General features: G+C 55.1%; 53 protein-coding genes and 3 pseudogenes (1 of these 56 cut by a window edge). 36 read left to right on the top strand and 20 right to left on the bottom strand.

The features are described from left to right. Window positions 1–54: the 3' end of an AGE family epimerase/isomerase gene (locus ACR0LF_RS20280; RefSeq protein WP_480581845.1), read on the top strand. The gene continues 1,143 nt to the left of window position 1, outside the view; 54 of the gene's 1,197 nt are visible here — the last part of the coding sequence; its start codon lies off the left edge, out of view; it ends in the stop codon at window positions 52–54. 105 nt (window positions 55–159) lie between these two features. Here ACR0LF_RS20280 and ACR0LF_RS20275 read toward each other — a convergent pair. Beyond that, window positions 160–342: pseudogene (locus tag ACR0LF_RS20275) on the bottom strand (DDE-type integrase/transposase/recombinase); the annotation flags it as partial. 288 nt (window positions 343–630) lie between these two features. On the opposite strand from ACR0LF_RS20275, the gene ACR0LF_RS20270 reads away from it, so the two are divergent. Next, window positions 631–819, top strand: a complete 189-nt coding sequence (locus tag ACR0LF_RS20270; RefSeq protein WP_480581843.1) for a hypothetical protein — start codon at window positions 631–633, stop codon at window positions 817–819. A gap of 9 nt (window positions 820–828) precedes the next feature. Here the strand turns inward: ACR0LF_RS20270 and ACR0LF_RS20265 are convergent, their stop codons facing one another. From ACR0LF_RS20265 to ACR0LF_RS20230, 8 genes are all read right to left on the bottom strand, one after another. Beyond that, window positions 829–2,361, bottom strand: a complete 1,533-nt coding sequence (locus ACR0LF_RS20265; RefSeq protein ID WP_480581841.1) for an aldehyde dehydrogenase (NADP(+)) — start codon at window positions 2,359–2,361, stop codon at window positions 829–831. A 16-nt stretch (window positions 2,362–2,377) separates the two neighbouring features. After that, a complete protein-coding gene (locus ACR0LF_RS20260; RefSeq protein ID WP_480581838.1) occupies window positions 2,378–3,580 on the bottom strand; it encodes a mandelate racemase/muconate lactonizing enzyme family protein in 1,203 nt (400 codons plus the stop codon). Next, on the bottom strand, window positions 3,580–4,488 hold the full coding sequence (locus tag ACR0LF_RS20255) for a D-2-hydroxyacid dehydrogenase (protein WP_480581835.1): 909 nt from the start codon (window positions 4,486–4,488) through the stop codon (window positions 3,580–3,582). The genes ACR0LF_RS20260 and ACR0LF_RS20255 overlap by 1 nt, the downstream gene beginning before the upstream one ends. Next, window positions 4,485–5,975, bottom strand: a complete 1,491-nt coding sequence (locus ACR0LF_RS20250) for an aldehyde dehydrogenase (protein ID WP_480581901.1) — start codon at window positions 5,973–5,975, stop codon at window positions 4,485–4,487. The genes ACR0LF_RS20255 and ACR0LF_RS20250 overlap by 4 nt, the downstream gene beginning before the upstream one ends. A 37-nt stretch (window positions 5,976–6,012) precedes the next feature. Continuing rightward, the gene (locus ACR0LF_RS20245; protein WP_480581833.1) at window positions 6,013–6,762 is read right to left on the bottom strand and encodes an ABC transporter permease; all 750 of its coding nucleotides are present in this window, start codon (window positions 6,760–6,762) and stop codon (window positions 6,013–6,015) included. A 37-nt stretch (window positions 6,763–6,799) separates the two neighbouring features. Beyond that, window positions 6,800–7,567, bottom strand: a complete 768-nt coding sequence (locus ACR0LF_RS20240; RefSeq protein ID WP_480581831.1) for an ABC transporter ATP-binding protein — start codon at window positions 7,565–7,567, stop codon at window positions 6,800–6,802. Between the two features lie 86 nt (window positions 7,568–7,653). Then, the gene (locus ACR0LF_RS20235; RefSeq protein ID WP_480581829.1) at window positions 7,654–8,655 is read right to left on the bottom strand and encodes an ABC transporter substrate-binding protein; all 1,002 of its coding nucleotides are present in this window, start codon (window positions 8,653–8,655) and stop codon (window positions 7,654–7,656) included. A gap of 54 nt (window positions 8,656–8,709) precedes the next feature. Continuing rightward, window positions 8,710–9,672, bottom strand: coding sequence for a dihydrodipicolinate synthase family protein (locus ACR0LF_RS20230; protein ID WP_480581827.1), 963 nt, complete (start codon window positions 9,670–9,672; stop codon window positions 8,710–8,712). Between the two features lie 219 nt (window positions 9,673–9,891). On the opposite strand from ACR0LF_RS20230, the gene ACR0LF_RS20225 reads away from it, so the two are divergent. After that, entirely contained in the window at window positions 9,892–10,911 is a 1,020-nt protein-coding gene (locus ACR0LF_RS20225) for a GlxA family transcriptional regulator (protein ID WP_480581825.1), read from the top strand. A gap of 99 nt (window positions 10,912–11,010) precedes the next feature. On the opposite strand, the pseudogene ACR0LF_RS20220 reads toward ACR0LF_RS20225, so the two are convergent. Beyond that, window positions 11,011–11,163: pseudogene (locus tag ACR0LF_RS20220) on the bottom strand (IS6 family transposase); the annotation flags it as partial. A 102-nt stretch (window positions 11,164–11,265) separates the two neighbouring features. On the opposite strand from ACR0LF_RS20220, the gene ACR0LF_RS20215 reads away from it, so the two are divergent. Continuing rightward, window positions 11,266–11,502 carry an SDR family oxidoreductase gene (locus ACR0LF_RS20215; RefSeq protein ID WP_480581822.1) on the top strand — a complete coding sequence of 79 codons (237 nt, stop codon included), beginning with the start codon at window positions 11,266–11,268 and terminating at the stop codon, window positions 11,500–11,502. Window positions 11,503–11,605: 103 nt separating this feature from the next. Here ACR0LF_RS20215 and ACR0LF_RS20210 read toward each other — a convergent pair whose 3' ends face one another. Next, entirely contained in the window at window positions 11,606–12,013 is a 408-nt protein-coding gene (locus tag ACR0LF_RS20210; RefSeq protein ID WP_480581818.1) for a GFA family protein, read from the bottom strand. A gap of 520 nt (window positions 12,014–12,533) precedes the next feature. Here ACR0LF_RS20210 and ACR0LF_RS20205 point away from each other — a divergent pair. From ACR0LF_RS20205 to ACR0LF_RS20170, 8 genes are all read left to right on the top strand, one after another. Further along, window positions 12,534–13,610, top strand: coding sequence for a sugar ABC transporter substrate-binding protein (locus ACR0LF_RS20205; protein WP_480581817.1), 1,077 nt, complete (start codon window positions 12,534–12,536; stop codon window positions 13,608–13,610). 83 nt (window positions 13,611–13,693) lie between these two features. Then, window positions 13,694–15,181, top strand: a complete 1,488-nt coding sequence (locus ACR0LF_RS20200) for a family 43 glycosylhydrolase (RefSeq protein WP_480581814.1) — start codon at window positions 13,694–13,696, stop codon at window positions 15,179–15,181. Between the two features lie 10 nt (window positions 15,182–15,191). Next, entirely contained in the window at window positions 15,192–16,265 is a 1,074-nt protein-coding gene (gene fba / locus ACR0LF_RS20195) for a class II fructose-bisphosphate aldolase (protein WP_480581812.1), read from the top strand. Beyond that, entirely contained in the window at window positions 16,262–17,113 is an 852-nt protein-coding gene (locus ACR0LF_RS20190; protein WP_480581810.1) for a PfkB family carbohydrate kinase, read from the top strand. Before fba ends, ACR0LF_RS20190 begins: the two co-directional genes overlap by 4 nt. Beyond that, complete coding sequence (locus ACR0LF_RS20185) at window positions 17,106–17,750, top strand: nucleoside/nucleotide kinase family protein (protein ID WP_480581807.1); 645 nt, start codon at window positions 17,106–17,108, stop codon at window positions 17,748–17,750. Before ACR0LF_RS20190 ends, ACR0LF_RS20185 begins: the two co-directional genes overlap by 8 nt. A 75-nt stretch (window positions 17,751–17,825) precedes the next feature. Beyond that, the gene (locus ACR0LF_RS20180) at window positions 17,826–19,058 is read left to right on the top strand and encodes an ROK family transcriptional regulator (RefSeq protein WP_170432339.1); all 1,233 of its coding nucleotides are present in this window, start codon (window positions 17,826–17,828) and stop codon (window positions 19,056–19,058) included. A gap of 19 nt (window positions 19,059–19,077) precedes the next feature. Beyond that, window positions 19,078–19,833: an ATP-binding cassette domain-containing protein gene (locus tag ACR0LF_RS20175; protein ID WP_170432336.1), complete on the top strand. Its 756-nt coding sequence runs from the start codon at window positions 19,078–19,080 to the stop codon at window positions 19,831–19,833. Between the two features lie 10 nt (window positions 19,834–19,843). Continuing rightward, window positions 19,844–20,845: an ABC transporter permease gene (locus ACR0LF_RS20170; RefSeq protein WP_170686478.1), complete on the top strand. Its 1,002-nt coding sequence runs from the start codon at window positions 19,844–19,846 to the stop codon at window positions 20,843–20,845. Between the two features lie 608 nt (window positions 20,846–21,453). Here ACR0LF_RS20170 and ACR0LF_RS20165 read toward each other — a convergent pair. Beyond that, on the bottom strand, window positions 21,454–21,954 hold the full coding sequence (locus ACR0LF_RS20165) for a helix-turn-helix domain-containing protein (RefSeq protein WP_480581804.1): 501 nt from the start codon (window positions 21,952–21,954) through the stop codon (window positions 21,454–21,456). 650 nt (window positions 21,955–22,604) lie between these two features. On the opposite strand from ACR0LF_RS20165, the gene ACR0LF_RS20160 reads away from it, so the two are divergent. Then, window positions 22,605–23,579, top strand: a complete 975-nt coding sequence (locus tag ACR0LF_RS20160) for a YbaY family lipoprotein (RefSeq protein WP_480581802.1) — start codon at window positions 22,605–22,607, stop codon at window positions 23,577–23,579. Window positions 23,580–23,818: 239 nt separating this feature from the next. Here ACR0LF_RS20160 and ACR0LF_RS20155 read toward each other — a convergent pair whose 3' ends face one another. The 3 genes and pseudogenes from ACR0LF_RS20155 to ACR0LF_RS20145 all read right to left on the bottom strand — a co-directional run. Beyond that, a complete protein-coding gene (locus tag ACR0LF_RS20155) occupies window positions 23,819–24,799 on the bottom strand; it encodes a hypothetical protein (RefSeq protein WP_170744554.1) in 981 nt (326 codons plus the stop codon). 80 nt (window positions 24,800–24,879) lie between these two features. Next, window positions 24,880–25,239, bottom strand: a complete 360-nt coding sequence (locus tag ACR0LF_RS20150; protein ID WP_480700431.1) for a hypothetical protein — start codon at window positions 25,237–25,239, stop codon at window positions 24,880–24,882. A 156-nt stretch (window positions 25,240–25,395) separates the two neighbouring features. Next, window positions 25,396–25,509, bottom strand: a pseudogene (locus ACR0LF_RS20145) (IS6 family transposase); the annotation flags it as partial. A gap of 179 nt (window positions 25,510–25,688) precedes the next feature. Here ACR0LF_RS20145 and ACR0LF_RS20140 point away from each other — a divergent pair. Further along, complete coding sequence (locus ACR0LF_RS20140) at window positions 25,689–26,855, top strand: MFS transporter (protein WP_170825402.1); 1,167 nt, start codon at window positions 25,689–25,691, stop codon at window positions 26,853–26,855. Between the two features lie 84 nt (window positions 26,856–26,939). Here the strand turns inward: ACR0LF_RS20140 and ACR0LF_RS20135 are convergent, their stop codons facing one another. After that, complete coding sequence (locus ACR0LF_RS20135) at window positions 26,940–27,626, bottom strand: Crp/Fnr family transcriptional regulator (RefSeq protein WP_170744551.1); 687 nt, start codon at window positions 27,624–27,626, stop codon at window positions 26,940–26,942. 360 nt (window positions 27,627–27,986) lie between these two features. Here ACR0LF_RS20135 and ACR0LF_RS20130 point away from each other — a divergent pair, with 360 nt between their 5' ends. The 15 genes from ACR0LF_RS20130 to ACR0LF_RS20060 all read left to right on the top strand — a co-directional run bounded on the left by ACR0LF_RS20130 (window position 27,987) and on the right by ACR0LF_RS20060 (window position 46,743). Then, the gene (locus tag ACR0LF_RS20130; RefSeq protein WP_170744550.1) at window positions 27,987–29,906 is read left to right on the top strand and encodes a DUF3604 domain-containing protein; all 1,920 of its coding nucleotides are present in this window, start codon (window positions 27,987–27,989) and stop codon (window positions 29,904–29,906) included. Between the two features lie 13 nt (window positions 29,907–29,919). After that, on the top strand, window positions 29,920–31,809 hold the full coding sequence (locus ACR0LF_RS20125) for a DUF3604 domain-containing protein (RefSeq protein WP_480581796.1): 1,890 nt from the start codon (window positions 29,920–29,922) through the stop codon (window positions 31,807–31,809). Window positions 31,810–31,822: 13 nt separating this feature from the next. Beyond that, window positions 31,823–33,694, top strand: coding sequence for a DUF3604 domain-containing protein (locus ACR0LF_RS20120; RefSeq protein ID WP_170744548.1), 1,872 nt, complete (start codon window positions 31,823–31,825; stop codon window positions 33,692–33,694). A gap of 57 nt (window positions 33,695–33,751) precedes the next feature. After that, complete coding sequence (locus tag ACR0LF_RS20115; RefSeq protein WP_480581793.1) at window positions 33,752–34,753, top strand: SphA family protein; 1,002 nt, start codon at window positions 33,752–33,754, stop codon at window positions 34,751–34,753. 17 nt (window positions 34,754–34,770) lie between these two features. Then, complete coding sequence (locus ACR0LF_RS20110) at window positions 34,771–35,544, top strand: hypothetical protein (protein ID WP_170825398.1); 774 nt, start codon at window positions 34,771–34,773, stop codon at window positions 35,542–35,544. A gap of 19 nt (window positions 35,545–35,563) precedes the next feature. Further along, window positions 35,564–36,478, top strand: a complete 915-nt coding sequence (locus ACR0LF_RS20105) for a peptidyl-prolyl cis-trans isomerase (RefSeq protein WP_480676575.1) — start codon at window positions 35,564–35,566, stop codon at window positions 36,476–36,478. Then, entirely contained in the window at window positions 36,475–37,485 is a 1,011-nt protein-coding gene (locus ACR0LF_RS20100) for a HupE/UreJ family protein (protein ID WP_480581787.1), read from the top strand. Before ACR0LF_RS20105 ends, ACR0LF_RS20100 begins: the two co-directional genes overlap by 4 nt. A 26-nt stretch (window positions 37,486–37,511) precedes the next feature. Further along, window positions 37,512–37,700, top strand: coding sequence for a hypothetical protein (locus ACR0LF_RS20095; RefSeq protein WP_170825395.1), 189 nt, complete (start codon window positions 37,512–37,514; stop codon window positions 37,698–37,700). A 188-nt stretch (window positions 37,701–37,888) separates the two neighbouring features. Next, window positions 37,889–38,734 carry a KPN_02809 family neutral zinc metallopeptidase gene (ypfJ, locus tag ACR0LF_RS20090; RefSeq protein WP_171212900.1) on the top strand — a complete coding sequence of 282 codons (846 nt, stop codon included), beginning with the start codon at window positions 37,889–37,891 and terminating at the stop codon, window positions 38,732–38,734. Window positions 38,735–38,750: 16 nt separating this feature from the next. Next, window positions 38,751–40,244, top strand: a complete 1,494-nt coding sequence (locus tag ACR0LF_RS20085; protein ID WP_480581785.1) for an autotransporter outer membrane beta-barrel domain-containing protein — start codon at window positions 38,751–38,753, stop codon at window positions 40,242–40,244. A gap of 19 nt (window positions 40,245–40,263) precedes the next feature. Beyond that, the gene (locus tag ACR0LF_RS20080; protein ID WP_480581782.1) at window positions 40,264–41,352 is read left to right on the top strand and encodes a transporter substrate-binding domain-containing protein; all 1,089 of its coding nucleotides are present in this window, start codon (window positions 40,264–40,266) and stop codon (window positions 41,350–41,352) included. 55 nt (window positions 41,353–41,407) lie between these two features. Then, window positions 41,408–42,937, top strand: a complete 1,530-nt coding sequence (locus tag ACR0LF_RS20075) for a phospholipase D family protein (RefSeq protein WP_480581779.1) — start codon at window positions 41,408–41,410, stop codon at window positions 42,935–42,937. A gap of 75 nt (window positions 42,938–43,012) precedes the next feature. After that, entirely contained in the window at window positions 43,013–44,440 is a 1,428-nt protein-coding gene (locus tag ACR0LF_RS20070) for an alanine/glycine:cation symporter family protein (protein WP_480581777.1), read from the top strand. Further along, window positions 44,424–45,365, top strand: a complete 942-nt coding sequence (locus ACR0LF_RS20065; protein WP_480581775.1) for a glutaminase — start codon at window positions 44,424–44,426, stop codon at window positions 45,363–45,365. The genes ACR0LF_RS20070 and ACR0LF_RS20065 overlap by 17 nt, the downstream gene beginning before the upstream one ends. Before the next feature lie 34 nt (window positions 45,366–45,399). After that, a complete protein-coding gene (locus tag ACR0LF_RS20060; RefSeq protein WP_480581773.1) occupies window positions 45,400–46,743 on the top strand; it encodes a hypothetical protein in 1,344 nt (447 codons plus the stop codon). Between the two features lie 53 nt (window positions 46,744–46,796). Here ACR0LF_RS20060 and ACR0LF_RS20055 read toward each other — a convergent pair whose 3' ends face one another. Both ACR0LF_RS20055 and ACR0LF_RS20050 read right to left on the bottom strand, forming a co-directional pair. Beyond that, window positions 46,797–47,480: an AIM24 family protein gene (locus ACR0LF_RS20055; RefSeq protein WP_480581770.1), complete on the bottom strand. Its 684-nt coding sequence runs from the start codon at window positions 47,478–47,480 to the stop codon at window positions 46,797–46,799. Between the two features lies 1 nt (window position 47,481). Beyond that, the gene (locus ACR0LF_RS20050; protein ID WP_480581769.1) at window positions 47,482–48,360 is read right to left on the bottom strand and encodes a bestrophin-like domain; all 879 of its coding nucleotides are present in this window, start codon (window positions 48,358–48,360) and stop codon (window positions 47,482–47,484) included. Between ACR0LF_RS20050 and ACR0LF_RS20045 the strand changes: the two genes are divergently transcribed. The 3 genes from ACR0LF_RS20045 to ACR0LF_RS20035 all read left to right on the top strand — a co-directional run bounded on the left by ACR0LF_RS20045 (window position 48,341) and on the right by ACR0LF_RS20035 (window position 51,748). Then, window positions 48,341–49,288 carry a TAXI family TRAP transporter solute-binding subunit gene (locus tag ACR0LF_RS20045; RefSeq protein WP_480856457.1) on the top strand — a complete coding sequence of 316 codons (948 nt, stop codon included), beginning with the start codon at window positions 48,341–48,343 and terminating at the stop codon, window positions 49,286–49,288. The genes ACR0LF_RS20050 and ACR0LF_RS20045 overlap by 20 nt on opposite strands. Before the next feature lie 236 nt (window positions 49,289–49,524). Next, window positions 49,525–50,856, top strand: a complete 1,332-nt coding sequence (locus tag ACR0LF_RS20040) for a DUF3300 domain-containing protein (protein WP_480581765.1) — start codon at window positions 49,525–49,527, stop codon at window positions 50,854–50,856. 1 nt (window position 50,857) lies between these two features. Next, window positions 50,858–51,748: a DUF2950 family protein gene (locus ACR0LF_RS20035; RefSeq protein ID WP_480581763.1), complete on the top strand. Its 891-nt coding sequence runs from the start codon at window positions 50,858–50,860 to the stop codon at window positions 51,746–51,748. A gap of 320 nt (window positions 51,749–52,068) precedes the next feature. Here the strand turns inward: ACR0LF_RS20035 and ACR0LF_RS20030 are convergent, their stop codons facing one another. After that, window positions 52,069–52,251, bottom strand: coding sequence for a hypothetical protein (locus ACR0LF_RS20030; protein ID WP_480581761.1), 183 nt, complete (start codon window positions 52,249–52,251; stop codon window positions 52,069–52,071). Window positions 52,252–52,460: 209 nt separating this feature from the next. On the opposite strand from ACR0LF_RS20030, the gene ACR0LF_RS20025 reads away from it, so the two are divergent. Together ACR0LF_RS20025 and ACR0LF_RS20020 are read left to right on the top strand one after the other, a co-directional pair. Beyond that, window positions 52,461–54,095, top strand: coding sequence for an RcgA family putative transporter (locus ACR0LF_RS20025; RefSeq protein ID WP_480581759.1), 1,635 nt, complete (start codon window positions 52,461–52,463; stop codon window positions 54,093–54,095). Further along, on the top strand, window positions 54,088–55,092 hold the full coding sequence (locus tag ACR0LF_RS20020; RefSeq protein ID WP_480581757.1) for an alpha/beta hydrolase: 1,005 nt from the start codon (window positions 54,088–54,090) through the stop codon (window positions 55,090–55,092). The genes ACR0LF_RS20025 and ACR0LF_RS20020 overlap by 8 nt, the downstream gene beginning before the upstream one ends. A gap of 76 nt (window positions 55,093–55,168) precedes the next feature. On the opposite strand, the gene ACR0LF_RS20015 is transcribed toward ACR0LF_RS20020, so the two are convergent. Continuing rightward, window positions 55,169–55,723 carry a hypothetical protein gene (locus ACR0LF_RS20015; RefSeq protein WP_480581755.1) on the bottom strand — a complete coding sequence of 185 codons (555 nt, stop codon included), beginning with the start codon at window positions 55,721–55,723 and terminating at the stop codon, window positions 55,169–55,171. Window positions 55,724–56,073: 350 nt separating this feature from the next. Here ACR0LF_RS20015 and ACR0LF_RS20010 point away from each other — a divergent pair, with 350 nt between their 5' ends. Continuing rightward, window positions 56,074–56,454 (top strand): hypothetical protein, encoded by a 381-nt coding sequence (locus tag ACR0LF_RS20010; protein ID WP_480581754.1) that lies wholly within the window; start codon window positions 56,074–56,076, stop codon window positions 56,452–56,454. 192 nt (window positions 56,455–56,646) lie between these two features. Continuing rightward, window positions 56,647–57,054: a thermonuclease family protein gene (locus ACR0LF_RS20005; protein WP_480581752.1), complete on the top strand. Its 408-nt coding sequence runs from the start codon at window positions 56,647–56,649 to the stop codon at window positions 57,052–57,054. Window positions 57,055–57,550 lie beyond the last annotated feature (496 nt).

The following is a 57,550-nucleotide window of genomic DNA, read 5'->3' as shown; positions in this document are numbered from 1 at the left end:
TACCATACACTCGGGGTGTGCTGGGATATCCTGTCTGTGTCGCCGGTTAGCTGATCGGAGCATTCTGAATACATCGGTATCGTGACGTTTTCACCTATGGCATGGAATATGTGCAGCGCAATCTGACGCTGGGTTATGCGAACTCACCAATACAGCAGGTTAGGCTGCCAATTCGGCGAACTGGCGAAATGGACAGAGTTCTAATCTGAGTTGACCCTTTCGGATCATGTTAGCGACTTCGATGCCTTCCAACGTCGAAGTTTCAGAGGTGAACGATTTGAAACCGAGCATCGGGCGTATTCGTCTTGTAATGAATTGGTGATCTTGTTCCACGATATTGTTATCCGGTATGAATGAACGCGACGCTCCAATCGGAGGTCCCGAAGACCTCAATGTGGTTTACTATTGATCCACCGGGATTGGGGCGTTGGGAGCACAAATGGTAGGCAGGCCGAAGTATTTGATGAGCTGTGAGCTCGAGTTGTTATCTGGCCGCCCCTTCGACTTATCCGCCGCAAACGATGCTTGAACCGGTGGCGCACTTCGGTAGCGGCTGCTGCGCGCGCGGATCCGTAGTTGTCGTGTAGCCCATTGGCTCCCTTGGTTGCTGACCATGGAAAGGAGCCGGTCATGAAAATCATTGCCCTGGATGCGCTTCGCACTGTTGCGCAGTTGGTGATCCTGGAGAATGGCAAGAGCCGGGATGCCGGTCGCCTCGAGCTTGAGCGAGAACACATCCTGGAGTTTGCAAAGCAGCTAAATTGGAGGCCGGAGCGGTTCCTGCACCCACCCCGCATGCGCAAAGATGGCACCCATTAACTCCCGCAGTTAACAGGCTTCACTCTCGCGGTACTGTAACCGTAGGTCGGGCAGCAGAAGCTCTTCCGGAATGTTCTGGTAACACACCGGTCGAAGGAACCGTCGTATTGAAAGAGTTCCCACCGAGGTTGCCCCGAAGTTGGTGCTGGCCGGGTAGGGGCCTCCGTGGACCATGCTGTCACAAACTTCCACGCCGGTGGGGAAGCCATTGGCCAGAACCCGCCCGGCTTTGCGCTCCAGAATCGGAAGCAGGTCTTGGGCAAGCTGCGCGTCACCCGCGTCAATATGCAAGGTGCAGGTTAATTGACCGCGCAACGACTGCGCAATTGCAAGTATCTCTTCCCGCGAGCGCGCCTTGACGATCATTCCGACCGGACCAAAAACTTCATCAGCCAATTCCTTATTCGCCAGCCATTCGGCGGCCGTTGTTGCAAATAGGCTGGGCGTGGCCTGCCGAGGCTCACAGCCCGAAGTTATAATTGATTGCACGCCCGGTTCGTCGGCAAGTCGGTCGCGCGCCCTTTGGAACGCCTCTGATATCCCCCGGGTCAGCATGGTTTGGCCCCCCACCTGAGCCAATGCGGTCGAAACGTCTTGTGTGAAGGCCCCGGCTTCTGGCCCCGCCAGCAACACCGCGACCCCGGGATTGGTGCAGAACTGCCCCGCCCCCATGGTCAGAGATGCGACCCAGCCCTCGGCAATCTGAGCGCCACGAGTTGACAAGGCTTCTGGAAGGACGAACATCGGGTTGACCGAGCCCAGTTCGCCAAAAAACGGGATCGGGTCTGGTCGTGATGCACAAAGATCGAACAGCGTGCGCCCTCCAGCCAGCGAACCCGTGAACCCAACAGCCTTGATGCAGGGATGTTGAACAAGTTCAGTTCCGACCGCGCGGTTGCCGCCCTGGATCTGGTTGAATACGCCGGGGTGCAGGTCCAGCGCCTTTATGGCGGCGTCGATGGCCTGTGCCACTAGATCACTGACGCCGGGATGCGCCGAGTGGGCCTTGACCACCACGGGGCAACCCGCAGCAAGCGCGGCGGCGGTATCGCCGCCCGCCGTCGAAAAGGCCAACGGAAAATTCGACGCGCCAAAAACGGCAACAGGTCCGATAGGGCGTTGCATCATGCACAAATCGGGCCGAGGCAGGGGGGCACGGTCACGTAATGCCTCATCATGACGTCGATCCAGGTAATCTCCGGCCTCAATATGGTCGGCAAACATTTTAAGCTGCCCTGTTGTACGGGCACGCTCACCAACAAGACGGGCTTCCGGAAGACCCGTTTCCTTGACACCCATATTTGTAATTTCATGACCGCGCGCGTCGATCTCATCGGCAATTCGTCGCAGAAATCTGGCCCGCGTGTGGCGACTTGAGTAGCCAAAGGACCAAAATGCGTCTTCGGCCTCTATGCAAGCACGATCAACAAGGTCCGGAGTACCGACAGCAAAGCTGTCAGCCTTACCATTGACTGGTTCGTTGGTGAATTGCGCTTCACCCCCGATCCATTCACCTGCAATCAGATGCGTCGTCTTCAGCATTCGACCTCTCCTGTTTTCAGTCCCGTGCCCAATAGCTGTCAGGGGGCGGGCCGAAATCAATCAGGGCGCAGGAATAGACGGCGGTTTCATCAAATGGGTACTGCGCCTCGATTTCCGGTGTAAGGGTCAATCCCAAACCCGGCGCGGTGGGCCGCATGAGATTACCATCAACGATCTGTCCCTGATCGCCCATCATCTCTCGCCCAAGCGGGAAAGCGAGCATGGGAAACTCGACCAGTTTGCCACCTGCGGCAAAGGCAGCGTGGTAGCTTGCCATGATCGCGGCAGCACCGCCCCAGGCGTGGACGACGACCGGGGTTTTCTTGGCCTTGGCCGCCTCAAAAACATCCATGACGGCAGAGATCCCCCCCATGACCGAGGCGTCAGGCTGAACGAAATCGTAAACATCGTCATTGATGCGATCGATCATTTCTTTTGGTGTCGTGATGATCTCACCGCCGCATACATCGACATCAATACGCGACCGCAGCTCCTTGAATCCTTCCGGCGCGTCCGGACCAATTGCTTCTTCGACAAAGATCATGCGCCGTTCGGTGATGGCGTGAACGCTCTCGACAAATGTCACCACATCGTTGACCTCCTGCGGCGGGTCGGCGAGGTTCTGGCACATGTCCACGCCCACTTCGATCCCGCGCCTGCCGGCTTCTTCCAACACCCAGGCGGTCCGCAGAATATCACTTTTGATCGAGCGCATCTTGTAGGTTTTAATCCCGAGGCTTTCGAGAAGATCCAGCTCACGCTCGAACTGCTCTTTTGCATCGCAACACCCACCTGACCCGTAGATTGGAATTTCTGTCAGGTCGGTGCCCCCCAGAAGATCGTAGACCGGTATGCCGAGAGACTTGCCTTTTGCATCCTGAAGCGCGATTTCCAAGGCCGCGATCACGTGGCGCGCCGCGCCCTGAAGCGACCAGTAGTCGCAGAGCGACCGCAGATCGCGGACGCGACCGGCAATGTCAAAGCCATCCTTGCCCATCACCTGCGGTATGCACAGATCGACAATCGATTTGAACACGAACGGAGCAAAGACCGCCAGGTAGCCTTCACCCAATCCGGTCACGCCGTTATCCAGCGTCACCTCGACCATGCCGATTGTTCGCTTGGGACCATTGGGAAAGCATTCCTTGATTTCCGGGTCATCCGCGTCGGCATAAGGCGAGCTTAGAAGCACGCAACGGATGTTTTTAATCTTGGGCATCAGTAACCTCGTCTCATATCAACGACCCCGGTCAACGCATCTCCCCGCCGGTAGCGGGCGAGATTGGCCAGAAAATGATCAATCTTGCGATCAACCTCGTCCCGGGTGCCACCACCCGTGTGTTGGGTCAAAATGGTGTTAGGGCAGGTCCAGAGCGGATCTTCCGGGTCGAGGGGTTCGTGCTCTGTCACATCAAGCAAGACCCCGGCCAGGCTTCCGGACCTTAGTGCCTTGATCAGAGCAGGCTCGACGACCAGAGACCCGCGGCCCAAATTGACGAAGAACGCGGAGGAGGGGAGAAGACTGATCCGCCGTTCATCCAACATACCGCGGGTCTCTGGTGTGTCGGGAACAGCTGCCACTAAGATCTGGGTGGCAGGAAGCTCCCTGTCCAGTTGATCGGGGGTCAGATCGGTCCCCAGTTGTGTTATGGAACATTCGAAGGGCGCCAATAGTTCGCCAAGACGGCGATTGATTGCGCCACGACCCAGCATCGTGACGCGTGCACCGCTCAGCAATCGTAGCCTGGCACGCAAGGGATCACCAATCCATTCCCGACGATCCCGAAGCGTGACCAATTGGTTGACACCGCGCATCAACGCCAGAATGCCCGCCAGCGCGGTTTCAGCCACGGGCTCGGCAAAGAAACCGGAGAGATTGGTCAGCGTGACCTTGTCGCCGACCGAGGAGCCCCAATCCAGATCGAGGTATTCGCCAAATCCAACGGATTCAAGCTGAACCCACCGCAGGTTCTCCGCGCTTGAGATCTGGGCGGGATCCGGATTGCCAAACACGATTTCTGCGGTGCCGATTGCGTCACCGTAACTCAGACGGGCACCGTCGAGAGCAGCTTCCAGCCGTGTCTGCTGCACTTGGGTCAACTCAAGCTGTACTGAAATCTTGGTCAACCGCAGGCCCCTCTCGAAATCCAGATTGTCTTGGTTTGCAGATACTGATCCATCGCCTCGATGCCATTGTCGCGCGACAGTGATCCCGACTGGCGGTAGCCGCCAAAGGGTGTCTTGATGTCACCTTCGGAGAACCCGTTGACCGATACCGTGCCGCAGGGCAGCCGCTGCGCCATGTGCAACGCGCGGTCAATATCTCGGGTGAACACGGTTGCGTGGAGGCCATAGATTGAATCTGAGGCAATTTCCAAAGCCTCTTTCATGCCATTGACGGGCAGAACGCCAAGCACCGGGCCGAAGATTTCCTCGCGTGCGATGACCATCTCTGGTGTGACGCCACCAAACACCGTCGGCTCGACGAAAAAGCCAGGGCCATCCAGTGCAGATCCGGTCAAAAGCCGGGCGCCGTCTGCGCGACCCTTGTCTATATACCCGGTCACGCGGGCCATGTGTTCCTGTGTCACCATCGCGCCAATATCCGTTTCCGGATCAAGCGGGTTGCCGACCTTGTAAGACTTTGCCCGTGCCACAACACGGTCCAGAAACTCATCCGCTATCCGCGCGTCCACAAGTTGACGCATATTGGCCGAGCAGTTCTGCCCACCGTTCCAGAATGCGGATGTCGCCGCGTGCTCAATCAGGTCATCGTTCAGATCAGCGTCGTCGAGAACAATGAACGGGCTCTTGCCACCCATTTCAAGGCCGACAACCTTGAGATTGCTTTCGCCTGCATATCGGAGGAAATAGCCTCCGACCTCGGTGGAGCCGGTGAATGAAACGATATCTATGTCGGTGTGACGCCCGATGGCCTGACCGGTTGTTTCACCCAATCCGGGCAGCACGTTCAGGACACCGTCCGGCACGCCGGCCTGCTGTGCCAGTTCGGCAAGCCGAAGCGCCGTGAGTGGCGTTTGTTCTGCCGGTTTGACGATGCAGGAGCATCCTGCGGCCAATGCGGGTGCGAGTTTCCAGGCGGCCATGAGAAGGGGAAAGTTCCAGGGCAGCACAAGCCCGACCACCCCTGCCGGTTCCTTGACGACAAGCGCCAGTGCGTCCTCTCCGGTCGGCGCAACTTTACCAAAGGACTTGTCCGTCAACTCACCGTACCATTGGAAGAAACTGGCAACTTCCGAGCCGATTTCGTGCAGGCAGTCGGTGATCGTTTTGCCGCTGTCGAGGCTCTCCAAAACGGCCAGGTCTTCGGCGTTTTCCCGAACCAGTTCCGCGAGGCGCAACAGGACCTCTTTACGATCCTCTGGTGCAGCGCGCGACCAAGACCCTTCGTTGAACGCGCGACGCGCAGCTTTGACGGCTCGGTCCACATCGTCTGCCGTACAGTGCGCGACACGCTCAATCTCTTCTCCCGTGGCTGGGTTGAGTGTCGGAAAAGTTTCCTTGTCTGATGCAGCGCAGAATGTGCCGTCGATGAAGGCTTTGTGTGGCAGGTTCAGCTTTGCAGCACGTGCTGTGATGTGTTCCAACGTCATCGTCATGATGAAGCCCTTTCTCAATAGCCAACGGGTATCAGTTGCGCCGGACAGAAATGTGCCAGGGGATGAGCAAACGCTCGGCAAGTGTCACAAGACCGAAGAGACATAGACCCAGAAGCGTCAGGAAGAAGATACCGGCAAATGCGAGGTCCGGGCGCATGTTCCCCGTGACGATCTGGATATAAAACCCAAGCCCCTCATCCGAGCCGATGAACTCTGCGATGGCTGCTCCGACAGTGGCGTTGATCGCCGCGTATTTGAAACCCACAAAGCACTGGGGCAGTGCGGCGGGGAGACGGATCTTGAAGAATGTTCGCCGGACACCCGCACCGGTCGAACGCGAGAACAGCGTCAGCTCCTCGCTGAGCGAGTTGAAGGCCAGAATGGCGTTCAAAACGATGGGGAAAAAGCAGACCAGGAAAACGATGATCACTTTCGGCAGCAGACCAAAGCCGAGCCACGAGATAAAAAGCGGCGCAAAGGCGATTTTTGGCACCATCTCGATGCAGACGATAAAGGGATAGATCGTGCGTTTCAGGATCGACGAAAACGCAATGGCAAGGCCAAGCGGCAGCGCAAGTACGATGGCGATCCCGTATCCCAGAACAACTTCGAGTCCGGTGACATAGGTATAGTACAGCAAACGGTCGAGATCGGCGGCGCCCTTTTCGATGATCACCGATGGAGGCGTCAGGATGTAACGGGGGATGTCGAACCAGAGGACTGCATATTCCCAGAACAGAAAGAAGGCGATGAAGAACGTGATGAACATCCAGGAGTTCATCAGGCGAAGCTTCAGTGCCGCGAAATATGGTTGTTTCCTAAATAACGCCATAGCCCCTGAAGATCTCCTGTGTTTCGCGCACATAGGCGGTGAATTCGGGCGAGGTTTTTACATCGAAGTCGCGCGGGTAAGGCAGATCAATCTCGATGATACGTTCGATCTGGCCGGGGCGCGGCGTGATGACAGCCACGCGGCTGGAAAGCTGGATTGCCTCTTCGATCGAGTGCGTGACAAACAGCACCGTGGGTTTCTCCTGCATCCACAGGCTTTGCAGATCTTGCCGGATACTCTCGCGTGTCATCGCGTCGAGCTTTCCCAGAGGTTCGTCCAACAGCATTGTACTGGGTGCGTGGACCATCGCCTGACAGAACGCGGCGCGTTGCTGCATTCCACCGGAGAGTTCATAAGGATGGCGATCCGAGAAATCCTCCATATGGACAGACTTCAGCAGGCTTTCGACCTTGTCTCGGTGTTGTGCGGGGTCCAATCCGCGCATCTCGAGCTGCAGTTCGATATTGCCGCGCACCGTTCGCCAGGGCACCAACGTGTTGTCCTGAAACATAATCCCTATGTCGGTCTGAGGGCCCCTGACGAGCTTGCCTCCGATACTCACGGTTCCTTCGGTGGGTTCCAACAGCCCTGATGTCATGAGCATCAATGTGGACTTGCCGCATCCTGACGGACCAAGAAGAGATATGAATTCGCCTTCTTCAACAGTCATATCAACTGGCCCGAAGGCATGGACGGCGTCGGCTCCCGATCCGAAGACCTTTTTTACGCCTGAGAATTCTATCCGGTGGCTCATGATCCAGTGCTTTCCAAAAAAAGATGGCGGGCGACCATAGGCGATCGCCCGCCTGCGAGTGGTTCATTGTCAGCTTTGACGAGATGTTATTCGACAAACTCATTGGTGTAGAATGAGGCTGGATCGGCGTTGGGATCGAGGTCGTTATATTCCTTCATCAAGTTGACCATGCTCTCCCAGTCCGACGGCACGTTGTAACCGAGCTTTTTGTCTGCATTGGCGCCGGAATAGAGCAGTCCCAGGGTCACATCGAGAACCGAACGCGATTGCGCTTTTCCTTCATCCTCGGCCATCGTGCCACCGACGATATCGGCAATGGCAGCAACAGCACGATCCGGATCGGCTTCGGTTTCCGAATAGGCTTTTACGGTTGCGTCGACGAAGCGGTTAACCAGATCTGGATTGCTTTCGACCAATTCCTTGCGCGTCGAAATGCAATAGCCCACCTGATCAACGCCGTAGTCTGAATAAGGGAACAGGATCGGGTCTCCCCCGCCATTGGCCCGGATTTCAGCCGGTTTGTCATCTAGACCACCCAAGATACCAACTGCATCACCCGATCCTTGCAGATAGGCTGACACCAGCGCTCCGTCGGGTACGTTGGTCACGTTGACGTCTTCCTCACTCAAGCCCGCATTGGCGAGAACGATCGGAAAGAACGTGTTCACACCTGCATTGGCGGTTGTCAGGATTGTTTTACCTTTCAGATCTTCAATGGACTTCACGCCGCTGTCCGGGCGCACGATCACGGCTTCTGCACCCATGGCATCGATGACGGCGACAGAGATGATCTCAGCTCCCTGCGAGGCAAGGCTGATCAGCGCCCCGCATGACCCATAGGCAAAGTCGCTGTCCCCATTGGCAACAAGGCGGTGCGCCGAACTGGAACCGTTGCCCGAGCGGATATCGATATCGATACCGGCCTCATCATAAAACCCGGCATCCTTGCCGAGGGCAAATCCCGCGTGGCTGCCGTAGTACATCCAATTGAGGCGCAGCCGAACATCGTCTTCGGCCATCGCGGCATCCGTTGCAAGCAAAGTTGCAGCAATTGCGATTGCTGTTGCCTTGATTGTATTTGGTGTCATCGTTGTGTCTCCCTTTTTTGGATTAGCCTGTGTGAATTGCCGTTCTCTCGCGGCCTAATTTGAACTTGGATTCAGTCTGGGGACGCCGATGGCCTGCATCATGACGTGTGTCTGTTCCCGGTAGACTGGACGGATATCGCGGGTTGGAGGGCGGCAACGGCTGGAGGGAAGCCCGATCAACTCCATGCAGAGTTTGTCCAGATATCCGTCGCCGCTGGTGAACTCGCGCTCGATCTCGACCCAGAGCTTGTAAAACGGCATACCCTCTTGGACCAGCATCCTGGTGATTTCGGCATAGTTCTGGGCGCGAACCTCGTTGACCAGCTTGATCCCCCATTCCGGCCAGAAATTGCAATGATGCACTTCGAAAGCCTTCGCGCCGAGTGACGGCATCGCGCTCATTCCGAAAAAGAGGTTGTTGTCGATGATCGTGAACCGGTCCGAGAAATGCGAGCAGACATCTTCGAATTCCATCGCGTCACTTCTGGGAGCGGCCCATTTCAGACCCACAATGTTTGGTATCTCGGCAAGCCGTTCGACCATCGAGAAACTGAGGTTCTGACTTGTCCAGAATGTATTGTAGATGATGATCCCCACCTCGGGCGCCGCATCTGCGGCCGCACGGATGTACTCCTCGAAGTCGCGTTCGGTGTGTGCAAAATAAAACGGGCAAGACACCTGAATAAAGTCTGCTCCGGTCCGCGCCGCGGATTTGGCGAGTTTGACAAGTTCAAGGGTGCTGGTCGTTTGTGCCCCCATGGCGATCGGCACGGCACCGGCTGCTTCGTCGATGACGATTTCAGCCACCTGCAGGCGTTCGTCGAGTGTCATGGTCGAGAAGTCCCCTGCCGCACCACCTGCCAGCAAGGTTGCGTATTCTTCATTCAGCCCGGCATCGATCAGGAAACGAACATATTGGCGCAGCGCCTGCTCGTTGACCGCCATTTCCGCATTGTCTTCGAAGGGCGTCGGAATGGTGACATAACAGCCTTCGAGCCTCTTCTTAAGTTGATCCAAACCTTTTCCCCTTTGTTCAGGCACAGCTTCGCCATGGCAGAGAGTCTCGTTCTCCGCGCAGCCTTTTCGGCGCCACAACGTTCCAGAAGTTTTTTGAACTGACTTTTTCGCAGTTCCGTCGAAAACCAGTTTTTAACAGTTTTACAATAAACAATTGACAAAAAATGCCAAGGAATAAACATTTATTGCCAAGAACTGGAGAATTAAAGACCAAAAAAGATGAACACACACACTGAACTGACTCGATTTGCTTTTGTACTCGAACCGGAATTTCCAATCTCTGCGGTGATTCTCGCCAGCGAGGCTTTACGCATCGTCAACCAGAATTCAGGCATCGATCGTTTCGCCTGGCAATTCGTCAGTGAAGAGGGGCAGATGGTCCGCGCCAGCAACGGAATGTGGCTTCAGACCGACTGCAGTTTTGAAGACGCTATACCGGCTGATGTGGTTTTGTTGTTTGAAGGTAACTTGCCCACGCAACACGTTTCACGCGGTCTTTTAGGGTTTCTGCGCAGCGCAGCGCGGTTCGGTAAGACGGTTGGTGGAATTGATACAGGTGCCTTTGCGCTGGCACAGGCAGGGTTGGCCGCAACCGATGGCAATCCTGAAGTGACGCTGCATTGGGAGGCGGTCCCAGCTTTTGCCGAGCGGTTTCCTGCTTCATCACCCCAGAACTGCATCAACCTTTCAGATGGAAATGTGGTGCACTCAGCAGGTGGGATTGCGTCTTTCGATTTAATGCTGGACCTGATTGCGCGGTTTTCTGACGAGGCAATGGCCAACGAAGTCGCTAACGCGATGATACATTCGCGCCGCCCGCCGACGGATAGGCAGCGCACGGATCATCAGCGCGAGTTCAACTCCAGCCATCTTGCCAATGCCATGGTACGCTTGATGGAGCAAAACTTGGACTTTCCCCTTTCGTTGGACGAAATGGCCGACGCACTTGATACGTCAAAGCGTACTCTTGCTCGGACAAGCGAAGAAACATTTCAAGTTTCTCCTATGCGCCTTTATCTCAGAATTAGGCTGCAGGCGGCGCGAAATTATTTGTTCTATGAAGAGCATAGTATCAAGGACATTGCGACAGCCTGTGGGTTTTCTTATCCTGCGGCTTTATCGCGTGCCTTTCGCTCGCAATTCGATGTCACGCCTTCCGAATTCAGAAGAGCTCTGCGAAAACGACAGCGCTTGTCTCAGCATCCGGAAATCCATCGTTTGATCAGGACACACGGCTAGTAAACGGTAATAAAGCCGTTCAATTACTTGGTTCCAACCGGTTCTGTCGCAAACTCTGCTCCCAACTGTCATTCCGACTACAGTTTTGATCGCGCGCGCTCGGCTACGCGCGACGTCGGCGACTGCACTAGCGTATTTTGTCACCCAAAGGTTCAGCGTCGTGTGATCTACCGCGACGCCACGCTCAGACATGATTTCTTCAAGATCCCGGTATGAAACGCCGTAACGGACATAGAAGAAGACTGCGAACATGATCACGGCCTTCGGGTATTGTGCGCCTTTGAAAGAAATAATGAGCTGGCTTTCAACTTGATACGACCGACAGTCATTCACTCGCTAATTTCGAAAGCGTTAATGGTTGAAAGTTTGCAACAGAACCACGCCGTGGCACCTACTTACATTGAGACAAAGCTGATTGCCCATGTCCATGTTGATCCGGAATTAGCGCAACACTGTATTGGGGGTACACCCATGAAACGTATGGGGCGGGCAGACGAGGTAGCCTCAGTGGTCCAGTTTCTTGCTTCAGACGCTTCGAGCCTAATGACTGGATCAATAGTCCTTGTCGACGGCGGCTACACCTGCTGGTAATTCCGGAGGCCATCAAACTGCGGCGATCAAAAAAATATGCCTGATCATTTACGGGCGCGTTGAGAGAAGCGACCGTCTTGGCGAATTGAATTTGGACCAGCCTTCACTGTAGAGGACCCTTCAGTTTGAGATCGCGTGACCTGTCCCAATCCCGGCAATTTTCGACGAAAGCCAAATGGGGGTTCTCAAAACCAGAGTGGTCGCCCAAAACACCTACCGCGACGAATAGAAACTCCGGCATCTTCGACGTCGCTTTGTAGATCGGCGAACCACAGTCAGAACAATAACCCAGGCTGACAGTGTTCCCGGCGTCAGACTCCCAGCTATAGAGCTTCGGCTCGCCGCTGAGTTCCACATGCTGCCTAAGATACGCAGACTGTGGAAGATGGCCGCCACCGGAGATTTTCTGACAGTCCAGACAGAAACACAAAACCGAAAATTCAGGAGAAGCCGAAATACGAACCTCAATTTTTCCACAAAGACACTGACCGGTGCAAATTGCCGCCGCCATTACAAACCTCCAGATCGTAGTGTTTGGCACATTTTTTGGATTGAAACCGAAACGGAGCACAGCTTTCCGATACGGATGGCGTCAAGAACAGCGCCAAAATCACCAACTGTTTTAGGCCGATAAGAGCCTCGATCCGAAACCGGTTCAAGATAGGCCGAGAAATGAAGAAGTAGCTTGTGTCCTTTGAGGTTTTGCTGGCTAAACCGTTCAACTTCCTTGATTTGCTTTCATACCAAAGGCTCGTTTTCCTCCTATTGAGTGCGATGGATTTGAAGTCGTAAATCATCGGCCCAACCGGTTCCTCACCGGGCCGTGGCATACCGCGTGGTTCGCGCGGAACTTGATGCCTTGACTGCATGAGCCGTAAAGCCTGGATTTTTGCCACTTCGCAACCTGGAAGATTCACAGATTGGTTCAGCGGATTGGATATATACTTGCAAACTACATTTAATTGCAGTACGCATTAAATAGGAGTTTACCTCTCCGCAATCAACGCGAAAAACTCTCCAGGGAGGAGATCATGACCTACAAGATGCTCAAGCCTTTGCTTGTGTCAGCAGCCATGTTGCCGCTTGCGAGCGTGGCAACGGCTCAAAGCGAAGCTCGTACCGATCTGGTAATCGCAGACCTTGGCCAACCCGAAACAAACCCTTGGGTTATCAACCGCCATCGTTTTGAACGCTGCGTCGCTGAAGCGCTGGGTGTCGAGCTGAAGGAGTTTGACGATCAGAACTCGGAAGAACAGCACGCGGCGCAAGCTGAATCCATCATCGCAAGCGGCCCGGACGGGCTGATCTTCAACCCGCTGACGTCGCCGGCCGGTATCCAGGTCGCGCGTCTTCTTGAAGAGAATGATATTCCTGGTATTGCCGTCGGTCGACTGGTGGTGTCCAGCTACGACGATGACTATGATGGTGAGGATTTCATCGCGCAGGTGACCCAGAACAATGACACTTGGGGGCAGGCGATCGGCAAAGCCACGGCAGATCTGGGGCACAAGAAAGTCGCGATGGTCTGGAACCAGAAGGGTGTGACCTCTGCGGAAGAAATCTGGGCTGGTGTCCAATCGGAACTGGACGCGGCAGGGGTCGAGGTGATCGCCGAGGCCTGGGATCGTCTGAACCGGGAGAATGGCCAGAAGTATGCCGAACAGTTCATCGCCCGCTTCGGGCCTGGCGAGATTGACGCGATCGTCGTGCTTGGTGCGGTCGCTGGCCTTGGCAGTCAGTTCGCAGTGGATCAGGCCGGGCGAGATGACATCGCCATCATCACCACAGATATCGACGAGCAGGTGGCTCAGTTCATCAAGGACGGCAAGCTGGACTTCTCGATCGGCGGTCACTGGTTGGTTGGCGGGTTCGGTCTTATCCAGCTCTATGACTATCTGCACGGTCACCCGATTGAAGACACCCAGCCTCGGGTCGGCCTCATTCCAGTAACGGCCGACAATGTGGATACCTATGCCAACAGTCTTCTGAACGGCTGTATTCTTTCGCCGGACACCATTCGCAGTCTCAGCAAGGTCCATAATCCCGACGCTGATCTGCCTGGTTTCATCGACGCCTGGCAGGCAAACTGGCAAGACTACGTGCAATAACTCCCCTTGCACGCAGCATGCCCTCCCCCGGCTCAATGGGCCGGGGGACCCAGAAATATCAAACTCTTTTTCGAGGTCCGCAGATGAGACTTTTCGGATACGCTCCGGAGCGCGGTGCTGCCGCTGGTGATACAATGCCATTCTACCACGATGGCACATGGCATCTGTTTTTTTCCCAACCCCCCGTAGGCGCCTGGGAATATGTTGAGCGGGCGCGTGTCTCGACCGCTTATCTTCGGTCAGATGACCTCGTAAACTGGGAAGTAATGCCCGACGCTTTTGGTCCCGGCGCGCATGGCGAATGCGACGGTGATGGGATCTGGACCGGCTCTGTCATTGAGCACGAGGGCGTTTTTCACTTCTTTTATACAGGCTACAACCGTCAATCGGCCTCGCCACAGTCAATTTGCAAAGCAACGTCGACCGATCTCAAGACCTGGGAGAAATCCGGATCCAACCCGATGATCTCCCCCGATCCCCGCTGGTACGAAACCGTCGATTGGCGCGACCCCTTTGTATACCGCGACGAAGAGGCAGGGTGCTTCAAGATGCTGATCTCGGCCCGCCTCAAGGAAGGTCCGCAGTTTCGTCGGGGCTGTGTTGCCGTTGCCACGTCCGATGATCTGGAAAACTGGGAGGTCGGCCCGCCGCTGGCGTCCTCGATGCTGACGCATTGCCCGGAATGCCCGGAAATCTTCAAGCTGGGCGATTGGTGGTATCTCGTTGAAAGCCGCTACTCGGAACGAATGCAAACCGTGTATCGGGTGTCAAAATCCCCGGATGGTCCTTGGGAAAGCCGCAAGCTCGACAGTCTTGACGGGCGTCGGTTCTACGCCGCCAAATCCGCCAGCGATGGCGACCGCCGCATGAGTTTCGCATGGATTCCGTTCCGCAAGCATCACGGCCCCAAACGTAGCTGGGTCTGGGGCGGAGAACTGGGCAGCCCGCGCGAACTTGTCTCGCTGCCAGACGGCACGCTGACCTGCAAACTGCCCGATAACGTGGACCAGAGTTACGCAGAGACCGTGCCCCACAAGCTGCGCCCCATGTTGGGAGACTGGACCGGCGATGCAAGCCCTCGGTGCGATGCGACAGGATCATACGGATACGCGTTCATCGACGGTCCGAACCGGGATGATGTTTTGCTCGATGTAGTGATTGAACCTGACCCCGCCACCGAAGCTGTGGGTATTCTCATCGAACCCCGAGGCGGCGATCATCTGGACAGCGGTTACAGCCTTTCAATCGAGCCCATGAAGGAGCGCGTCCTGTTTGATCGCTGGCCTGCCGCGATGGATCCACTTTGGGACAGCCTGGTGCTCAATGAACGGCATGGCATTGAGGTCCGTCAGGAGATCGACAGCCCATTGGTCGAGCGTCCGCTCGCCTTCACACCGGAGGATGGGTGTTACCGGGTCCAGATCCTGCGCAACGGGTCGGCCATCGAGTGCTTTGTGGCCGGGCAGGTTGTTGCATCCTTCAGGGTCTATGACATCTCCAATACCGACGCCTGGGGTCTCTTTGTTCAGGAAGGCTCGGCGAAATTCCACATTCCCAACTTCCGCAAGTAAAGGCCTTGCCATGCCCCTCATAACCCTCAGACAATTGCTTGATTATGCGGCGGATCAAGGATTTGGTGTGCCAGCGTTCAACATCTCCAATATGGAGCAGGGCCTTGCGATCATGAACGCTGCGCGCGCCTGCGACGCACCGGTGATCCTTCAGGCCAGTTTAAATGTTCGCAGGGCCTATGCCGGAGATCGGATGATTGTCGCCATAGTGAACGCACTGGCGTCCATGTATCCCGACAACCCAATCTGTCTGCATCAGGACCACGGCCATGACGAGCAGGCCTGCGTCAGCGCCATCGCTGCGGGGTTCACCTCGGCTATGATGGATGGCTCCCTGATGGGCGACGGCAAGACACCCGCCAGCTATGCCCACAACGTCGATATCACGGCCCGCGTTGCACAGATCGCGCATTGGACGGGTGCCTCAATCGAAGGAGAGCTGGGTGTTCTTGGATCGCTGGAAACCGGCGAGGCGGGTGAAGAAGACGGGTCCGGGGCAGAGGGCAAACTGGATCACGATCAGCTATTGACCGACCCCAATCAGGCGGCGGAGTTTGTTGCTGCAACCAAGGTTGATGCGCTGGCGATAGCCTGTGGGACATCTCATGGCGCTTATAAGTTCACACGGGAACCGGATGGCGACATCCTGGCCATCAGCCAAATTGAGGCGATCCACCGTCGCGTACCGAATACCCATCTTGTGATGCATGGATCGAGCTCTGTGCCACAGGGCCTGCAAGACCTGATAAACGCCTCTGGCGGTGAAATGCCACAAACCTGGGGCGTCCCCGTCGAAGAGATTGAGCGCGGGATCCGGCATGGTGTTCGAAAAATCAACATCGACACCGATTGCCGCATGGCCATGTCCGGCGCAATGCGGCGCTTCTCCCGGGACAACCCGTCGAACTTCGATCCGCGGGCGTTTATCCTGGCCGGGATGGCGGAGCTTGAGACGCTGGTCCGTGACAGGTTCGAGAGGTTCGGGGCAGCGGGCCACGGGCGTAAAATCAAGCCGATCCCAGTTGCCGAAATGGCAAAGCGGTATGCTGATGGCGGGCTCGACCCATCCCGGAAGGCCGCGTGAGCCGGGCGCTGTTCATAGGCCGCTCGGTGATGGATGTCACCGCGCTTGTCGAGGATTTTCCGGGTCCGGACGGGAAGACCAAGGCTTTGAGCAATGATGTGATCCCGGGCGGGTCGGCCTTGAACGCCGCCGTCACGTTTGCCCATCTTGGCGGAAGGGCGGCGCTGGCTACATCGCTGGGCGCGCCGGGTCCAATGAAGACAATGCTGACGTCCGATCTGAAGGACAGAAACGTTACGGTGCATGACATTTGTAATGACCCGGACTATCGCATCCCTCTTTCGACAGTTGTTTCAACGCGGAGCCTTGGGTCCAGGATGATTGTCAATGGCGCAGGGGATGAGTGCGAAAAGGTGCACTCTCAAGAGGATCTGATCCTGACGGAAGGATACGGGTTGATTCAGATCGACCAGTACGAACGACATTTTATTGCGGCGCACGCTGACGCTTTGCGCGCGTTTGATGGGCCAATCATTTTGGATGGCGGTGGCTGGAAAGACTGGTCCCCGGACTTTCTAAAGCTGGCCGATATTCCAATTGTCAGCGACGTGTTTTGTCCCGAGGGACCGCGCGCCTTTGCCAATATGTGTGAAGAACTGGGCATCCATCGCTGGGCGATGACACGGGGTCACGCTGGGGTCGTCTGGCATGATCAGGGACGTCAGGGTGAGATACCCGCTTTGGAGGTGGACGTTGTCGATAGCTTGGGCGCAGGAGACATTTTCCACGGCGCTTTCTGCCACGCCTATCTCGAAACCGGGTCATTTGTAGATGCGTTGAATATCGCCAATCAGATCGCGGGTAAGTCCTGCACCCATGCGGGTACGCGGAGTTGGATGGATGCCTGAGCACCTCGCCGACTATGCCAGCCTTCTGGGCGCAATTGAAAAGCGGATAGGTGCAGGTCAACCGCCGCTCATTGTCGCAATTGCGGGGCCTCCGGCGACGGGTAAGTCTACGCTGTCCGAGCGGCTGTCCGAGGATTTACGTGCTGCCGGGCACATCGCTGCCTACTGCCCAATGGACGGGTTTCACAAAACAAACGCCCAGCTTGTGGCCGAAGGGCTTAAAAGCGTGAAAGGCCGTATCGATACATTTGATGGCAACGCGTTTGCCCATGCGGTCGTACGTTTGTCCAGGGGAGATGCGTTCTGGTGGCCGCGATATTCCCGGCACATACATGACCCGGTCCCACAAGGCACTCGGATCGAAGGAAACGAAGCCGTTTGCATAATCGAGGGCAACTACATTCTGATGAATGAAGCGCCCTGGGTTCAAGCGGCATCGCATTTCGACCTGCGTATCTTTGTAGACACGCCGGACGATCTCCTGAAGCAGCGCTTGCTGCAACGCCACGAACGTGGCGGCAGAGGTGAAGTCGAGACGCGGGAAAAGATCACCAAGACCGACATGCCCAACGCGGAGAGGATCCGACAAAGTGCCACATTCGCCGACATCCTGTTTCAGGAGATCGTCGATGCGTAGCACCCGACAGTTGATTGCAGGTCGCAATCAAAACTCGCTATGTTTGAGCCAAATTGAAAGAATTGGGGTTCGGACATGAAGCTTGCTCAAAAAGGTCTGTCGATCGAAGGCATTCAAGGCCACAACAGGCGCGCCATCCTTGCGGCTTTGCACGACATGGGAGAGTGCTCGCGCAAGGAAATCAGTGTGGCCACCGGATTGGATCAGGCGACCGTCACCCGTGCAATTGCACCCCTTATCGACAATGGCATCGTAGAGGAAGTGGGGCTTGTTCGCGGGGGGCGCGGCCGACGATCGATCAACCTGGCCTTTGTCGGTTCCGGGCGATACATCCTCTGTCTCCGACTGCAGCGGCGTAGCTTTTCCATCGCTGCATTCAATCTGCGCGGTGACCTGCTGGAGACCAATGAATTCCCCATCGCACGAGACGGGTCCGCCAAGCAGACTTTCAAGGAGATCTCCGAGACACTGGATCGCCAGATTGGCAATTTGAAACAGGTCGATGGCATTGGCGTGGCTGTTCCTGGCCCGTTCCTGGAGCGGGATGAACGCGTCATCCTCATGACTGAAAGCCCTCAATGGCAGGGCTTCGACCTGATCCCCGAGCTGCGCTCCCGCTACCCCGACATTCCTGTTCACTCCACACACGACGCCAAGGCAGCTGCCTTGACTGAATGGCGCCATCATGGCCGGGCGCTGGGGGCCAAGGTCATGTTGTACGTGTCGGCCGGTCAGGGGATCGGCTCGGCGCTTGTCGTGGATGGCCATGTGCACCGCGGGGCGCAAGGACTTGCAGGTGAACTGGGGCATACGTCCATCAGCGTTGATGGCGAGCAGTGCAAATGTGGAAATCGAGGCTGTCTGGAACTCTTTACGTCACGCATTGCCCTACTGCGCGCCATTCGGGAGCGCGCGGAGGACGTCAGCGGCACAACGTTGACTTCAGACGCTGATTTTTCTCAGGTCCTCGATGCATATGCGGCGGATGACCGGCTTGCCAGCGAAGAGGTGCACAGGGTTGCGCGTTATCTGGCGCAAGGCATCACCAACTGCATCAACTTCGTCAATCCGGATTTGGTGGTGATCGGAGATGAATATGCCGGGTTCGGTCAAAACTTTCTTGAACAAATCAAGACCCATGTAAGAGCGACGGTTTTGCCAAGCATCTATGATGCGGTCGACATCGAGCTGAGCCAGCAAAGCGAAGATACAGTTCTGCGCGGAGCCTTTCTGGACGTACTTGCACAAACCTATCTCGGTTCTCCCAGAGCCGAGCCAGAAGCCGTTGTTGCCGAAGCAAGCGGATAGGAATGAAGGAGAACCCACTATGAATGACCAGACGGCTCAACCTCTTCTTTCGGTGAAACACGTTTCGAAGTCATTCGGTGGTGTCCAGGCATTGCGTGACGGCTCCTTTGATCTTCATCGCGGTGAAGTTGTCGCGATCGTGGGCGGAAATGGTGCCGGAAAATCAACGTTGATGAAAGTTGTGGCCGGGGCCCATGTTCCGGACGGTGGAGAGATCATCATCAATGGCAAGGAAGTGTCCCGGGCTGAGCACAGCGTTTCTCATATGCAGGAATGCGGGATCGAAGTTGTCTATCAGGATCTGGCATTGGTTCCCAATATGACGGCGCCATACAACCTGTTTCTGGGGCGCATCCCCCGCAAATGGGGGATTTTTGTGGATGAACGAAAGATGCGCGAAAAAACCCGTGAAGCCCTCGCGCAGCTCAATGTCACCACCGTTCAGGATTTGTCGCAGCCAATCTCCTCGATGTCAGGAGGACAACAACAAAGTATCGCGATCGGGCGCGCCATTGCCTGGGGAAGTGACATCGTAATCCTTGACGAACCGACTGCTGCACTTGGACCGAATGAAACGGCGGAGGTTGAGCGATTGGTCGAGGATGTTCGCGACAAGCAGGGCACGTCATTCCTTTTGGTCAGCCACAATCTCGATCAGGTGCGCCGCCTCGCTGACCGTATCGTAGTGACCCATCACGGGGTCACATCGCGTGAATTCAAACGCGACGAGATTACCTCGGACCGGCTCGTGAAGGCCATAACTCTCGGCGAATGAGGAGAACGACATGACCGAAACAACCGCCTCCGGCCCCTTCCTGACGCCCAAACGCGCGGAAATGTTGCGAGACTATGTGCCGTTCATTGCCATTGTTCTGGTGATCTTGTTGTTCTGGGCGATTTCCGGCGACCGTTTCATGTCGGTGCGCAACTGGACGTTCATCGCGCAGCAAACGCCTGTCTTGATGTTGCTGGCATTCGCACAGTTGATGATCGTGACAACCGGTTCAATTGATATCTCCATCGGGTCAAGCCTGGCATTTTCGGCGTTTCTGGGGGCACTTGGAATGCTCTGGTTCGGGGATGTGGGCTTGATCCTGGGAATTGTCGCAGGTGGCCTTGTTGGCATGGTCAACGGCCTGATCATTTCACTGCTCAAGATCCCATCATTTGTGACAACATTGGCAATGCTGATCATCGTGCGCGCCGTTGTGATTATCGCATCAGACGGTACGGCGATCTACATAACGGACGATAGCGTGTCAGGCGGCACCAACATCTCGTCTGTCGCAGCACCCTGGCTTTTATCGATGGGCAAATTCCCCGCGATCTTCATTCTTGCGGCGATTGTCGCGCTGTTCATGTGGGCCTTTTATGAGAAGACCGTTTTTGGTCAACAGTTGCGCGCCGTAGGTGGCAATGAGAAAGTCCTCCGCCTGGTCGGGATCAATGTCACGACGTTCAAGATCAAGGTCTTTGCCGCTGCAGGATTGATGGTGGGGTTGGCGGCTTGCGTCAACCTGGCAAGGGCAGGGGCGGCAACGCCTCAGGCGGGTCTGATGATTGAGCTCGACGCAATTGCCGCAGTTGCGCTTGGTGGTACGCCGCTGACGGGTGGCTATGGCAGTGTGGTCAAAACGATCATCGGGGCATTGACCCTGACAATCGTCCGCAACGGGCTGACAATCGCGGGCGTGCCACCATCATGGAGTCAGGTCGCTTTGGGTGTTTTGCTGATTGCGGCCATCGCTATTTCGCTGAACAGAAGCAAGGTAGACGTGGTGAAGTGACAGCGAATGATATCGTGGTGTGGATGCCTGAGCTGTGCGCCACGATGCCGAGTCATCGAAGGTTGGCAGTGCGGCCGTCGACCTTTGCAACCACTCAACGGCTTGCGCAGAATCCGAGACGTGTAACCGTGGGGTAGGGCGTTGGTTGATTGCATTTGCTGGCGCACCTATCGTGCCAAAGGTCTAACATCGCGTGTTCCACAACGTTGGAGTGATCCCCGGATGAACATGTTCGAACTTCGTGTACCCTTCTTTCTTCCGCTCTGGCGGCGGGTTGCCGTCACACTCTTGAGCGTTGGATGGGCGATCTTGGAGCTTGTAACCGGGAACTTGTTCTGGGCCATTCTGTTTGGCGCGATTGGAGCCATTGCGACCTGGCAGTTTTTCCTTTCTGGTTGGCCCGACGAGGCGTCAGATCAAGAGACTAAAGGGTGAATAAAGGCGCTGTAGCCAAGCTTTAAACGTGACGCGTTTTCAGCAGAATCGGGGATTTCGAAACTGGAATTAGAGCGAGATCTACTACGGCGACACAGCGGTGTAAGCGAAATTATGTGAAGTCCGCACATCCGCACTTATTAATAGAGCGAAGAGGGCTTCGCCGACCTGGTTCACAGAAATCTGATCCATAGGGCATGATCGCATGAGCCTCCGACCACTTCGGCAATTTCTGCTGGGTTTAGGCCAAAGTCCACTACCAGATCTTCGACCTGAACCGATTGGAAGCTATCGAGGCTTCGTACAAGCCGGCTTTCTTCGAATGCGATCAATTCGTGAGATCTACCAGACCAACGGACGATCCCGCCGCAGAGTGTCTGGTGTTCCATATCGACCAGTTCTGCCACGGGATCGGCAAAAAAATCGCTCCACTTGAGAAATCCAGTACTGACTGCACGCGCAACCGCCTGTTCGATCGTCCGGCTTTTCAGCTTGGTCGTAATCGAAGATATCAGCGCATCCACTGTTCTGGAGGACTTGCCCGTTTGCCGGGCAATGACAGACGGCATCAAACCCGACGCGAGCATCTTCAGAACATCCAGCTCGTCACCTGACAGGGAATCCGAGGGGAAGTTGAAGACGGTTTCAATGACGTCCAGCGCAAGCAGGTGCAATACCTGGGCTTCGTGGCGCAGGTGTCACGGTGCCCTTAATTTCTGGACGCTTGCTTCAAAAAATTGAGTAAAATCAGTTCCAATTTGTGCCTTTAATTTCTGGACTGTGTCCTTAATTGCCGGACTGTGCCTTAAATTCCAAGACCGTGCATTCTGGGGATAAGTCGTGTGTTAGGCAGACGTGATCCGGTACAGGGACCCTTCGGTCCTTCACCGAATGTATGTGAGGTCCCTGGTTGGTGGCCTGTGGATATCCGAGAATTAAGGGCACAAAACCTGGGTAAATGCACCAAGATGCATCTGCGTCCAGAAATTAAGGGCACAGTGACAACAGTCAAGCGTGATAATTCACGATTCGGGGCACATGGGATGAGACGCTGAGGTAGCGCCAATGCCCACTACTATAATTTCTTAATTCGAATGTGATTTGAGTCAGCCTCTCACACCATAGCGCGCTTGAAGCGTATTGGTTCAAGAACGTAGCTGAACGTGCGATCGGGTCATGGTTCAGAAGATCATTCGTCATGGACCTTTAGCTTCCTTCTGCCATAGGTTGACGTCGAGACATAATCGAGAGGATTACGGCGATGCGAGTTTTTGAGTCTTTCCTGGCGACGATTCTTTGCTTCGCCGGGTTTGGAGCGAATGCGATGGAAACAATTACTGGAACGGCCACATTCCGGGAACGGATCGCCATGCCGCCCGGAGTGACCTTCGAGGTTCGGCTTGAGGATGTATCATTGATGGATGTCCCGGCGCAAATCCTCAGCACAGTGACGGTGAACGAAGCGGGCAACCCGCCCTACGAATTCGCGATCCCCTACAACCCCGATGTCATTCAGGATACACGGCGTTACACAGTCCGAGCGAGCCTGCGGTTAGGCGAGCGGTTACTGTTCACCACTGACACGCATACACCGGTGTTAACGGACGGCGCTGGCATGGATGTGGAGATCAACATGGTTCAAGTACAAATCCCGGTTGAACGGCCCCGCCGAATGATCGGAGAGTTCGTCTATTCTGCAGACGCCGCGACGTTTACAGAATGCGGGACAAAAGACACTTACCCGGTCGCGATCGAGGGCGCTTACCTTGATGCCGAACGCGGATACCTGGATGCACAGGCCGAGCCGATGACGCCGGTCGTTGTAGTACTCGAAGGCGAGATAGCGAAACGCCAAGGCATGGAAGGTGGCAAGCGCGATATGCTTGTGATAGAGCGGCTTGCCGGGTTCGTACCAGGACTGACCTGTGAGCGCGCAATGGCGGACGCGGATGTTGAAAACACCTATTGGCGTATCCTATCGATTGCAAGCCGCGTGCTCGAGAATACCGAGGCCGAGCGAGAACCCCATTTTATTTTGCGCTCCAGTGAGGGGGCTTTTACGTCGACTGTCGGCTGTAACATCATCAATGGAAGTTACGCACTTGAAGGCTCCGCGCTGTCTTTGACTGCTGGTCCCATGACGTTGACGGCTTGCCCACCGCCATTTGATAAAATCGAGCGTGCCTGGACCAAAGGTATGGCTGCGGTGAGCGAGGCGGTCGTGACCGGTCCGACGATGGAGCTGCTTACCGCCGATGGTATGACGGTCGTATTCCTCGAAGCCGTAGCCTTGCCCTGAAACGGCACTTTGTCGAACCTTCCAGGCCTTATCTGTCTGTCGGGTGCCGCGGTTTTCGATTGTCTTCACTAATACAATGATTTTGCCCTTGCCTGTGACGTTGCAAACGGCCACGCGTTTCGGGGTATTGCCGAGGTCAGGTATCGGCTGATCAAAACGTTCATGGTTCCGGGCGATGTCGATCTCGCGCACGCAACGAACGTCATCAAAAACGATATTTGCGTCAAACTTCTTTGACTTCAGTCTTTGGGCGCAAGTTTGGTTTGAATGATAAATTGCGTGACCGGGTCAAGGTTTTCACTGTCCAACAAGGCCAACAGCTGTTCATCCAGCTGAGTTTCGTTCCAGTCCCGCATCGCAATCGCAATTTCCATTGCCAATGCACTATCGTCCTTTAATACCTCGGCGAAGACCCCAGTAATCCGGTTTCTGAATGCAGGAGATACCGTGCCACAATCGGCCAATGCACGCACAAGCGATCGCTTGCTGTTCGGCTTCAAGGTCTCCGTCTTCAATGCATCGCTGACGACTTCAATGGCCGACAAGCCGTCCATGGCGATCCCTGACAGAGCCCATTCGTACACGTAAGCCGAGTTTGAATGCATCGCTTGTGAATACCGGGATTGAACCGCTTTTCTCGCCCTGTCATCGTCAATTTGCAGCCCCATCAGTCGGATCGAAACCGGAACAAAGCTTAGCCGGTTAATGGTGCCGAATTCTTGCAGCAACATGTCTACAGGAACCTTGTTGCGCAAAATCTGGATGCTGCTGTAGGGGGCACGATCTATTTCGATCAGTGCGGTATCGCGTAGCACCAAGTCTTTGTCCGAAAGAAACTGTGCAAAAAACTCAACCCGTTCGGCGTAGTTCCCTTTGCCCGGTCGCCAATGCTCACCCACGATCCATAGAGCTTCGAGAAATTGCTCTCTGTCAGGGGTCAGAGAAAAAATTCTGGTCCATTTGCGCGACAGCCCACGCCCGGCCGCATCTTTGGTTGTGGTGCCAAAAGTCAGCAAAATTAACTTGTCAGGGTCGGCCCGGAATGCAGCACGCGTACGGCTATCGATCAGGAAGGGGATTTCGGGCATCCGCTCAAGCCCTTCGGAAGTGCCTTTTATGACCCTTACGGGAGTGAATTTGAAGGGATTATCCGGAGCAGGCCCGGACAGAACGACGATCTCGGCTGCAAGTAGGTGATCTGCGAGCGTTGTCTCTGGCAATGTCGTGCACACCGGGCAAGCGTTTACCATTCTTGGCGTGGAAACGAAACCGAATACGATGACGACAAAAAGCAAAAAACTTACCGCACTTCGATTGCGATCAGGGCTGCGCGATGACCTGAGATTTTGCTGCCACTTAAGCATTTATCGAATCCCCCCAAGCCTTCTGGATCGATCAAAACGATACGTCCGTATTCCGACCGGATAAGTCCTTGGCCTGTCAAGGTGCCAAATTGAATCGAGGCTATCGGCAATGAGATATTCGCCAGTTCGGGGATTTCCAGTTGGGTGGCGTGGACGACATCGGTTTGGGCCGACCCATGGAAAATACCTTCAGAGCCCGTCGAGGCGGCTAAATGCAAAAAACCTGCATCAGAGCAGCTGACCACTGCAATTTTCAACCTGGATTCATACTTCAAAGAACCTGGTAACAAAACCAAAATTCTATTCCGCGACGTTACTATCCAATGCGATCGGGTCGAGAGTTCTGATACGTCCGTAGTTCAATTCGATCAGGCCTTCTTCCTACATGCCCTGGAGGCGTTGGGGCGCTTCTGAACATGTGATGTTGGCTAAATTGGAGAGATCTTGCTGGCTCGCTTCGCCATGATCTCTTCCAGATAGCGATAGGAAACGCCGTATCGAACATAGAAGAACACTGCGAATAGGATCACATACTCCGGTGCCTGTGCACCTTTGAAAGAAATCATGAGCTGGCTTTCGACTTGATACGACCGACAGACATTCACTCGCTAATTCCGAAATCGTCAATGGTCGAAGGATTGCAACGGAACCCTCTCAACAAACATAAGAACTTGATCTTGCTTCAATCGGCCCTAATGCTCGAGAACATCTTAATTATTTCATATTGGCAACTGAAAGTAACGTATTGATCCTGATTAAGCGCCTTGCAATTGTATCTGGTGTCTACGTCTATGCTGCGTCAAACGCACTGCTTTCCGGTGGCCTTGGTCCGGTGAGCCGGGACTATGGCATCACCGAATTACAAGTCGGCATAATCCTAAGTCTCGGCGCGTTGGCTGTTGTACCCACAGCGCCCCTATGGGGCGTTTTGTCAGAGCGCGTGGGCCGCCGTTCCCTGGTTTTGACCGCTATTCCGTTTGTTTTGCTCAGCCCGTTGATAATGGCGCTGGTGTTCTCAAACATGTTGGTTCTGGCCAGCAGCGCAACGGTCTATACGCTTGCAGTTGCCCGCACCGTAAAGGGCGTGTTCGGTGGGGCGCTCATTCCGTCGACGCAGGCGCTCATTGCCGATACTACAGACAGCAAGACGCGCGTCTCAGGCATGGGTCTTATGGGGGCTTCCGTCAGTTTGGGCGCACTTTCAGGGTCAATGCTGCTCTGGTTGACCGCCGAGCGGGGCATTGCAGTCGGCTTTGTTGCGCTTCTTCTAGCAGGCTTGTTTGCGTTTTTTCTGTCTTTGAAATTTCTTCCGACCTCGCAATTACATATCCGGCCAAGGACGAAAAAACCCATTCGATTGTCTCGGTTCTGGAAATTCTTTGCGATCACGATGGCAGGCTTTGCTGGCTACACCATGGTGGTTCCGATCATCGGGCTTAAACTAATGGATGACCTGCAAGTAAACAGTACCGAGGCAATGAAATCAACAGGCTTTATTCTTGCAGGCGCAACTCTGTCGTTGACGATATCACAAGTGTTTGTGGCAACACGAAAGGGATGGGATGCGCGTCGGTTGCTGCGGTCAGGCAGTATTGGCGCTTTGGCCGGAATAGGGATCATGATTCTGGCGGATGATGTGTTGGTTCTGGCGATTGGCATGATCGCCGTTGGTGCTTCTCTGGGGGCAGTCGCTCCTGGCGCTATGGGTGCGCTCAGCTTATCGGCCGGTACAACGGATCAGGGTCGAGTGGCGGGCATCAATACGGCTTTTCGCGGAATGGGAATTGCTGCCGGGCCGGTTCTCGGCACTGCACTTTACAGTTTTGGTACAGACGCGCCACTTTGGGGCGCGTTGGCGCTTGTGTTTTGTGTTGCGGCGTTGAGCTTGTCTTGTCGGCAACCCAATGTTTGAGCCGCACAGCCAAAAAGAACCATCCATTCTCGGCTAAACCTCTACACGCGTTTACGCGGATCGCTCACACCTCGTGAACATAGTTCACAGCAATGCCAACAGTCCCTTGGGATCCGTTATGGTTATGCTGGCGCGTCCGAGGCTTATCAGTTTTTTGCGCTCCAGTTCCGCAAGGCGAGAAGAAACAACACCGCGCGATAGGTTGGTCAAGGTAGCGATCTCTCGGTGCGTGGCATCGACGATCGCTGGAACAGGAGGGTTGGGTTCATACAGCCCGGCCATTCTGGCCAGGACGGCAACAAGGCGTTCATGGCTTCCGCGGCGCATGAGATCATGGGCAAAACCAATCGCCCGCTCTTGGTTTTGGATCTGGTTCAACAACAGTCGACGCCAAATATCCGGGTAAATCTCAGCAAAACTCACGAACTCGTTGCTTTTGACAACCAAAATGGTCGAAGGGCGCGTAGTATACGCGCCGATTTTACGTCTTTTTGTTCCAGCCAGCCGTGCTGCTCCAATCCACACCCCAGGGTGCATCAGAAAGCTCTTTTCGATCACGTTTTCAGTTCCTGCTGACTCGATAGCAATCGCACCCGAGGCCAACCCGAAGAGGTCACTGGCAGGGTCGTCGATGGAATAAAGCGGCTGCCCGGCATCAAGCGTTACATGGTGAGTGATGCCCAGGAACGCGTCCAGCAATTCACCCGATAGGGTTGAAGCCCAGCCATGATGTGAAAGATATTTTTTCGCATTTGCGCTTGATATGTGCATTCAATTCCGCCTTCTGTCCGAATTCGGACAAATAGATTTATTCGAATGGCTACAGTCAAGGGGCGAATCTGACATTTCAGACATAGGTTTGCGATTCTTTAGGGTGACTGATGTCTTCATTGGAACGGTTTTTCTCTCTCGGCTGGTTCAGGCGGCCTCCTATGTATTGGCAGCTTCACCGGGGCATTCAATGCCCCCAGTCCGGCTTAGGTCCGCGAACATCTGCCACCACTCATGGTTCCGGATTGGCAGGCTGCGGGGGACCGTACCGAGTTGATTGGGGCGTTCTGACAGGCCCGGAATCGAAAGCGCGCCGATCCATCATCCATAACAATTTGCCCACACAGTAAGGAACACCTGATGCAAAAAATCATTCCTTCTCTCGCTGCGACACTTTTTGCGACGGGCGTTTTTGCACAAGAAGCTCCGCCCGAAGCGTCCGATAGTGTTTTGAAGGGGCGCCCTTATTCCCCCTATGCCGACCGCGCGTTTCCGACGCGGCCATTGTTCGGCGACACGCATGTCCACACCGCGTTGTCGGCTGATGCGGGAGGCGGTGGAACAACACTTTTGCCACGCGACAGCTATCGATTGGCTCGTGGTGAGCAGGTGATTTCTAACACTGGTCAACCTGTCAAACTCTCCCGTCCCCTGGATTTCTATATGATCACAGATCATTCCGATGGGATGGGCGCCATTACCGACATTTTGTCCGGTGCGCCCAACATCATGGCCGATGAACAAGGGCGACAATTTCACGAAGCCTTTGCAGAAGGTGGGCAAGCGGCCCGTATGGCAGCTCAGGAACTCACAAAACAGTTTGCACAAGGCACAATTTCGTCCGAACTCAACTACCAGCCCGGCAATCCGGCCTACAAGCGGGTCTGGGATGATATCATCGCCGCGGCGGAAGAGTTCAACGACCCCGGGGTATTCACCACTTTCATCGCCTTTGAATGGACCTCATTGGTCTCGGGCAACAATCTGCACCGCAACGTCATTTTTCGAGATGGGCCCGAACGCGCAGGTCAGGTCGTGCCCTACACCACAACACCACCTATGGGGTCGAGCAATCCGCGTGACCTCTGGGCTTGGCTCGAGAACTACGAAACGGTCACGGGTGGCGACGTTACCGCAATTCCGCATAACGGCAACCTTTCAAGCGGCATGATGTTCCCGCTCGTTGATGATTTTGCCGATGGCGCGCCGCTCGATCCGGCATATGCCGAAGCACGCCAAAAGTGGGAACGGCTTTACGAATGGACCCAATTCAAAGGGGATGGCGAAGCGCATCCCATGCTATCGCCCGAGGATGAGTTTGCCAACTTCGAGACTTGGGATTACGGCAATCTCGACGCGACAGTTCGAAAAACGCCCGAGATGCTGCCGGGTGAATATGCAAGGTCTGGTTTGTTGCGTGGGCTGGAACTGGGCGCTGTACTTGGGTCCAACCCCTACAAGTTTGGTGCCGACGGCGCTACTGATACGCATACCGGCCTGACCACGGCGCAGGAAAACAACTTTTATGGCAAATTTACTGCTTATGAACCCAACGGTGAACGGGCGGCGCATGTCGGAAGGACATATCCGAACGGCGATGTTGCGTATGACTCGTCCATCTATTCAGCCGCGGGTTTGACCGCTGTCTGGGCTACGGAAAATACTCGTGGTGCGATCTTTGATGCCATGGAACGGCGCGAAACCTACGCGACGACCGGATCGCGCCTATCCGTAAGGTTCTTTGGTGGCGATTATGAAGCCGACGCGATGAACCGTCGTGATCTGGCTCAGGTCGGTTACTATGGCGGGGTCCCCATGGGTGGTGATCTTGCGACGCCTGCAGACGGCGAAGCGCCTGACTTCCTCGTCTATTCTCTGCGTGATCCGTCGGGTGCAAATCTTGACCGCGTGCAGATCATCAAGGGTTGGATCGATGCCGAGTCCGGCGAGGCCATGGAAAAGGTCTATGATGTCGCGTGGGGGGGTGACCGGTCTCCGGATGAGAACGGAAAACTGCCGCCGGTTGGCAATACCGTCGACCTGTCGGTGCCGTCCTGGACAAACACCATCGGTGCGCCCGAGCTTGGTGCCGTCTGGACCGATCCGGATTTCGATCCGGCAGAACCCGCATTCTATTATGCCCGGGTCATCGAAATCCCCACTCCACGGTGGACGGCTTATGACGCTGTAAAGTTCAATGTTCAAATGGCGGACAGCGTTGTGATGACCACACAGGATCGCGCCTACACATCGCCCATTTGGTACACGCCCACAAATTGAGGAGTGCACTTTAATGATCAGGGAACTCGCTATTTCCGTTTCACTGCTCGCATTCGCGGGGGCGATCCACGCCCAGGACACGCCGGCTGTTGCTCCTGCAGGCGACTATTCGCCCTATCCGAGTCAGGATTTCCCCAATCAGGTTTTCTTTGGCGATACACATCTTCACACGTCGTTTTCAGCGGATTCGGGTTTGAACGGCAATTTGCTGGGCCCGGATGAGGCTTATCGTTTTGCGAAAGGGGAGACAGTCGTTTCCACAACCGGGCAGAATGCGAAACTAAGCCGCCCCCTTGATTTTCTTGTTGTTGCTGATCATGCAGAAAACTTGGGACTACCCGTAGCGATTGAAGAAGCCAACGAGGATCTGCTGGCGACCGAATGGGGGCGTCAGATCTATGAGATAGCCAAACCCGGGACGTTTGAAGCTAGACGGGACGCTCAGAATTTCTGGGCTACGATGCGGCAGACCGGCGTGAACGAGCTAGCCGATAACCAGGACATGTCGATTACGATGTGGCAACGCGTCACAGACGCCGCAGACAGGCACAATATTCCTGGTGCATTCACCGCCTTCATTGGTTTTGAATATACCCTTGACCCCTCCGGCAACAATCTGCACCGCGTCGTGGTCTTCAAGGATGACAAGGAGAAAGCAGATCAGATTATTCCGGTTTCAGTTTACGAGGCCCCGGACCCTGAGGACCTTTGGGACTGGATGGCTTCTTACGAGGAGCTGACCGGAGGGCAACTCCTGGCCATCCCGCACAATGGTAATCTGTCGAACGGGCTTATGTTCTCGGAAACCGGTCTGCTAAGTGGTGAACCGATTGACGCCTCTTACGCTGTGCGGCGCATGAGCTGGGAGCCTTTGTACGAGATCACTCAAATGAAGGGCGATGGTGAAGCACACCCGTTCCTGTCTCCCGATGATGAGTTTGCCGACTTCGAGACCTGGGACGGTGGTAGCTTTGGAGTCGAGCCCAAAACGCCCGAAATGCTGCCCAATGAGTATGCCCGAACCGCTTTGATGCGTGGTCTTTCAATAGGGGATAGGTTGGGGGCGAACCCATTTAAGTTTGGTGTGATCGGGTCGACTGACAGCCACACGTCGCTTAGCACTGTCGAGGAGAATAATTACTTCGGTAAATTTCCAGCGGTGGAACCAACTGCCGACCCGATCAGATTTGATGAGGCTGCAACAGCGCGCCTTGCAGAGGACGACGCGCAAAAGAACTTTACGCGAAACACTAGTGCTGGCGGGCTTGCTGCGGTTTGGGCACGTGAGAATACGCGCGAAGCCATCTTTAACGCGATGATGCGAAAAGAGGTCTTTGCGACCACAGGGACACGTATCCGGGTTCGTGTCTTCGCGGGTTACGATTTTGATGAATCCGATCTCCCTCGGTCGGACTTCGCGGCGCATGGCTACGCCAATGGCGTACCTATGGGGGGTGATTTGGGAAAGAGTGAAGACCGTGCGCCGCGTTTCCTTGTTCGTGCTTTGCGGGATCCGGATGGTGCCAACTTAGACCGTGTGCAGATCGTAAAGGGATGGAACAACGCCGATGGCACAACGTCGGAGCGCATCTACGATATTGCTTGCGGCGGACGTGCTCTTGTTTCAGCGAAGTGCTCGGCTCCGGTCGGCAACACCGTAGATGTAGCGAATGCCAGCTACACCAATGAGATTGGTCAGGCGATCCTTGGTGGCTTCTGGCAAGATCCCGAGTTCGACCCGACGCAGGCTGCTTTCTACTATGTCAGAGTATTGGCAATTCCGACACCTCGTTGGACGACGTATGACGCAAAATTCTTTGGAGTAGAAATTCCGGAGGATGTCCCAACATCAATCCAAGAACGCGCCTACACATCGCCCATTTGGTACACGCCCGCAAATTGAGGAGTACGTTGCGATGAAAAAGCTCGCTGCGCTTTCTGTATCCACGCTTGCTCTGGCAGGGGCGCTTCACGCTCAGGACACGCCGCCGGTTGCTCCTGCCGGCGAATACTCGCCCTATCCAAGCCAGGATTTCCCCAACCAGGTTTTCTTTGGCGACACCCATGTGCATACGACCTATTCCGCTGATGCCGGTCTGATCGGCAACACATTAGGGCCGGACGCGGCCTATCGCTTTGCCAAAGGCGAAACGGTCACGTCATCAACCGGGCTTCCAGCCCGTTTGTCGCGTCCGCTCGATTTTCTCGTTGTTGCCGATCACGCCGAGAATCTTGGGACGGCGCCATTGCTTGCGGCGCGTGACACCCGGCTTCTCGAAACAGAATACGGGCAGTCGCTTCAGGCTGCCATTGATGCGGGGGATTTACCCGGCGCGTGGGAGATTTTTTCTGTGACAAAGGCGTCTGGGGAAGACCCACTCGCTGATGTACCCGGCGTCTATGACAGCGTCTGGCAAGAGATTACCGCGGCTGCCGAAAGCCACAACCAGCCCGGTGCCTTCACTGCATTTATCGGGTTTGAATGGACCTCGACCTTTGATCGCTCGAACCTGCATCGCAATGTGATCTATCGCGGCGGAAAAGAGAATGCCGATATGCGACTACCCTATTCTGCCTACGACAGCGTGGATCCAGAAGATCTATGGGACTGGATGGCGCAATACGAGGCCGATACAGGCGACCGCCTTCTGGCCATTCCACACAATGGAAACCTTTCTAACGGGCTGATGTTTGACACTGTCAAGCTTGACAGCGACGAGGCGCTTGATGCCGAATATGCGGCACGCCGCGCCCGTTGGGAGCCGCTATATGAAGTGACTCAAATGAAAGGGGATGGTGAAGCCCATCCCATGCTGTCACCTGATGACCCGTTTGCGGATTTTGAGACATGGGACAAGGGCCAGCTTGGTCCCAATCCCAAGACGCCCGAGATGATCCCAAACGAATATGCGCGCGAAGCGCTCAAGCGAGGTTTGGCCTACCAGACTGAATTTGGTGTGAACCCGTTCCGGTTTGGGATGATCGGCTCGACCGACACACATACTTCACTCTCAACTTCTAAAGAAAACAACATGTTCGGTAAGGTTGTCGCCCTCGAACCGACAGTAGACCCGATCCGGTTTGAAGAAGTGGTGGGGGGCATAGGAGGTGACGAAAGTGTTGCGCAATATGCGTGGCAGACCAGCGCCTCCGGTTTGGCTGCCATCTGGGCGCGCGAAAACACGCGCGAAGCCCTTTTTGACGCGATGATGCGCAAGGAGGTCTATGCAACAACAGGTACGCGCCTGCGCGTCCGTGTCTTCGCAGGGTACGACTTTGATGCCTCTGACCTCCCTCGGTCAGATTTCGCGGCTCACGGTTACGCCAATGGCGTACCTATGGGGGGTGATCTGGGAACGAGTGAAGGTCGTGCGCCGCGCTTTTTGGTGCGGGCGTTGCGTGATCCGGACGGGGCCAATCTGGATCGGATTCAGATCATCAAGGGCTGGCTGAATGCGGATGGAACGACCAGTGAAAAGGTCTTTGACATTGCATGCGGTGATCGAAAGGTCATCGACGGTCAATGCGCTGCTCCGGTCGGGAATTCTGTTGATTCCGATGAAGCCACTTACACCAACGATATAGGCCAACCGATCCTTGGAGCCTATTGGGAAGACCCGGAATTCGACCCAGATCAAAGTGCTTTTTACTACACGCGTGTTCTGGAAATCCCAACCCCGCGCTGGACGACCTATGACCACAAGTTCTTTGGTGTCGAACTGCCGGAAGGCGCGCCTGAGGCCATTCAGGACCGGGCCTATACCTCACCCATTTGGTACACGCCCTGATCCTAAAACCCGAAAAAAGCGCGGCAAACGCGTGAAGTGATTTAAACGAGGTGACAAATGAAGATGTTTTTGCGTGACAAGCGTCCGATGATGGGCGCGGCCATCATTGCTACCCTTACAGTTCTGCCGGTAAAACCAGCGATTGCGGTTGAAGGAGGGTTGGGCGCCTATTTTCTGGGAACCAGAGATACGTTTGCCGGTTTCGTGCCCGAGCCGGGAACTTACACAAGCCTTACATTCGACCATCTTGATGGCAGCGTGGACGGCGTTTCGCTTGCGGGTCTTCCGATTGCGGCTGACGCAGACCTCGAACTTAATCTCTGGCGACTGGGTGTTACTCAGGTGTTCGACGCGCAGCTCTTTGGCGGAACACCCGCCATAAACCTCACTGTTCCTTTTCCTGTTGCTGAACTCACGTTCACGGCAATACGGCCTCCGTTGCAAGGAGCCAGCATTGACGATACGTTGTCCAGTTTTGGTGACATCAGCCTGACCGGACTGGTGGGTTGGCATCGGGGCAATCTGCACTATAGTACGGGGCTGACCGTTTATGCCCCGACTGGAGAGTATAATACGGCATCCATCAATCTGCAGGAGCGCACAGTTCAAGTATTGAATGCAGGCAAGAATGTCTGGTCGTTCCAGCCCTTCTTTGCCGCGACGTGGTTCGTTCCGGAACGTGGTTTTGAGGTTTCAGGAGCGGCCAGCCTTTTGTTCAGCGAAGAAAACGATGCGACCGACTACCAGACGGCCCCTGCGTTTCAATTAGAAGGCGCGGTGGTGCAGCGCTTCCGCTCGGGCTGGGGTGTTGGCCTCGCTGGCTATACCTACCATCAGCTTGAGGATGACAGTGGCGCAGGTGCTGAGCTTACCCGGATCGCCCTGGGGGCCAGCAGCCTGCGGGCTCAGGTCAGCGGGATTGGGCCTCTCGTGACTTACGAGGGCGGAACGCTGTTGGGCGCCGATGCTTCCCTCAAGTTTAAATACACACATGAGTTTGCGGCAAAGCGGCGGTTCGAAAGCAATGTCCTGACGGCCGTGATTTCATTGGCGTTCTGACCTGCGGGACTTTCAACATGAAGCTGACACTGTCATGGGTTATTGCAGGAGTTCTGGTCCCTTGTGTTGTCCTGGCACAGGAAAAATCGGAGTCGCTTCAATCGGCGGCCAACGATCCGACAGCGTCGATCATGTCTTTTCAGCTGCAAGGCTTTCATTCGTTTGACCTGCACAACTCTTCCGAAGACAGCAGCCTGCTTCAGTTTCGTGCTGCGATCCCGTTCACTCTCGGACAAACAAACCATATTGCGCGGCTTACGCTGCCTTACGTGACGGACAGCCCCACCGGGCAGGCCGGACTGAGCGACACGACCCTGTTTGACCTCATGACTTTTGATCGGCGTTGGGGGCGTTTCGGTGTTGGCGCGGTCGCCTTGTTGCCCACGGGCAGCGATGGGCTGAGCGCGGATAAATGGGCGCTGGGTCCAGCTGTTGGTTTTGCAAAGCAAGAGAATTGGGGGCTTTGGGGGGCGTTTAACCAGAATCTCATCACGGTCGCCGGTGACGACAATCGGCCAGACGTGAATCTGTCCACACTGCAACCGGTGTTCAACTACACCCTTGGAAACGGCTGGTCGGTCGGCACGTCGGAAATGGTGTTTGTCTACGACTGGGACGCTGGCGACTTCAGCAGCGTTCCGCTGGGGTTGAAAGTGTCCAAACTCAACCGAAGCAGGGGGCTACCATGGCAATGGTCATTTTCCTACGAACACAATTTCGACGATGACGCCATCGTGGCTGCCGACACGGTTAGTTTCACGCTGAAATTGCTGGTCCCCAAGAGCCGATGAAATTGGATCGGAGATAGATGTGAACAAACATTGGCAATCAACCAATTCGCCGCGCCCAAGTGATCCGGTGTCAAACAAACAGAACGTGTTGCAGAGGGTCATCCGGGAACCCTTTGTCCATTTTGCCATTCTCAGCATCGCAATCTTCGGCTGGTTCAAGCTGGCGCAGCCCGCGGAATGGACAGGTGAGCCCGATGCGCGCGTCATTGTTCTCGAACAACGGCAAATCGATCTTCTGGCTGCCCAGTTCGAGGATACATGGCGGCGCGCTCCGACCGACGAAGAACTGAACAAACTCAAAGCCGACTGGCTGAACCGCGAGGTGCTTGTGCGCGAGGCTTTGGCGCTTGGGCTGGATGGCAATGATGAGATCATCCGCAACAGGTTGGTGCAGAAGATGAACTTCCTTCTGACCTCCGAAGCGGGCGCGGCCCGTCCCGATGATGAGGTGTTGCAAACCTATCTGTCAGACAATGCCGAGGCGTTCACGACCACTGCGCGGATTGCGGTCAGCCTTGTTTATCTGGGGCAAAACCCCAGCGGCACGTTTGTTGGCCAGACGCGGGCGCGTTTGGCTGCAGGGGAAGATCACCGCCAGTTGGGCCAGGCGTCGCTGCTACCGACGGGGTTTGATCTGAGCGTCCGATCTTCAGTTGATGGCAACTTCGGAACGGGTTTCTTCGACCAGTTGCAACCCTTGCCATTGGGTGAATGGAGCGGACCCGTTCAGTCGTCCTTCGGGCTTCATATGGTTAGGATAGACAACAGATGGGACGCTACTCTGCCGCCTTTTGGAGCGATCCGGGATCGCGTTTTGGCGGATTGGCGCGAGAAGCAGGCCGAGCGCGCGAAAGAGGTTTTCATAGAAAATCTGAGATCCACTTATTCGATCCAGGACCTTGGGGTAGCAGGCATCTTAGAGAGTGAATCATGAGGCACTTTCTGCCCTTACTTGCGCTGTTGGCGGGGCTTCTGGCACCGGCGTTCGTACACGCCCATGCGTTGGAGCCCGGTTATCTTGAGATTTCGCAGGAAACCGACAGCGATTGGTATGTGTTTTGGCGCAAACCGGACGTTCAGGGCGCACCGATGGATATTGACGTTGCACTTCCTGATGTTTGTAGCGCACCCACCTTCGATGCCCCTGTCTTTGACGGTCGCGCCTGGACACAGGTCTGGCGCATGACCTGCACCGAAGACCTGCGCGGCAACACGATCCTGATCGACAAGCTTGATGCGCAGCGAACGGACGTCTTGCTGCGGGTGGGGTATCTGGACACCGAGAACATGGCCACATTCCGCCTGACACCGGATGCGCCTGCCGTCACGCTGCCCGCGCAGCAGGGGTTGGTTCAGACGCTATGGCAATACGGCGTGTTGGGGTTCGAACATATCCTCGAAGGCTGGGATCACCTGCTTTTTGTCTTTGCCCTGCTGGTGCTGATCCGCAACCTGCGCCAGCTGATCTGGGCCGTGACCGCCTTTACTGTCGCGCATTCGATCACGCTGGGTTTGGCCACCTTTGGAGTTCTGAACGTGCCCGGCCCTCCTGTCGAGGCCGTGATCGCGCTGTCTATTGTCTTTCTGGCAACCGAGGTTCTGCGGTCTGACGACAAACCAAAGACACTGGCGAGTCGGTTCCCCTGGGTGATTTCGTTTGGGTTCGGCCTGTTGCATGGCTTGGGTTTTGCCGGTGCGCTGGCCGAGATCGGTCTGCCTGAACAGGACATCCCGGCGGCTTTGCTGGCCTTTAACCTCGGGGTCGAGGCGGGGCAGCTTGCGTTCATCTTTGCCGTGCTGGGCGTGTTCGTGGTGCTGAAAAAGACAATGCAGATCGTCTGGGGCTGGTCCTTCGCGCCAGGTCCCTCGCGCCAATTTCTCGGATATCCCATCGGATGCATTGCCGGTTTCTGGCTGGCCGAGCGTTTGGCTGGGTTTTGATTCAACACAGAAAAGGAGAATAGACAGTGAGTAAGTTACTGGGGGGTGCGATGGTTGTCGCGATACTTGCGATTGCCGGCTGCGACGTGGTGGACCCCGACTGCACACCAGAAAAAGCTGCGAAACGCCAGGTCCAGCAAGCGACGATTGGCGTCAGCACGAATAGATGCACACCAGCTGAGACTGCGCGCGATACCGCAGGTATCGACGGTTGAGGAATTCGGGCACTCCAAAGCACTGGATGAATCGTGAGTGGTGAAGAAGTGACGCCCGGTATTGTCCTACAGAAACCGTAGTCACTGTGCCAGTTTTTGGAGGCCCGGATCGGTTCCCCGTTTGAACCTCGTAAGACGGGGAACCGACAAATTTAAACTTTGATACGCCCGGATGGGCCGGAGGCCATATGCGCTGGAAAGGACGACGTACAAGCAAAAACATCGACGACCGGCGCCACACGCCGCGTGGGGTATCTCGAGCCGGTATGAGCGGCGCGGGGTTGATTGTGGTCGTCGTAATCGGCCTGCTTTTTGGTGTCGATGTCACGCCGTTTTTGGGCGGCGGTGGTCAGGTTGCTCCTCCGCAAGCAAATGCCCCGGTTCAAATTGACGACGAAACCGAAGAGTTTGTGGCTGTCATACTTGCCGACACGGAAGCGATCTGGTCCGAGATTTTCGCGAATTCGGGCATTCAATACACGCCGCCGGTTCTGGTCCTGTTTGCAGGCAGAACTCAATCGGCCTGCGGCAGCGCCGCTTCGGCAACCGGCCCGTTCTATTGCCCTGTCGATCAGCGTGTCTATCTGGATACGTCGTTCTTTCAGGTGATGGAGCAACGGCTGGGCGCGCGTGGTGATTTTGCCAAGGCCTATGTCATCGCGCATGAGGTCGCGCATCATGTCCAGAACAGCCTGGGCGTTCTGGAACAGGTGAACCGCGCAAAAAGCAGGTCCAGCCAAGCCGAGGCAAATGCCTTGTCGGTTCGGGTCGAGCTTCAGGCTGACTGCTACTCAGGCGTCTGGGCCCGCGCCGTTGACAAGCGCTTTGGCGTATTGGAACCCGGCGACATAGAAGAAGCCCTAAACACGGCCGCCGCAATCGGTGACGACGCACTGCAACGCGCCCAGCGTGGCGTTGTTGTCCCTGACAGTTTTACTCATGGCACCAGTGCTCAACGGCAAAACTGGTTCCATCGCGGATACCAGACAGGTGACCCCAACAGCTGCGAAACCTTCGCAGTAGACCAACTATGACTTTCAAGGAAAACGAATGAAATCCAAGCTAATAGCGGCTGCCAGCACGACTATGGCACCTGTTCTGGGATCAACCGCCGCTCTTTTCATTTTCGGCGCGCTGGGATCCGAGGTTGCTGCCCAACAATGCGGCTCGTCCGGCGATCTGATCTATATCGGACGGACGCGTGGTGAGACATCCTCGGTTTGGCTGTCTACAACCGCACGGGGCGATTTTCGGCTGGAAGCGGCGCAGGGAAACACAACCGTCGACACCTGGAGCCAAAACCGCAGCGGCCCTCATCTGTCCTTTTCGCCGTTTGTTTCCAACGGATCTGGCGGCGTACACCGGCTGTTTGAAAGTGGTGCTGCGCCCAATGGTCGGGACTGTCTTGTCGATACACAAAACCAAAGAAGAAACTGGTCGCTTCCGGGCCGGCCACCGGGCGGCGGTGGAGGCGGAGGAAATCCCGGCGGACCGGGAGGTGGCGGAGGTCCAGGTGGACCCGGCGGTGGAGGCGGCAACCCCGGAGGAGGGGGCGGTAATCCCGGCGGCAGTGTACCAGGAGGTGGATTTGTCGGTGTCTTGCCAACGGCAGGCAGCACACGCTTTGACCGCTCTGCTGAAGTCACGGAACAAAAACCGTGCACGACAGATCCCAATGGCAAACTGGACTCGGCTCTGTGTGACCCACTTGTAACCCCACCGCTGACCGAAGGGCGCGATTTTGCCCCGCCGACACCGTGGAATGTCTGGACAGACTTTACCTTTACGCAAGTCGACGACACGCGCGGCGTTCGGGATTTGGACGTGAACGATCATTATTTCGCGGTGGGTATCGACCGTCTTGTGACACCGACACTTGTTCTGGGCATACAGGCGGAGTTCGACAACACGGATGCCAACGCTTATGGCGGCTTGTTCGAACAGGATACAAATGGCTGGGCTGTTGGACCCTATTTCGCCTGGCGGATGGCCGAGAACTGGACCCTGAACGGACTGGCGACCGTTGGGCAATTGTCTTCGGATGTCTCACTTCTGGGGCTGACCGGTGATTTTGATCGGACACGTTGGCGGGCCAATCTACAGGCGACTGGCGAATATGAAGCCGGAAATTTTCTGATCCGACCCTCTCTTGCTTTTGACTATTATCGCTATGAGGGCAAAGATTTTGACCTGTCCGGAACACTGCTTGGAATACAGCGCGACATCATTGTCGAACTGGACAGCGCGCAATACAGCACTCTGACACCAGAGGTCGAAGTCAGCCGCCCATTCTTGACGTCGAATGGTGTGGTCGCACCCTTTGCCACGTTCGGGGCAACCTATTGGATCGACAACGACCAACTGGGGTTGGTGGCACCTTCAGTGGGCCAGGATCAGGATGATCTGATCTGGACGACCCGCCTGGGAGTGCGCGCGCGAATGGGCGAGGCAGTGTTTGCCGAAGCGTCCTTTGGCTATCTCAGCCTGTTTGAAGACAATCTGGATGCCGCCGACGCATCCGTGTTCCTATCGGTAAGTTTCTGATCTCTGAAATGCAAAGGATATGAAGCGTAGCCCCATCCTCATCATAATCGCGATCCTGACGATCCTCGGATTTCTTGCGCCCGAAACGTCGCGGGCACAAGGGCGTACTGGACCGGTGCCCGTAGCTGCCTCGTTCTGTCCTCCATTTGTGATTGGAGAGGCGGATAAGCTGGATGGTCTGGCCATTTTCTTGTGGGATCGCGTGGCTCGGGAACTCAGGCTTGACTATGAAGTTACGCTGATGAGCTTCGGTGACATGATCGATAGTGTCGCCGCAGGGCAATCAGCGGTCGGCGTGTCTTGTCTTTCGATTACATCCGAGCGTGAAGAACGGGTGGACTTTTCTCATTCGTTTTTCGAGACGCACAAGGCCATCGGGATCAAGAAAGCCAGCTACCTCAGCTCTATTTGGCAGTTCCTGCTGAGCCCGCGCATTCTGACCGCAATCATCATCGTGCTGGGTGCAGCAGCACTGGTGGGCGGAGTGTTCTACCTGCTTGAGCACAAGATCAACGCAAAGCTCTACGCGATGAAATCGCGCGGCGGCAAGGTGATGGAGGCTTTGGTGATCGGCCTCCTGTTCGTGACGCGCGGTCCCATTCGCTATTACGAGTTCAAAACGCCGACGGCGCGGATACTTTCCGCTTTGTTGGCGGTTGGCAGCACAATCATGGTTGCCAGCATCACGGCCATTCTGGCCAGCGCATTCACACTGGAACAGATCCGATCCGAAATTCGCTCGCCCGACGATCTGGCTAAGGTGCGGGTTGCAACTTTGGCGGATTCAACGTCGGCAGAATACTTACAACGATCTGGCATTGCAGCGCGGACTTATGACACCCTGACCGAGGTAGTCACCAGCCTGGACACTGACCGCATCGATGCGGTTGTCATGGATGCACCCGCCCTGAAATACGAAATCCTGCGCGGCCGCGAACAGGGCCGCTTCGAAAACCTCGAAGTGCTGCCCTACGAGTTCGAAGAACAGAACTATGCCTTCGCGCTGCGGGATGAAAGCCAATATGTCGAGGTTCTCAACCGCGCCCTGCTGTCTGTCCGCAAGAGCCCAGCATGGGATGCCGAAGTACGAAGGTATATCGGGAAGTGAGATCGACCGACCTCGCCGATTAGGGCTGGTGAATAAGGTTAAAGGAAGAAAAATGATGCCGAGAAAACTACTATGGGTATCGCTGGGACTGATCGCGCTGGCCGCCTGCTCGACGGGACCTCGTGAATTTGTTCAAACCCCGTCGCGTGCGGTCGAGATCCCGTCTAACAGCAGGTTGACGACTGCGGTGCGCAAACTGGGAGATCCGCGCGACGGGCGATCGGGGGTCAAGCTGATCAGCAACGGCGAAGAGGCTTTAGCCGCGCGACTGGTGTTGGCGGCGCAAGCGGATGTGTCGATCGATGCTCAATACTACCTGCTGCACAACGACCTGACCGGGCAATTGTTTGCCCAAAGCCTGTTAGATGCGGCGGATCGCGGTGTGCGCGTGCGGCTGCTGCTCGATGACATGGACACATCCGGCTATGACGCGATGACGGCGGCGCTGGATTCTCATGAAAACATCGAGATCCGGCTATTCAACCCATTCTGGCGCGATCAGAGCCTGCTGGTTGCAGGTCTGACTGATTTCAAACGCATTAACCGGCGCATGCACAACAAATCCATAACGGCAGACAACACCGTTTCCATCGTGGGAGGCCGCAATGTGGGGGATGAGTATTTTCTGGCCAAGGAAGAGATGAACTATGCCGATTTGGATATCCTCGTGGCCGGGCCAGTGGTTAACGAGGTGTCCGATAATTTCGACGAATACTGGAATAGTGAATTTGCCGTTCCCGCTCATGCGGTGATTGGCGAACCCGAGACTCTGGGGTTGGCAGATGCCCGCGTGCGCCTGAATGCGCGTGTCGATGAAGCGCTGAAAACCCCGTATGCAGCGGCGGTCAAAAAAGCGGCGCAAGAGAACTTTACCCTTAGGACACTCAGGCTGAATTGGGTTCCGGCAAAACTGTATTCCGACCCGCCATCCAAGGCAGCCGGGGCCGATGCTGATCAGCCCATTCTGGCATCGCAAATGGTGCCCTATTTCCGGAACGCCGAAAGTTCGGTCAATATCGTGTCGGCCTATTTCGTCCCCCGAAAGAAAGGGGTCCAATGGCTGAGCGAGCTTGAGGGTCGTGGGGTCGAAGTGCGCGTTGTCACCAATTCGCTGGCGTCAAACGATGTGGCGCCGGTCTATGCCCATTATGCAAAGGAACGACGCGCGTTGTTGGACGGGGGCATCGAACTGTTTGAACTGCGCCCCGATTCCGACCAGGTCCATCAGAGGGGTGTGAACTGGGGTCAGTCGCGCGCGGGCCTTCACACCAAAGCCTTCACGATCGACGACCGTTATCTGTTTGTTGGCTCGTTCAACTGGGATCCGCGATCCGTCAATATCAACACGGAAATGGGCGTCTTGGTAGACTCTCCGGAATTGACGGCACGTGCGGTTCACGTGCTTGATGAAGCATTGCGGGAGAATACCTATTTCGTCCAGCTAGACGAGAATGACCGGGTTACTTGGAAATCCCTTCGCGAAGATGGAGCGATTTCGTTGTACCGAAGCGAACCAACTGGCAGCTTTTTCGACCATCTGAAGGCTGGAATTCTGGCGATCCTGCCAATCGGGTCGCAGCTGTAAATCCAACCGAACCATAAGACACGCCTGGCGACGACCAACAGGAGATTGAAGCTTTTGTTTAGATGAGGATTGAAGATGGAATTTTTTGTAGACGGCCTGAATGGCGTTCTCTGGAACTACGTCCTGATATACGGGCTGTTGGGTGCAGGCGTATATTTTACGATCCGGCTTGGGGCACCGCAGTTTAGGCACTTTGGCGAAATGCTGCGGGTCATAACTTCGGCGCCCAGCACCGACCAACGTGGCATAACACCGTTTCAGGCGTTGACGGTCAGCCTTGCGTCACGTGTCGGTACGGGAAATCTTGCCGGTGTCGCCGTGGCACTGACACTGGGCGGGCCGGGTGCCATCTTCTGGATGTGGATGGTCGCACTGGTTGGAATGGCCACCGCCTATTCCGAAAGCACGCTGGCGCAGCTTTACAAAGTGACGACAAAATCCGGCGAATATCGCGGCGGGCCCGCGTTCTATATCTCTAAAGGTCTGAATGCCCCCTGGGCAGGCGCTTTGTTTTCTGTCTGCCTGATTATCAGTTTTGGGCTGATATTTGTCGCCGTGCAATCCAACTCGATCGCGGAGGCCTTAAACGGAGCTTTTGGCATTGAAAAACTCTGGGTTGGTGTTTCGGTCGCCGCTGCTGCCGCTGTTGTCATTTTTGGTGGGATCAAGGCAATTGCGCGCGTTGCTGAAATTCTCGTTCCGTTCATGGCGTGCGGGTATCTACTGATTGCGATCATCGTGATGATCCTGAACATCACCGAAGTGCCAGCCCTGCTGTGGTTGATCGTTTCAAGCGCGTTGGGTCTGCAAGAGGCGACGGGCGGGATTGCGGGCGGCCTAATGGCTGCGATGCTCAATGGCATCAAACGGGGTCTGTTCTCGAACGAGGCTGGCATGGGGTCGGCTCCGAATATTGCCGCCGTTGCAACCCCGTCGCCGCACCATCCGTCAAGTCAGGGGCTTGTGCAGGCATTCGGGTGCTTTGTGGACACGATCCTTGTCTGCACTGCAACCGCGCTGTTGATCCTGCTGTCAGGTGTGATGAGTGGCAGTGAAGCTACGGGGATGCAATTGACCCAAAACGCGCTGGATGTTCATCTCGGACCTGTCGGCACGTATTTTATTGCGATTGCGATCATCTTCTTTGCATTCACGTCCATACTTGGCAACTATTCCTATGCTGAGAATGCGATGGTCTTTCTCGGCCTCGAGGGCAAAGCAGGTATCACCGCACTTCGCGCGGCCTGTCTGGGAATGGTTGTCTGGGGTGCGCTGCAGACGGTCGCGACGGTCTTTAACTTTGCCGATGCCGCTATGGGTGTGATGGCTGTTATCAACCTGACGGCAATCCTGCTGTTGTCCGGGACAGTATACCGACTGACCAAAGACTATTTCGGTCAGAGGAAAGCGGGACAGGAACCGGTCTTTGTTTATGAGGACTTCAATGGTTCAACCGATGGCGTATCCGAAAAAATCTGGAGCGAAGATGCCCAATCATCCTGACCCTTCCGAGATCCAGCACATTCTTGACGATATTCAGGTGCAAATGGCCGGAGATGCCAATCGTGGTGAGGTGGCAAGTTATATCCCCGAACTCGCGCGCGTACCGCTCAACCGTTTCGGGATCGCTGTTGCGCCACTGGATGGCCCCCCAATCACGGCCGGTGATGCGGAGCTGCCGTTTTCAATCCAGAGCATCTCGAAGGTGTTCGCGCTGGTTGTTGCGCTTGAACATGTTGGTGCCACGTTGTGGCGGCGCGTAGGGCGTGAACCCTCGGGTGATCCGTTCAACTCGATTGTTCAGCTTGAATTCGAACGCGGCAAACCGCGCAATCCGTTTATCAATCCCGGCGCAATCGTGGTGTCTGATGTGATCCTGGCCCATCAATCTGACGTGACAGCACCGCACCCGGTTCTGGATCTGTGCCGGCGGCTGGCAGACGCGCCTGACATATCTGTCGACGAAGAGGTCTTTGCATCCGAGGTCGCAACAGGCGACCGAAACCGGGCGCTGGCCTATTTCATGCAGGCAGAAGGCAACATCCAATCCGATGTGGTCGAAGTCACCGAACGCTATTTCCGGCAATGCAGCATCAATATGAGCTGCCTTCAACTTGCGACCGCCACGCGGTTCCTTGCAACAGGCGGCGTCGGACCAGTCGCAAAATCTGCGGGTGTCACGCCGGAACGTGCCCGTCGCATCAACGCCCTCATGATGACCTGCGGTTGCTATGACGCCTCAGGTGAGGTGGCTTTTCGAATAGGTCTGCCGTGTAAAAGCGGTGTCGGCGGAGGTATTGTCGCCATTGTCCCTGGGGTCGCTTCAATCACGGCCTGGAGTCCGGGGCTGGATGACAAGGGAAACTCGATATTGGCCACCAAGGCGATCGAACAATTGGCGCATAGATTAAATTGGTCGGTGTTTTGACCGGGGTTGAAGAACAAGGGGCAGGGGGTTGAACATGAATTTGAAGCGCGGTAGAGCCATAAGGCTGGTGCCTTTTTTGCTATTGTTCCTGCCAAATGTCACCTGGAGCGCAGAATATGAAGATCCCCCTGTTTTATCGGCGCAAGACGGGGCCAACAATATTCCCCTTGAGACCAAGATTTATCGCGTGGAAGACCAAGTTCAGACTGATGGTTTCATGGCGACATACGTCATTGAAACCGAGTTCGGTCAGTTTTCAGCTTCGGGGCCCGGTATGCTCGCGGTTCGGCTGAACGAGATCAGAGCGCTTGCCGCGCTGGAGCATATGGAAACCGACGAGCGATTTGTTGAAGCAGCCCAGGATACAGCCGAAGACACGTTTGGAAATCTGCGCCAGCTGGTCAAGAAGCCAAAGGAAACTCTGAAAGGAGTCCCGGACGGTGTTGGTCGCTTTTTCAAGCGCACAGGAAGGTCCGCCAAAACGGGGCTGCAAAAACTGGGCGATTCCCGGAATGGCCACCTACCTGGAGTTGATCCCGGCAGTGCATCTGCACTTCCCGGCGGCTCATCCGGGCAACAGGCGATACCAAACGACAGTCTTGCCGAAAGCGTGGCGCGCACCGGCGGAGATGTTGCCGTCAATATTCTTGGGTTTGACAAACAAAGGCGCCGTTTGGCCAAAGAACTGGGTGTTGATCCTTATACCACCAATCAGGCACTGGCGGACAAGCTGGATCAGGTTACCTGGGCTGCTTTTGCTGGTGGTCTTGGCGTCAACGTTCTGACCAGTCTTGTTCCTGGTGGGCTTGTCCTGACGTCTTCCTCGCGGCTCAGTGACTGGGTCTGGGATACGGCGCCCGGCGATCTTCGCGTCGGTGTCGAAGATAGTCTGTTGTCCATCGATGTTCCCCGCGAACAGGTCGATCGTTTCCTCCGCCACAGCTACTATACGCTCAGCATGCAGGTTGTGGTCGCAGAATCCTTGAAATCACTGGATGGCGTGCAGGGCCGAGCCGAAATAATTCCTTTGGTTTTGAGCGTCGGATCGGAGGGTCAGGCCCGATTTCTGGTGCAGACGCTGGATATGCTCAGGACGTATCATCTCACCAGGACGTCATTTGCAGAACTGCGTGAGCAAGGTACCATTGTTGGCATCACAATTGACACAGGAACAGTGATCATGGCGCCGGTGGACCACCTGAGTTGGACGGCTGTACTTGATAACTTTGCGTCCAAAGTCGAAAGCAATGGTGATGTACCCGTTTCTTTGTATGCCTCAGGCGAGGTCTCCCGTATCGCAGGCGACAATCTTATGAAACTCGCTTGGGTTGTTGAGGATCACAGCTCGATTTCGCCAGAGGCCTATCCATTGCGGTAATCGGACAACTGAAGGTCGTTTCTGTCGGCTGCTACAAGATCAAGCGGGCTTTGCTACTCAAACAATGATCCACGAATATGATCGCCTCCGCTCATCTGGTTGTGCAGGTATTCGTTCCAATACGGCGTCCAGGAAACAAGGACCTTTCCCGAGCCTTCAAACAGCCTGAGCCGGGTCTGGCCAGAAATCAGGTTTCTGGGGAACCTTGCAGATCGTACGGACCGAAAGCGCAACCCGGACGTTCGGCCAAGAACCAGTCGTCCCTGAACCTTCAGCTCTCCGTCCGTTATGGATACCTCCTCGACCGGGCCGGGCGCGTTAATTGCCACTTTGCCTGCCCCGCGCAACCTGGTTTTCCAGGCAAGCAGACCATCACCTGCCCACCAGCTTGCAAGAAGCGGGTCGCGATGCAGACCAAGATTGACCGACGCTTCACTGGCCCAGTATTCGCCGGGCTCCAGGATCCACGTCTCGTTGGGTTGGACGTCGAACACATGAAAGCCTGCGAGGGACGGCTGCAGATATACTTTTCCCGTGCCCGAATAGTAGGGTCGTATACGGGACTCCCGTGTGAACATGCTCCGAAAAATATCACCTGGGCCGGGCAGTTTCGGAGTAAAAGAAACATCGCCGTGAAAGTTCGACAGGGCCCCACGTGCGGCTTGGACGGTTTCGTCTTCAAGCCCAATACATAATTGCCGCATCCCTTCGACATTCCTGACATCGAACCGAGCCATGTCAGAACCTCTCTCCGGGTGGTTCATCCCAGACCATGAGGCGGCTCCACAGAAGCTCAAAGGGCTCAGGCTGTAGTGCGGCTTGCCCTCGCAACGGACGATCAAGAGTGACAATGACGAAGAGTATGACACCAAGAAAAACAGCGGTGATGCTGCCCAGAACAATATGTTGGCGTACTCTGATCCGAAACATTGTCATCAACAGAACACTGATCCCAGCTCCAACCAGAACGGCCTGCCAAAGGACGTTCGGGATAGCGGTGCCCACACCAGCCAATCGCAATTGCCGGGCATCGGAGAAATCCTGAAACGACGAAATAACTTCGGTGTGAACAATTTGCTCTGATCGGGTTATCGGTGAGAACTCTGCCAGTTTCTGTCTGATGGATTCCGCGCGATTGTATCCACCATTCAGTATCCCACCTTGCCGGTGTGCCGGCCAATCACTGTGGATTGTATAAAGCACATAGTCCCTCAGGATAAGCTTCACCTCGCTCTGGTAAGGTTCGGGATAGACGTTCAATTGCGCATATAATGAACCCAGCGACGTCGCTTCCAGCAGAATGCTCTCTTTGGCCCGCTCCGAGTTCTGGTAGGCGGCGACGGTAAGAAGACCCAGCAACAAGCCGTAAAAAAGACTGAAACCAGACGTGACATAATTGATTGATGAGTTGAATTCGGGGCCGGTTCCCAGCAGAATTCGAAGAACGGGTTTGACGACAAACAACCCAATTGCCACCGCAGCCAGAGCCACGAGAACAAACCATATAGCCAGCCTGTCTGTAGGGATGTCGTAAACAAAATCAGGCATATCGAAGCGACTTGTTACAATTGCAGTGATAATACGATTGGTCCGAACAATGGTAAAACGCTTATTCACTCTTTTCTTGGCACTTTTCCCTTTATTGCCGTGCTCTGCAGCCGCTGAAGAGGTCAGAGTTTTTAGTATCGGGTCCGGGAGCGTATCTGGGAACTATTTCCCCGTTGCCCGAGCAATTTGCAATGTGTTTAACGCACGTGACGATTCTCGGCGCAGATGTAGCCCTGAACCGACTCCGGGAAGCGTCTACAATCTGACAATGATGAGGACCGGGGAGTTGGATTTTGCGATAGCGCAGTCCGACTGGCAAAAGGCGGCCTTCGACGGTACCGCAGTTTTCGCACAACAAGGCCCGATGAGTGATCTCCGTGTCGTATTGCCCCTGTTCAGCGAAGCCGTAACGATCCTCGCAGCGCCAGGTTCGGGTATTGAAACGATCCAAGACCTGCGCGGCAAGTCAGTGGATATCGGTCGATCCGCGTCGGGTCGGAATGCGACGATCCGAAAATTTCTGCAAGAGTTTGATCTTGAGCTGGACTTCTTCGGTTCAACCTATGAGCTTGAACCGAAGAACGCCTTGGACGAACTTTGCGAGGCCCGGATTGATGCGAGCATCTTCGTATTGGGGCACCCAAATGAACAGATCGGGAGTGTGCTGGCGAAGTGTGGCTTAACGCTGGTTCAGGTTGTCGGTCCAAGTGTTTCTTCGTTCCTGGAAAACAACCCGGTATATCAGAACGCGATGATAGACTTGGACCCGTATGGTTTTCCCGGACAGAAAGTGCAGACTGTATCTGTCATCGCTGCCCTTATTACGCGCGGAGAGGTTGAGAATTCCCTCGTGGCAGACTTGGCCGAAGCGATCAAAATGGAAGCTGCGAAGCTCACCGCTGAGCTTCCTGTTCTTGAGCCAGAGATGATCAGAGGAACAAGTTCTTCCGGGGGTGAAATTCCCAATCATCCCGGAGTGCTTTCTAACAGGAACTGAGGCGATAGTTGGCCTTTGTCGCTTCAATGCTTGCCTTCCTAGCTTGGTTGGAAAATGCATGAAGGCAAGGATCTGCCTTGACGATCGCGGTAAGTCAGCACCTGACTCATTGTCTTCCCCCCCAGTTTTTTTGAAAAAAGATCCGCGCATTTGTCCCGCTACGGCGATCCTTTTGCCCATTTGATTGCCAGAATCGGATTTTTGAGTGATCCTTTTAGAAATTGAAGGATCGCAATATGTTAAGATATCTAATTTTTGCGCTCGGTATTGGTGCATCTACTGCCCTGTTCGCACAAGAGGCATCCAATGACACCGCTGCGACTGATGATGCATCAGCGACTTCCGCCGACCTTTTAACTGACGCTGAGCTACAGACATTGGTCGCTCCGGTGGCTCTGTACCCCGACACATTGCTGATACAGATTTTTGTCGCCGCCACACAGCCGTTGGAGATTGTGAAGGCCGAGCGGTATCTGCTGGACAACGCTGAGCGCGATCCCGTTGAACTTGAGCCGGAAATCGAAGCGATGGGCTGGGATCCTTCCGTCAGTGTGTTGGCGACGGCATTCCCCGAAATCGTTGGTCAGATGGCAACCCATATCGATTGGACCGAGACAATGGGCACAGCCATGCTGGCCCAATCCGATGATGTGATGGATGCGGTTCAGGTCATGCGCGATCAGGCGATTGACAGCGGTGCCCTTGTTTCAGGGCCTGAGCAGACCGTCGAGGTGTCCAATGACGACACGGTAATCATCACCCCGACAGAACCCGAAACAGTGTACGTCCCACAATACAATCCTCAGACAGTCTATACCGGCCCGTCGACCGGAGACGTGGTGGGCGCGGCCCTGCTGACCTTTGGCACTGTGGCGCTGATTGACGAGATTTTTGACGATGACGATGACTGGTATGGCTACTGGGGATGCCGGAATTGCGGCGGGTGGGGCGGTGGCCCGATATACAGAAACCCGGACATCGACATAGACGTCGATGGCAACGTCAATATTGGCAATGAGATCGATCTGGGCGACCGTACCGGTATCGGATGGAACCCCAATCCAGACCGCCAACAAGAAGCCCGGGACAAGATTGCAGATCACAAAAGGCCGGAGGGTGGCCGCGGCGACCTGCCCGTCAATCGCCCCGAAGGTCGAACTGATGAACTCCGCGCGAAACTAAGCCGAGAATCCGGTGCTGCAGACATTAGCCGCGACGGCGCGGCGGCAGTTGCCGCCGGTGCAGGGGCAGGGGCAATCGCAGGCGGTGCTCTAGCAAATCGGGGTGGTGGGGACAAATCCCTGCCGCAGGTGAACCGCGGTAACGTCGATCGGGACAAGGCCGCAGCCAAGCAGCAGGCCATTGACCGCACCAAACGGCCGGATGCGGCGAAGAAGACTGTAAAAAAGAAGCCGCAAGCCGCCAAGAAACCACAGGCAAAAAAGGCAGCGGCTCAGCGCAAGCCCGCAGCGTCCAAAGGTAACGCGATGAAGAAAAAATCGTCAGGCGGCAAAGCCCGCAAGGCGTCCAATCGTGGGCACGCTGCCAAAGGCAAGAGGAGACGGTAAAATGCGTAAATCGGTTCTTTCTATTACACTTCTTGCCATGGCGACCGGACCGGCATTGTCAGACAGTGCTCTTTTCGAAACTCCGCAAACCGCATTGGACGCTTTTGTCCAAGCCCTAAAGGCCGACGACCAGAACAAGTTACTCGAGATATTCGGACCCGAGGCCGAAGATTTGATCGGAACGGGCGATCCAGCGGAAGATCAGCAAAGACGGCGGGACGTGCTTGGCATGTACGCTGAAGGATATCGCTTTCAGCCCGAGAATGATGGGGTCGTCCTTCTGCTGGGCGAAGACAGTTGGCCCTTTCCAATTCCAATACTGCAAGGCGAGACCGGCTGGCGATTTGATTTAGAGGCCGGGATTGAAGAGCTTTCGGCACGTGAAATCGGTTTGAACGAACTGGACGTGATCGAAACGCTTGAGGCCTATGTTGATCTACAGGCAGCGTTCCGTCTCGTGGATCACAATGGTGATGGCGTCATGGAGTTTGCCCGGACCATCATATCGGATCCCGGTGAGCGAAACGGCCTCTTCTGGCCGGATGAAGACAGTTTTGTCGGAGCAGCACTTGCCCGCGCCGCCGCCTCGGGGTGGAGCGACGGTGAGGCCGATTACGAACCCGAACCGTTCCTCGGGTATTACTTCACAATTTTGCAGGGGCAGGGGCAGAATGCTCCTGGCGGAGCATATTCCTACTTTGTAGGCGATCGGTTCGTCGCGGGACACGCCTTGCTTGCGGTGCCTTCGGATTACGGAGAAACAGGTATCCACTCATTTTTAGTGGGCGAAAACGGTATAGTCTACGAGGCGGATTTCGGTCCGGATACACTCGATATTATTGCTGACATCTCGACTTACGATCCCGATGCGAATTGGTCACCAGTCGAGTGAGTGTCTGGTGCTCGCGATTTTTCCAAATAGAAAGGATTCCGATTTGGGGGCATCCTCGGCGTATGAAGACCAGAGTGGCGGCTGCTGTTCCGTACACTTTCTGCGCCGTGAAACATTCTTTCAATTTCATGTTGGGGTAGCAGCGGACCCTTAGTTTCCCTCATGCAAACGTCTACATTGATGGAGAATTTGCACTTCGGATGTGAATCCACCCCGTCTTCAGAATTTGGTGCGTAAGCGAAACTATGTTAAATCTCTTTGACCGGTCGCTGCGCACCTAGCGTCAAAATTGAACGCTGGTTAAGCTTCGGAAAGTCTTCTCAAAGGCGAAGACGAGCGGCAGGCGAAAGTTCCACAACTCTTAACCCGCTGTCTGACGCGACACTGACTTGTCCGTTGTTCCATGCATAAACGACCGCCATCGTTTTGCCCGTGTGGGCGTCCTGAACTTCAATGATCGGCTCGCCTTTTTTTGCTCGTTCGTTTTTTTGTTCTGTCGCCATCGTCAATCCTCGGTGTTCGTAGGCCCGATCCTTCAATCCCAGCACAACAAGATTGGTAGGGCTCTTTCTGTTGCATGGTTGTTGCCCTTCATCCCAAAGCAAAGAGCGGATTCTGGCTCAACTTTGAGAAGAGTAAGGCGGCTCGTTGACAATCGCACGAACCGGAACGAAACAGGATGAAACGGAACGAACCATAAGCGTGTAATCAATTGATAAAGCACGGTAAATATTTTGTTCCTCCGCTGAAAGACGGCAGCGACTTCAAGGAACTGTTCAAGTATCTGGTTTCTGTGGGAGCTGGCTTACCCGCTGACCAGACGGGACTTCCTGTGGGCTCATGGACGCCAGAGTTACTTGCAAGCACCATCTCTCAGTTTGACTCCAATAAGTCGAGCATCGAGCTACGGACAGTTCAGCATTGGTTTCAGGATAACGACAGAGGGATTAGCACCGACAACATTCGCTGGCTGGCGCGCGTATTCGGCTGTGGCGATCCTGACGCTATCACCGCATGGAGGGCGGAACTTAATGCCGCCAACAGGCGATTGGCAACAAAGCGACGAGAGAAGCGCAGCATTCAAACGCGCGATTTGCAGTTTTCTTCTGGCACTGCCAAGGAAGGTGACCAAGACGCGATTGAAAACGCAGCGAAACGGGAAACACCGAGGGAGCCGACGAGTATCTCGGGACTAGCGGGACGAACAGAGGCGATGTTCAGCACCCATTCATCATTGGGCTTGCCGGCCGTGGTATTCGCCGCTGCGACAGCGCTGGGGCTTATGTCGTTTTCATTGAACATTCACAGTGTTGAGTTCACACCCCCAACAGGTCCGACAAAGCAAGTTGGTTTTTTATGGGCCCCGAATTGGACAGTTGTTTTCCTTGTGCTTCTGCCAGCGTATTTCGCAGTTTTGATCAATCTGTTGAGGCTGTGGAAAGCAGAATGGCGAGCTGACTTGGTTACAAGGTTGAGTTCCACATCACCACGAACCAATTGGGCAAGCAGGGTCACAGCGATGTCCTATGTGTATTGGGCGGTGTTTGTTGTGACCATATTGATAGCCTCGGCTTTCAATTGGATGGAAACACACCTGATCCCTTTGCTGACAGGGAACACAGGAAGTTGGCCGGTAGAGTGGGGAAGAATAGCTATATTTCAACCTGATCTGGTTTCCGTACCGAACGCAATAGCGTTTTCCGGACTCGTCTTCTTGCTAAACGCCTTTGGGTCTTACTTGTTCTTCGCAGGCCTGATCATCCTCTATTCGCTCACGGATGATTTCGTCGATTTTGCTGCACACCTTGCCAACGACAAGAGCCAAGAACTCCATCAGAATCTTGCAGAGATTGGCAGCTCGCTAATGGTTGGGATTTTCAGATGTTGTTCATTGGGTCTGATGATCACCATTTTGATGAAGCTTCAGGCGAGCTTCCTGCTTTCGGACAGCAGAGACATCGTCGGTTGGCTAACATCGGACATCCTGGTTCCCTTTGGTAGACGCGATGCCCAATTGAACGGTTATGACCTCCATCAGAATGTACCCGGTTTTTACTATAGCTTTTTCTGTTTGCTCGTGATTTTCGCAGTATTTGTGATTTGCACAGCCAGAATTCGCGTTGCAGTTACCAAGCTAGGCCTGCCGAGCAGCAAGAGCGCGGACCGAGTACCCGTGGTAATGATGAACGGGATCCTGCTCCTATTGACGGCGGCTTATTTGCTAATTGGTGTTTTTCCCGGCTTCACGATCCTCCTGATTGCTGCCCTGACCTTGGCTGCATGTTTCCTTGCACGACCCACACTGGGTCAGCTTAACGCAATAAAACCGAGAGAATTAGATGCTTAAGACGAATGCCCTGGACAAAGCCCCTATTCATCCCGATGTGGCGGAGGGCCCATCCGATGTGAAAGCCTATTGGATTCACACCGATGATAAGGTGCGGCTTAGGGTGGCGCATTGGCCGACAACCAAGCCGTCAAAAGGCACGGTTTTTCTGTTCCAGGGGCGAACGGAAAACACCGAAAAATACGGGCGCACCGCCGAGTATCTGCATGACTTCGGCTATACGGCGTTCGCTGTTGACTGGCGTGGCCAGGGGCTTTCGGACCGGCTCACGGAAGACAGGTTGATGGGCCATGTTGTTCGTTTCTCTGACTACCAAAAAGACGTCTCAGCTACGCTTGAAGCAGCTAAGTCACTCAATCTTCCGCAGCCCTGGTATCTGATTGGGCACTCGCTAGGGGCATGCGTTGGTCTGCGCGCCATTGCTGAAGGGTTTCCGGTATCTGCCTGCGCGTTCACCGCTCCCTTGTGGGACATAAATCTCCCACGATTGCAGCGCCTCGGTGCTTGGCCTTTGTCATGGGCATTTCAAACACTTGGAAAAGGCGACACCTATGCCCCTGGGACGCGTGGAGAGAGTTATGTCCTGACGACTGATTTCAAGGACAACAGGCTTACACATGATCCAGATATGTACGAGTACTACGCGAACATTTCGGAATCTCTGCCTGAACAAGTAATTGGTGGACCGAGTATGGGATGGCTGTTTCAGGCACTCAAGGAAACCAGATCACTGTCAAAAAGGAAGTCCCCTGACACGCCGTGCATAACGTTCTGTGGTGCCGAGGATGAAATCGTTGCCATATCCGCCATACGAGATCGAATGGCGCGTTGGCCAGGCGGGAAGCTGGAACTCATTCCTGGTGCCAGGCATGATGTTCTATACGAGACCCCGAATGTTCGTGAGCACGTTTTGGCTCAGATTTGTGAACTTTTCTCCGCGTCGACGGAGGAAAAGCTGAAGGCGCCCAGCAAATCGATTGGGGATGCTCTGGTCTAGGACCAATCACCCATTCAGAAGTCAATTCTTCCTTTAATGGAATTGATTGCTCAGCAGGCCCGCGCGAGTGCGCTTGTTAATATGGGACCAGCTCATAGTCATAACGCCCAAAAATGTCGGACCAGTCCACCCCAACGCCCCGAAAGTAGCTCGGGCAGTCTTTGCGGAGAGGTAGCCAATCTGGTCTTTGTCCCGGGGCGCGATCCGACCAATAGAAATTGGCGTTTTTGTCATAGGTTCCGACAACCATATCCAGGCGAGTGGAACATGGGCCTTCACGCTCGCGGACTTTGTAGCTGTAATGTCGAACATGCCAAACGCGGATGGATCTGATAACGTCAAAGTCCGCTGACGATAGATCAACGCTTGCACGTAAAGGTTCAGGCAGGGCAGGAGAACCAGCCACCAGTTTGGCTAATGGTGTTCCTGTCGTCCCAAGTGTTGACCACGACTCTGCCGTGAACGAGGCCTCGACAACAATTGCACTTTCTTCTTCGCCGGGCAGCTCAGGAGTTGTCGTCGCACTGACAGCCTTGATTGCTTCCAGACGTTGCATCGGTGTGAGCTGCGATGAACCGGAGGCAACGCCCATCGGGCAACGCCAGAGTTGCAGCGGCGGCTCTACCGGCATGGGTGTTATGCGCCGAATGAACTCCGCCCGTGCCGTATTGCAATCGGGATCACTCGGCCACCCGCCAGCGAGGCACAGAAAAATCGCGCAATCAATGGGGTAGGCGTGTGCTGGGGCAGAGAATCCGAGTGCCAGGGCAGATGTGCATCCAAGTAGCGTCATGCGAAACATGGTATGATCCTTTCAAGCAACAGAGACTGTATGAATCGTGTAGGCTGATTTCTGCATAAATTGTAGATCACATTATTTACTGTTTTGCAAATTTCAAATTTTACATTATTGAAAATACCAGATCTAAACTTTCGCAGGTTTCGAAAGGATGTAAGAAGTCGTCCCATAGGGGGACGACCATGCCGCACAGAAAGAACTTCCCATTGATCACACAAGGCGAAGCACGTGACCTTGTTGAATCGGGTAAGGACTATGAATTTCGGTATGACCTAGTCGAGCTGGGGCAAAATGGACGTCCGCAATACATTTGCATCTATCGCTACGATGGGAAGGACAACGTCCTCATCTCTGAGAGGGCGACTTCGCAAGGCGTTGTTCCCCGCAGACTGTCGCTATTTCCGGGCCTGTTCAATTTCCATACCCGTTTCAGACAGGGCACTGACATCACCCTGCACAAAGATCTTACGATCACCACAGATGGTGTGCGTGGGCACATCAACCTGGATTTTGATAAAGACTCTGATCAGGACGATTCAGAAGACGACAGCGAAACTAAGTAGTTCGAAGGTAGACTTAGAACAGGCAATGGCTATTAGCCGTCTGCACCAAACCTTTTCTCACACAAACTTCGAAAAAGCATCAAAAGCCGCCGCTCAGCCGGCTTGGTATGGGGTAGGGTCTAAACCCAGTTATGTTTGCTGCGCCGTCGCCCCAAGTCTTGGCTGTCTTCTGGAAGAGGGAGGGCACGGCGGATGAAAAAGCTCCTTCTTTCCTGTACGGTCTTGGCCGGGCTTCTGATCACAAACCATCACCTCGGCCAGACGACCAAGATTCTGAGCGCCTTCGAGGTTGCCACTGTTGATGGCGATACCATCGACCATGGCGACGATCGCTATCGCCTCGTCGGCTTCGACACGCCCGAGACTTACCGTCCGCAATGTGATGTGGAGCGGACTCTGGGCTTGAAGGCGAAAGCCCGGCTGACGGAGCTCATCGAAACGGCCGGCCAAATCAAGCTGGTCATTGAATCGGATTTGGACGTGCATGATCGTTTTCTGGCGGTCGGACGTGTGGCTGGACAGAACGTCGGGACCATCCTGATTTCTGAAGGTCTTGCGCGACCCTATGACGGTGGCAAGCGCCAGTCCTGGTGCAGCTGATCGGAGACTAGAATACAGCAAGAGGAAGGAAACTAATCGAGCAAAGAACGGTCCTGTCGGTTGTTGGCGCAATCGACAGGACCCGAAACGCCCCAAGCCCGGGGCATTCCTCAACATCAAGAGAGAACCGTAAGCGATGAAGAATACAGCAACCCTCGATGCTGCTCCTAAAAAGGACAGCAAATGCGCCGGAGTCAATGGTCCTGACTCCGGAACGCAACAGTGACTTCTGAGCGGTCTTCAGGGGTCCGATAGGCGCGCGCTCTGCACGCCAGAGCCACGCCTCATAAGACTTATTATGTAAACTATGCTGACCTGTATAGAAGAACGGAAAGGTAATCGCCTTGGCCTTCGATTCTTGGCTGAACTACATAACAACGATCAATGTTCTTCGCGGGGAACTCTCTTCGATGCATGTGGTGCTACACCGAAGAGAGAACGTGGTGAGCTCCAGATGGGGCTGTACCCACCACCTATCCGACTCCGCCAATCAAAG

The sequence above is a fragment of the Ruegeria sp. E8 genome (genome assembly GCF_056533985.1).
This window is presented reverse-complemented; position numbering and strand designations above follow the sequence as displayed.

Excerpts from the sequence above, each read along its gene's own strand:
- ACR0LF_RS20265 (WP_480581841.1), bottom strand. The coding sequence starts at position 2,361 with ATGCTGAAGACGACGCATCTGATTGCAGGTGAATGGATCGGGGGTGAA.
- ACR0LF_RS20100 (WP_480581787.1), top strand. The coding sequence starts at position 36,475 with ATGAGGCACTTTCTGCCCTTACTTGCGCTGTTGGCGGGGCTTCTGGCA.
- ACR0LF_RS20200 (WP_480581814.1), top strand. The coding sequence starts at position 13,694 with ATGAGACTTTTCGGATACGCTCCGGAGCGCGGTGCTGCCGCTGGTGAT.
- ACR0LF_RS20065 (WP_480581775.1), top strand. The coding sequence starts at position 44,424 with ATGCCCAATCATCCTGACCCTTCCGAGATCCAGCACATTCTTGACGAT.
- ACR0LF_RS20235 (WP_480581829.1), bottom strand. The coding sequence starts at position 8,655 with ATGACACCAAATACAATCAAGGCAACAGCAATCGCAATTGCTGCAACT.
- ACR0LF_RS20215 (WP_480581822.1), top strand. The coding sequence starts at position 11,266 with ATGGTTGAAAGTTTGCAACAGAACCACGCCGTGGCACCTACTTACATT.
- ACR0LF_RS20015 (WP_480581755.1), bottom strand. The coding sequence starts at position 55,723 with ATGCCGGTAGAGCCGCCGCTGCAACTCTGGCGTTGCCCGATGGGCGTT.
- ACR0LF_RS20135 (WP_170744551.1), bottom strand. The coding sequence starts at position 27,626 with ATGCACATATCAAGCGCAAATGCGAAAAAATATCTTTCACATCATGGC.
- ACR0LF_RS20125 (WP_480581796.1), top strand. The coding sequence starts at position 29,920 with ATGATCAGGGAACTCGCTATTTCCGTTTCACTGCTCGCATTCGCGGGG.
- ACR0LF_RS20250 (WP_480581901.1), bottom strand. The coding sequence starts at position 5,975 with ATGACGTTGGAACACATCACAGCACGTGCTGCAAAGCTGAACCTGCCA.
- ACR0LF_RS20020 (WP_480581757.1), top strand. The coding sequence starts at position 54,088 with ATGCTTAAGACGAATGCCCTGGACAAAGCCCCTATTCATCCCGATGTG.
- ACR0LF_RS20210 (WP_480581818.1), bottom strand. The coding sequence starts at position 12,013 with ATGGCGGCGGCAATTTGCACCGGTCAGTGTCTTTGTGGAAAAATTGAG.
- ACR0LF_RS20130 (WP_170744550.1), top strand. The coding sequence starts at position 27,987 with ATGCAAAAAATCATTCCTTCTCTCGCTGCGACACTTTTTGCGACGGGC.
- ACR0LF_RS20180 (WP_170432339.1), top strand. The coding sequence starts at position 17,826 with ATGAAGCTTGCTCAAAAAGGTCTGTCGATCGAAGGCATTCAAGGCCAC.
- ACR0LF_RS20040 (WP_480581765.1), top strand. The coding sequence starts at position 49,525 with ATGTTAAGATATCTAATTTTTGCGCTCGGTATTGGTGCATCTACTGCC.
- ACR0LF_RS20110 (WP_170825398.1), top strand. The coding sequence starts at position 34,771 with ATGAAGCTGACACTGTCATGGGTTATTGCAGGAGTTCTGGTCCCTTGT.
- ACR0LF_RS20070 (WP_480581777.1), top strand. The coding sequence starts at position 43,013 with ATGGAATTTTTTGTAGACGGCCTGAATGGCGTTCTCTGGAACTACGTC.
- ACR0LF_RS20035 (WP_480581763.1), top strand. The coding sequence starts at position 50,858 with ATGCGTAAATCGGTTCTTTCTATTACACTTCTTGCCATGGCGACCGGA.
- ACR0LF_RS20245 (WP_480581833.1), bottom strand. The coding sequence starts at position 6,762 with ATGAACTCCTGGATGTTCATCACGTTCTTCATCGCCTTCTTTCTGTTC.
- ACR0LF_RS20045 (WP_480856457.1), top strand. The coding sequence starts at position 48,341 with ATGGTAAAACGCTTATTCACTCTTTTCTTGGCACTTTTCCCTTTATTG.
- ypfJ (WP_171212900.1), top strand. The coding sequence starts at position 37,889 with ATGCGCTGGAAAGGACGACGTACAAGCAAAAACATCGACGACCGGCGC.
- ACR0LF_RS20170 (WP_170686478.1), top strand. The coding sequence starts at position 19,844 with ATGACCGAAACAACCGCCTCCGGCCCCTTCCTGACGCCCAAACGCGCG.
- ACR0LF_RS20075 (WP_480581779.1), top strand. The coding sequence starts at position 41,408 with ATGCCGAGAAAACTACTATGGGTATCGCTGGGACTGATCGCGCTGGCC.
- ACR0LF_RS20185 (WP_480581807.1), top strand. The coding sequence starts at position 17,106 with ATGCCTGAGCACCTCGCCGACTATGCCAGCCTTCTGGGCGCAATTGAA.
- ACR0LF_RS20085 (WP_480581785.1), top strand. The coding sequence starts at position 38,751 with ATGAAATCCAAGCTAATAGCGGCTGCCAGCACGACTATGGCACCTGTT.
- ACR0LF_RS20160 (WP_480581802.1), top strand. The coding sequence starts at position 22,605 with ATGGAAACAATTACTGGAACGGCCACATTCCGGGAACGGATCGCCATG.
- ACR0LF_RS20055 (WP_480581770.1), bottom strand. The coding sequence starts at position 47,480 with ATGGCTCGGTTCGATGTCAGGAATGTCGAAGGGATGCGGCAATTATGT.
- ACR0LF_RS20060 (WP_480581773.1), top strand. The coding sequence starts at position 45,400 with ATGAATTTGAAGCGCGGTAGAGCCATAAGGCTGGTGCCTTTTTTGCTA.
- ACR0LF_RS20120 (WP_170744548.1), top strand. The coding sequence starts at position 31,823 with ATGAAAAAGCTCGCTGCGCTTTCTGTATCCACGCTTGCTCTGGCAGGG.
- fba (WP_480581812.1), top strand. The coding sequence starts at position 15,192 with ATGCCCCTCATAACCCTCAGACAATTGCTTGATTATGCGGCGGATCAA.
- ACR0LF_RS20005 (WP_480581752.1), top strand. The coding sequence starts at position 56,647 with ATGAAAAAGCTCCTTCTTTCCTGTACGGTCTTGGCCGGGCTTCTGATC.
- ACR0LF_RS20115 (WP_480581793.1), top strand. The coding sequence starts at position 33,752 with ATGAAGATGTTTTTGCGTGACAAGCGTCCGATGATGGGCGCGGCCATC.
- ACR0LF_RS20260 (WP_480581838.1), bottom strand. The coding sequence starts at position 3,580 with ATGCCCAAGATTAAAAACATCCGTTGCGTGCTTCTAAGCTCGCCTTAT.
- ACR0LF_RS20270 (WP_480581843.1), top strand. The coding sequence starts at position 631 with ATGAAAATCATTGCCCTGGATGCGCTTCGCACTGTTGCGCAGTTGGTG.
- ACR0LF_RS20225 (WP_480581825.1), top strand. The coding sequence starts at position 9,892 with ATGAACACACACACTGAACTGACTCGATTTGCTTTTGTACTCGAACCG.
- ACR0LF_RS20080 (WP_480581782.1), top strand. The coding sequence starts at position 40,264 with ATGAAGCGTAGCCCCATCCTCATCATAATCGCGATCCTGACGATCCTC.
- ACR0LF_RS20175 (WP_170432336.1), top strand. The coding sequence starts at position 19,078 with ATGAATGACCAGACGGCTCAACCTCTTCTTTCGGTGAAACACGTTTCG.
- ACR0LF_RS20240 (WP_480581831.1), bottom strand. The coding sequence starts at position 7,567 with ATGAGCCACCGGATAGAATTCTCAGGCGTAAAAAAGGTCTTCGGATCG.
- ACR0LF_RS20030 (WP_480581761.1), bottom strand. The coding sequence starts at position 52,251 with ATGGCGACAGAACAAAAAAACGAACGAGCAAAAAAAGGCGAGCCGATC.
- ACR0LF_RS20010 (WP_480581754.1), top strand. The coding sequence starts at position 56,074 with ATGCCGCACAGAAAGAACTTCCCATTGATCACACAAGGCGAAGCACGT.
- ACR0LF_RS20205 (WP_480581817.1), top strand. The coding sequence starts at position 12,534 with ATGACCTACAAGATGCTCAAGCCTTTGCTTGTGTCAGCAGCCATGTTG.